Raw genomic sequence first — 57,671 nt, 5'->3', positions numbered from 1 at the left:
TCGCGCCTGGTGTTCGTCACCCGCGATGCCGTGGCCACCGGGCCGGGCGAGCGGCTGGACAACCTGGCGCACGCACCGCTGTGGGGGCTGCTCCGCTCGGCGCACAGCGAACATCCGGGCAGCTTCGGGATGGTGGACGTCGACGGCGACGGCGGCCTGCGCGCGCCGCAGGCCCTGGCGTCCGCCGTCACGGCGGCGGAACCCGAGCTGGCCGTCCGGGCGGACCGCCTGCTCGCACCGACGTTGACCGCCTACGCCCCGGCCGGCGCCGAGGAAGAGGAAAACTCGTCCCTCACGATCGACCCCGACGGGACCGTCCTGATCACCGGTGGCACCGGCACCCTCGGGTCGCTGACGGCACGTCACCTGATCACCCGCCACGGCGCCAGGCACCTGGTGCTGACCAGCCGCACCGGTAGCACCCCCGAAACCGACACGATCGTCGCCGAACTCGGGGAGCTGGGCGCCGAGGTCGCCGTCGTGCGAGCGGACGCGAGCGACCCCTCACGGATGGCGGAGCTGTTCGACGGCATCGACCCGGCCCACCCGCTCACCGCGATCTTCCACGCCGCCGGCACCCTCGCCGACGCCGCGCTCACCAACCAGACGACCGAACACCTCGACATCGTGCTGCCCCCGAAGATCGACGCCGCCTGGCACCTGCACACCCTCGGCGCGCGGCTCACCCCCGCCCCCGCCCTGATCCTGTACTCCTCGGCGGCGGCCACGTTCGGCAGTCCCGGGCAGGCCAACTACGCGGCGGCCAACACCTTCCTGGACGCCCTCGCCCACCACCGCCATGCACGGGGCCTGCCCGGCACCAGCCTCGCGTGGGGTCCCTGGCAGCAGACCAGCAACCTCACCGCCACACTCACCGCCGTCGACCACGAACGCCACCGAGACCAGGGCGTCGTCCCCTTGGCGACGCCACACGCGCTCACCCTGCTGAGTTCCGCGCTGGCCGCACCGCGGCCCGCCCTCACCGTGATCGACCTGCGCCGACGCACCGTCGCGCAGCCCGCGCCGAGGCGCCGCGCCTATGCCGAACTCCCGGCCGAGGAACGCCGGAAGGCGCTGCTCGACCTGGTCCGGGACACGGTCGCGAGCGTGTCGGGTCGCGGGGGCAGCGGGCACGAGGAGATCGACGACCGTCAGTTCAAGGACCTGGGATTCGATTCGATGACGGCGGTGGAGCTGCGCAACCGGCTCGGCGCCGCCACCGGACTGCGCCTGCCGGCCACACTCGTCTTCGACCACGCGACCCCGTTCGCGGTGGCCCGTTTCCTGGACGAGCGTCTGGACGACGACGGCGCCTCGGCCACGTCGGCACTCCTGGCCGACCTCGACCGGTTCCACGCGGCAGTGGCCGGGTTGACCGCCGAGGACCGTACGCGCGGCGAGGCCGTCATCCGGCTGCGGGAGATTCTCCGCAGCCTGGACGACGCGCACGACGTCACCGACCCGCAGGCGCCGGACCTCGACACCGAGATCGAGACGGCATCCGCCGCGGGCATCCTCGATCTCATCGACCGGCAGTTCGGTGCGCTGTGAAGCGCCACCCCCGCGAGCCCACGAGCCGCACGCCCGCCACCGCAGCCGCCCATCCATCGCCCGCCGGAAGGCGTCCCGTATGAACGACATCGACGAGCTGAAGCAATTCGTGGAGATCCACGCCAGGTCCCAGAACATCCCGACCGCGCGCTATCGCGAGATCGTCGCGAACGTGACCCACGACCGCGGCGACACCGAGGGCTCGTGGGTCCGGGCATGGAGCGACGCGGCGCGGGAGTTGGAGGCGAAGGGCCGTCCGCTCGACGCCTGTCGGCACTACAACATGGCCCGCTTCCCGTTCGTGGACGGGCCGGCCCGGCAGCACGCCCTCGATCGTTGTGTGGCCGCGTTCGACCTGTGGCGCCGGACCCAGGGCGACATCGAGCCGTTGCACGTGGAATCGCCGGACGGGCCGTTGCGCTGCTGGACGGCCAATCTGTCGCCGACCGGGGCTCGTCCGATCCTGTTGGTGACGGGCGGGATCGTCAGCGTCAAGGAGCAGTGGGCCCCGGTCCTGGCCCAGGCGAAGCGGCTCGGAATGGCCGGTGTGGTCACCGAGATGCCCGGCGTGGGCGAGAACGGGCTGCGCTACGACGCGGACAGTTGGCGGATGTTCCCCGCGGTGCTGGACGCGGTCGCCCGGCACGCGCCGGTGGAGTCGGTGTACGCGGTGGCGTTGAGCTTCAGCGGGCATCTCGCGTTGCGTGCGGCGACGCACGACGACCGGATCAAGGGCGTGATCACCGCCGGGGCGCCGATCGAGCACTTCTTCTCCGACGCGGAATGGCGACGACAGGTGCCCCGGGTGACCCGGGACACCCTGGCCCACCTGGCGCGGGTCGCGCCCGACGAGGTGGGTGCGCACATGAGCGAATGGGGCCTGGGCAAGGACGAGTTGGCGGCCCTGGACATTCCGGTCGCCTACATGACCAGTCTGCGTGACGAGATCATCCCGCCCGGCGACGCGGAGGCGATCCGCGAGCACGTCCGGCGGCTCACGCTGATCGGCAACGACGACGTGCACGGCTCGCCGGACCACGTGGTCGAGACGCGGTTGTGGATCCTGCTGAATCTGCTCCGGATGAGCGGTCGGCGAGGCCCGCAGCGCGCCGTGCTCGGCACGCTGTGGCGCGTGGCGCGCACACGCAACCGCTTCAAGAAGCAGGGCAGGGTCGCGGAAAGGGTGAACGGCTGATGGTGGCGAACACACCGGACGAGACCAGGCTCGTCGAGTATCTCAAGCGGGTGACCGCCAAGTTGGGTCGCGCGCAACAGCGGCTGCGCGATCTGGAGGCCCGGGCCGAGGAGCCGATCGCGATCGTGGCGATGGGCTGCCGCTACCCGGGAGGTGTGCGCGATCCGGAGGACCTGTGGCGACTGGTCGCCGACGGGCGGGACGCGATCGGGTGGTTCCCCGACAACCGGGGCTGGGACCTGGATGCGCTCTATCACCCGGACCCGGACCATCCCGGTACCGCGTACACCCGGCAGGGCGGGTTCCTGTACGACGCCGACCGCTTCGACGCGGGGTTCTTCGGGATCAGCCCGCGTGAGGCCCTGGCCACCGACCCGCAGCAGCGGCAGTTGTTGGAGGTGGCGTGGGAGACGTTCGAGCGCGCGAGGATCGACCCGACGACGTTGCGGGAAACCCCGACCGGGGTGTTCGTCGGGGTGATGTACGACGACTACGCCTCGCGGCTGCACCGGATGCCGGCGGAGTTCGAGGGGCTGGTGGGCAATGGCAGCGCCGGCAGCGTCGCGTCCGGGCGCGTGGCCTACTCCCTCGGGCTCCAGGGGCCGGCGGTGACCGTGGACACCGCCTGCTCGTCGTCGCTGGTGAGTCTGCACGTCGCGGCGCAGGCACTGCGGCACGGCGACTGCTCGCTGGCGCTGGCCGGCGGGGTGACCCTGATGGCCACGCCCGCGCTGTTCGTGGAGTTCAGCCGGCAGCGAGGGTTGTCGGCGGACGGCCGCTGCAAGTCGTTCGGGGCGGCGGACGGCACCGGATTCGCCGAGGGCGTCGGGCTCGTGCTGTTGGAGCGCCTCGGTGACGCGCGGCGCAACGGCCATCCGGTATTGGCGCTGCTGCGCGGCTCGGCGGTCAATCAGGACGGGGCGAGCAACGGCCTGTCCGCGCCCAACGGTCCGGCGCAGGAGCGGCTGATCCGGCAGGCGTTGGCCAACGCGCGGTTGTCGCCGGCCGAGGTGGACGTGGTGGAGGCGCACGGCACCGGGACGTCGTTGGGCGACCCGGTGGAGGCGCAGGCGATCATCGCCACCTACGGTCGGGACCGCCCCGAGGGGCGGCCGGTGTGGCTGGGCTCGATCAAGTCGAACATCGGACACACCCAGGCGGCGGCCGGGGTGGCGGGCGTGATCAAGATGGTGCAGGCGCTGCGGCACGGTGTGCTGCCGCGCACGTTGCACGTGGACGAGCCCTCGCCGCACATCGACTGGGACGCGGGGGCCGTGTCGCTGTTGGCGCGGGAGGTGCCGTGGCCGGCCGTGGAGCGGCCGCGCCGGGCGGCGGTGTCCTCATTCGGGATCAGCGGAACGAACGCGCACCTGGTGCTCGAACAGGCCCCGCCGGACACCCCGGCCACGCCGTCGGGCGGGGACGGGCCGCGTGCGCACGCCCCTGAGGGGCCGGCGCCGTGGCTGTTGTCGGCCCGGAGCGCGCAGGCGTTGCGGGACCAGGCGCGCCGGCTGCACGCGGCGGTCTCGACCGCGCCGGAGCCGGGCGCCGTGGACGTGGGCAGGGCGCTGGCCACCACCCGGACCGCCTTCGAGCATCGTGCGGCGGTGGTCGCGCCGGACGCGGCGGGCCGGCTGCGGGCGTTGGCCGTGCTGGCCGACGGCGGCGTGGCGCCCGGGCTGCTCGTGGGTCGGGCGGCGCGCGGGTCCACCGCGTTCATGTTCACCGGCCAGGGCAGCCAGCGGGCCGGGATGGGCGCCGAACTGGGCTCGGTGTTCCCGGCCTTTCGCACGGCCCTGGACGAGGTGTGCGCGGAGTTGGACCGGCACCTGGACCGGCCGTTGGCGGGTCTTTTGGCGGCTGAGGCCGGGTCGGCCGACGCGGCGCTGTTGGATCGCACCGGGTACACCCAGGCGGCCTTGTTCGCGGTGGAGATCGCGCTGTTCCGTCTTCTGGAGCACTACGGGGTCGAGCCCGACTACCTGATCGGTCACTCCATCGGCGAGTTGGCCGCCGCACACGCGGCGGGGGTGCTGACGCTGCCCGACGCGTGCGCGCTCGTCGCCGCGCGCGGTCGGTTGATGCAGGCGCTGCCCGGTGACGGGGCGATGGCCTCGTTGCGGGCGGGCGAGCGCGATGTGTCGCCGCTGCTGGCGGGCTACGAGGAGCGGGTGGCGATCGCGGCGGTGAACGGGCCGACGTCGACGGTGATCTCCGGGGACGCGGACGCGGTCGCGGCGGTGGCCGCGCGCTGGCGTCATCTCGGGCACAAGGCGCGCACGTTGCGGGTCAGCCACGCCTTCCACTCGCCGCACATGGACGCCATGCTGGCCGACTTCCGCGAGGTGGCCCGCGGGCTCCGCTTCGCCGCGCCGAGGTTGCCGATCGTCTCGAACGAGACGGGAGTGCCGGCCACGGCACGGGAGTTGGCCTCGCCGGAGTACTGGGTCCGCCATGTGCGCGGCACGGTGCGCTTCCACGAGGGGGTGCGCTGGTTGAGTGGGCAGGGCGTCGGTACCTATCTGGAGTTGGGGCCCGACGCGACGCTCACCCCGATGGCTCAGGAATCCTTGGCCGCGGAGCGCGACGCGGCGGTGGTCGCCCCGTTGTTGCGCCGGGACCGGTCGGAGCCGGCGACGGTGGCGGGGGCGCTGGCGCAGGCGCACATCCGAGGTGTCGCGGTGGACTGGCGACGGTGGTTCGCCGACGTCGCGCCGGCGGGGGGCGGGCGCGAGGTTTCGCTGCCCACCTACGCGTTCCAGCGCAGCCGCTACTGGCTGGAGCAGACGGCCGAGCAGACCGCGCCCGAACAGCACACCGGTGGTGCCGAGGCCCGGTTCTGGGCGGCGGTCGAGGAGGGCGACGTCGCCGTGTCCGCGGCCGAGCTGGGCCTGCGCGGCGCGCAGGAGCGGGCGTTGCGCGAGTTGTTGCCCGCATTGTCGACGCTGCGCCGCAGCAGGCGGTGGTGGTATCGCTCGGGGTGGAAGCCGTTGCCGGGCGAGAGCGAGGAGAGCGGCGAATCGCCGTCGTCGGGGCGTTGGTTGGCGGTGGCCGAGGAGGGTGACGCGGGCGCGGTCGCCGACATCGCGGCGCTGTCGTCGGCCGGGCTGCGCCGGGTGTCGCGGGTGCTGCTCGCGCCCGGCGGCGATGTCGCGGACGCGGTGGCGCGGGCGGTGCCGGACGCGGCGGGCATCGACGGGGTGTTGTGGTTCGCGACCGGGTCGGCCGAGTTGGGCGCCGCCGCCGAGCGCACCCTCGCGCTGTTGGCGGCGTTGCACGCGGTGGGGGTCGGGGCGCCGGTGTGGGTGGCGACGCGGGGCGCGGTGTCGGTCGGCCCGGCCGATCCGCCGCGGCGGCCGGCCGACGCGGCGTTGTGGGGGCTGCGGGATCGGCTGCGCGGCGGCGGTCTGGTGGACCTGGGCGAGGTGGTGGACGAGCGGGCCGCCGGGCGGCTCGCGGCGCTGCTGGCCGAACCCGGTGCGGAGAACGAGGTCGCGGTGCGCGCCGACGGGGTCTTCGTGCGTCGCTGGTGGCACACGGCGGTCGAGGCGGGCGAGGCGTCGGCCGAGGGGGCGGCGCTGGTCGTCGGTACCGATCCGCTGGCCTTGGCCGCGGCGCGTCGGCTCGTGCGCGACGGCCGCGAGCGGGTGGTGTTGGCCGGTTCCGGCGCCCGAGCCGTGGCCCGGGATCTGCCGGACGCGGTCACGGTCGTGGACTGCGATCTCGACGACGCGGACGCGCTGGCCGCGTTGGTGGCCGCCGGGTCGGCCGACCATCCGCTCACGCTGCTCGTCTGCGTGGCCGCGACCGTGCGCGAGGCGGCTCCGGCCGTCGTGCTCGACGCCTTGACGCGCGATGGCGGGCCCGCCTCCTTCGTACTGATCTCGCCCGGCGCGGCGGCGCTGCCGGCCCCGGCTCCGGCGGCCGACACGGCCGTTCCCGCCCTGTTCGACTCCCTGGCCCGGCAGCGGCGGGCCGCCGGTCTGCCCGCGGTCGCGGCGTGCTGGGGGCCGTGGACGGAGAGCACGCACGAATTCGGGGCGGGCGACGCGGGCCACGTGGTCGTGGCGGATCTGGTCTTCCCGGCCCTGTTCGGCGCCGCGGCCTCGACGGACGGCGACGTGTCGTTGGTGATCGCCGACGTGCCGTGGTCGGCGCTCGCCTCGCCCGGTGCGCTGGTGCGCGATCTGCCGGAGGTCGCCCGCTCCCACGCGGGCCCCGCGCCCGCGCTCGCCTCGGTGGTGGATCCGGATGCCGCCGAGCGGCTGCGCGAGCGGTTGGCGGCGCTGTCCGTGGACGAGGAGGAGAAGGTGCTGACGGATCTGATCACCGAGCATGCGGCCGCCATCCTGGGCCACGACTCGCCCGCGGCGGTGGACCCGACGGCGAGCCTGCTCGATCTGGGCATGTCCTCGTTCACCGCGCTGCAACTGCGCAACCAACTCAGCGCCGCCACCGGTCTGGACCTGCCCGCGACCGCGCCCTACGACCACCCCTCCCCGGCCGCGTTCGGACGTTATCTGCGGGCCGAACTCGCCGGCCGTACGGCCGCCTGAACCCGGTAAACCCGGCGTTAAGGATCCTTTAAGCGCCCCCCGTGAGAGTCGTCCTCGCCCGCCCCCACCAGAGTCCGGCGGGCCCCGGGCGAGGAGGCACGACCATCGACTCACGGATGCGATCACCTGGATTGACCGGCACGTTGCGGATGATCTGCGCGCTGACGTGTCTGTGTCTCGCCCTCTCCTCCTGCGCCGGCACGCGGGAGGAGAGCGGCGCGGTCGCGGGTGCCGGCAAGACGCTGCGCTACGCGACCGCGACCGAACCCGAATGCCTGGATCCGCAGGTCGGCGGGCGCGACGTGGACGCCCTGATCGATCGGAACATCTTCGACTCCCTCGTCAGCGCGACCGAGGACGGCACCTTCCGTCCCTGGCTGGCCGAGAGTTGGACGATCTCCGAGGACCGGACCACGTACACCTTCCGACTGCGCCCGGGCGTGCGATTCCAGGACGGCACGCCGCTGGACGCGGCGGCCGTCAAGGCCACCCTCGACCACGCGGTGGATCCGAAGGCCAAATCCTTCTACGCGGCCAGTCTGGTCGGCGCGTACGCCGGTGCCACGATCGTGGATCCGCTGGTGATCGAGGTGCGTCTGTCCCACCCCAGCAGTCCGTTCCTCCAGGCGCTGAGCACCCCCTACCTCGGTATCCAGTCGCCGAAGTCGATGCGCGAGAACGCGGGCAGGTTGTGCCAGAAGCCGGTGGGTTCCGGTCCGTTCGGCTTCGTCGAGTGGCGCAAGAACACCAGTGTCGTGCTGAAGCGGAACCCGGACTACAACTGGGGCCCACCCGATGCCAAGCACACCGGCATGGCGAAACTGAAGGGCATCACCTTCTCGTTCGTGCCGGAGAACTCGGTGCGGCTGGGTTCGCTGATGAGCGGTCAGGTGGACGCGATCGGCGAGGTGCCCACGGTGAACGCGGCCACGGTGGCCAAGGCGCTGCGGCTGCTGCGTCATCCGGCGCCGGGCGCGGTGTACACGATCTTCCTGAACAGCGGCAGCGGACCGCTGGTGGACGAACGGGTGCGGATCGCGCTGCAGCGCTCCCTGGATCTGGACCAGTTGATCAAGGCCCTGCATTTCGGGCAGTACGACCGGGCCTGGAGCGTGCTCGGCCCGACCACCGTGGCCTACGACCGTACGGTCGAGGGCTCGTGGAAGTACGACCCCAAGCTGGCGAACCGGCTGCTCGACGAGGCCGGGTGGACCGGCCGCGACGCGGCGGGCTATCGCACCAAGGACGGCCGACGGCTCACCCTCGTGTGGCCATATGCCAAACAACTCTCGCGCGACGGGCGCGAGTTCATCGGACAGGGCATCGCGGCGGACGCCCGCAGGGTCGGCTTCGACGTGCGCTTCGAGCGGGAGGAGCCGGGCGCGCTGAACACCCAACTGGCCTCGGGCAAGGGCCTGGACATGTTCGCGATGAGCTTCGTGCGGTCCGAGCCGGACATCCTGCGGTACTTCTTCGCCTCGGACCAGACCGTGAACAAGGGCGGCGGCAACCTGTTCCGGGTCGCCGATCCACAGCTGGACCGCTGGTTCCGGGACGCGACCACCGACAACGACACGGCCGCCCGCAGGCAGTCCTTCGAGCAGGCCCAGCAATACATCCGCACGCACGCGCTGGCGATACCGGTCTACGTGCCGAAGGCGATGATCGGCACGTCGAAGAAGCTGCACGACGTGGGCTTCGCGCCGGACGCCTACCCACTGTTCTACGACGCGTGGCTGGGGGCGGGACGATGAGCGCTCGACTGGCCTGGTTGGTACGCCGGATCGTGCTCGGCGTGATGGTGGTCCTGGGCGCGGCCACGGCGGCGTTCGCCGCGATGCACCTGATGCCCGGCGACCCGGTGCAGGCGATGCTCGGCCAGAGCGGACGCACGCCCGAACTGGTCGCGCGCGTGCGCCACGACACCGGCCTGGACCGGCCGCTGTACGAGCAGTACGGGCTGTTCCTGGGCCGGTTGGCACGCGGCGACCTGGGTACCTCGTACCAACTCCAGGAAACGGTGACGGAGTTGATCCGCTCGCAGGTCTGGTCCACGGTGGCCCTGTCGCTCGCGGGCTTCCTCCTGGCGATCGTGATCGCGGTGCCGGTGGCGGTGGCCACCGCGGCCCGCCGGCCGGCGCTGCGTCGGCTGACCTCGACGGTGGAACTGGTACTGGCGTCGGTGCCCGGCTTTTGGATCGGGGTGTTGTTGCTGACCGTCTTCTCCTTCCACTGGCAACTCTTCCCGGCGGTCGGCGGCACCGGGGTGCGCGGACTCGTGCTCCCGGCGCTGACCCTGGCACTGACCCTGGTCGGCGTGTTCACCCAGGTGTTGCGGGAGGAGATGGAACGCGCCCTGCGCGAGCCGTTCGTGCTGAGTTCGCGCGCCCGGGGCGCGAGCGAGACCACGGTGCGGCTGCGCCACGCCCTGCGGCACGCGCTCATCCCGCTGCTCACCCTCTCCGGCTGGACCGTGGGCACGCTGCTCACCGGTGCGGTGACCATCGAGACGGTCTTCAACCGCCCCGGGGTGGGCCGACTTCTGGTGACCGCCGTCGACAGCCGGGACTTCCCGGTGATCAGCGGCGTGGTGGTGCTCTCGGCCGCGGTCTTCGCGGTGATCAGCATCGGCACCGACTGGCTGTACACGATCGTGGACGCGCGGGTACGGGAGGTACGGACGTGAGTGACGAGCGGATTCTGACCGCCGCGCTGGTGTTGACCGGGCCGGCGGACGAGGTGATCGCGGACGGCGCGGTACGCGTACGCGACGGCGTCTTCGCCGATGTGGGCCCGCGTCGCGAGGTCGTGGAGCGGGCCGCGCCCGACACTCCCGTACTCGACCTGGCCGGCGCGACGCTGCTGCCCGGTCTGATCGACTGCCATGTCCACCTCGCCTTCGACGCGAGCGAGGACCCCGTCGCCGCGTTGCGCGCGGCCGACGACCGCGACCTGCTGCTGGACATGGCGGGCCGGGCCCGGCGGTTGCTCGACGCGGGTGTGACCACGGCACGCGATCTGGGTGATCGCGGCGGGCTGGCGGCGCGGCTGCGGGACGCGATCGAGGCAGGCACGCTGCCGGGTCCGCGCCTGCTGACCGCGGGGCCGCCGATCACCGTGACCGGCGGACACTGCTGGTTCCTGGGCGGCGCGGCCGACGGCGCGGACCGCATCCGCGAGCGGGTGCGGCGCAACGTGGCCGACGGCGCCGACGTGATCAAGGTAATGAGCACGGGCGGCAGCATGACGGCGGGCGGACCACCCGCCTGGCAGGCGCAGTTCTCGGTCGAGGAGGTGACACTGGTCGTCGCCGAGGCGGCCCGCTTCGGCCGCCGGGTGGCCGCGCACGCGCACGGCACCGCGGGTATCGAGGTCGCCCTCGCCGCGGGGGTGCACACCCTCGAACACTGCTCGTTCGTCACGGAACCGGCCCTGGGCGAGGATCACGAACGCCGGGATCGGCTGATCCGGGAGATCGCGGAGCGCGGCGTGGCGGTGTGTCCGACGTTCAGTGCCACGCTCACCGACGTCGAGCGCCGGCTCGGCCCGGACGTCCTGCGCCCGTGGCTGGATCTGGTGCACCGCCAGTACGAGGCGGGCGTACGGCTGATCGCGGGCACCGACGCGGGCATCGCCCAGGCTCCGTTCGAGGGGTACGCGCAGGGTCTGGAGTGGTACGTACGGGCCGGACTGCCGCCGGGGGCGGTGCTGGAGATGGCCACCACGAACGCGGCGGAAGCGCTCGGCCTGGCCGACCGGATCGGCCGGATCGCGATCGGCCTGGACGCGGACGCGGTCGTGGTCGACGACGATCCGCGCAACGGCTTCGGCACGCTCGCCGACCCCCGGTTGGTCCTGCGCCGGGGCCGGCCGCACGTACCCGCGCCGCGCGCCTCGGCGGAAGCCGCGTGAGCGCGCCCACCCGGGCCCGCATCTCGCGCGCCCGGCACCTTTGCGGCAAGCCCGGATCCACCGTGGGACTCGAAGGGATGGACCGCCGATGAGCGGCGCAGGCATCGCGGCGATCGAAGCCGCTCCGGTCCCGCCGTCCGCCCGACGGCGCACCGCGGCCGGACCCGGACCCGGCCTCGTCGTGGCCGGTGTGGTCCTGGCCTTCGTCGCCCTCGCGGCGCTGTGGCCGGACCTGTTGACCACACGGGCGCCGGACGCCATCGAGCCGGTACAGGCGCTGTCGGGCCCCAGCGCCGAGCACTGGTTCGGCACCGACCAACTGGGCCGCGACATCTACAGCCGCATCGTCGACGGCGCCCGACCGTCCTTGGAGATCGGCGTCGGGGCCACCGTCATCGCGGTCGCGGCCGGCTCGATCCTGGGGGTCGTGGCGGCGACCGCGGGCCGGGTCGCCGACGAGCTGATCATGCGGATCACCGATGTCTTCCTGGCCTTTCCCGGCCTGATCCTGGCCATGGTCCTGGTGGCCGTGCTGGGCCCTGGCACCGGCAACGCGATGTTGGCGATCAGTTGTTCGCTCACGCCGGGCTTCGTGCGGCTGGCCCGGGGCCAGGCACTGGTGGTGCGCGAGGCCGACTACGTACGCATGGCGATCGTCTTCGGCCGCAGCCGTTGGAGTGCCTACCGCACCCACCTGCTCCCGAACACGATGCCGCCGCTGCTGGTTCTGGCGACCGTCAACATCGGCACCGCGATCCTCGCGGGCTCGGCGCTCAGCTTCCTGGGCCTGGGGCCGAAGGACTCCTCCTCGGAATGGGGATCGATGCTCTCCGAGGGACGCGACTATCTCGGCTCGGCCTGGGCCACGGCGGTCTTTCCCGGGCTGGCGATCAGCGTGACAGTCGTCGCTATCAACGTGGTGGGACGCGGCCTGCGGCAACGATTCGACGGGAGGTCCACCGATGGCGACTGATCGCGGTGAACCCTTGCTCAGTGTGCGCGACCTGCGCGTCTTCTTCCCGGGCGGCCGACGCGGTCGGGTCGACGCGGTCCGCGGTGTCGACTTCGACCTGCGGGCCGGCGAAGTGCTGGCGATCGTCGGGGAGTCCGGCTCGGGCAAGAGCGTGACCGCACGCTCCCTGGTCGGACTCGCCGGTCCCGGCGCGCAGGTACGCGCCGACCGGCTGCGCGTGGACGGCGAGGACCTGCGCACCGCCTCGGCACAGCGGCTGCGCCGGATCCGCGGCCTGCGCGTGGGCCTGGTCCTGCAGGACGCGCTGTCCGCGCTGGACCCGGTGCGTACCGTCGGCGCCGAGGTCGGCGAGACCCTGCGGGTGCACAACCTGGTCCGCCGGGCCGAGGCGGTACCGCGCGTGGTGGAACTGCTGGAGCGCGCCCGCGTCCCGGAACCGGCTCTGCGGGCCCGGCAGTATCCGCACCAGCTCTCCGGCGGCCTGCGCCAACGTGCCCTGATCGCCGCCGCGATGGCCGCCGATCCGCCGATCCTGATCGCCGACGAGCCGACCACGGCTCTGGACGTGGGCGTGCAGGCGCGGATCCTCGACCTGCTCGCCGCCAAGCGCGACGCCGGCACCGGCATCCTGCTGATCAGCCACGACCTGGCCGTGGTGGCCCGACTCGCCGACCGGGTCGCGGTGATGTACGACGGGGTGTTCGTCGAGGAGGGCACCACCCGCGAACTGCTCACCGACCCGCGCCACCCGTACACCCGGCACCTGCTCGCCGCGATCCCGGCCGGGCAGGATCGGGACATCCGGTTGTCCGCCGGGCAGCACCGCACCGACGTCGCCGCTCCGGTCGCCCGGGGATGCCACTACGCGCCGCGCTGCCCCCTGGCCGAGGACGCGTGCCGGGTCGAGGAGCCGGTCCCGGTGTCGATCGGCGACACGCACACCGCGCGCTGCCGCCTCCTCGACGCGCCCTGGACACCCGCCGACCGGGTCTCGCGGGCCGAGGGGCGGCCGGCCGGGGAGACGGTCCTGGCCGCCGCGCATCTGTCGAAGTCCTTCCCGGGCCCCGACCGCAGTCGACGGCTCGCGGTGGACGACGTCTCGTTCACCCTGGGCGCGGGCGAAACGCTCGGCATCGTCGGCGAGTCGGGGTCCGGCAAGAGCACCACCGCACAACTGGTACTGGGCCTGCTCGAACCGGACGAGGGGCAGGTCACCCTGCACGGAAGTCCGTGGTCGCACCGGCGCGAGCGTGATCGCCGTCCGCTGCGCCGGCGGATCCAGTTCGTCCCGCAGGAGCCGCTCGCCTCGTTCGACCCCCGGTACACCGTCGCGCGACTGATCGCCGAGGGCCTGGGCGGCACCGCACGCCGGGAGGTGCGCCGGCACCGCGCCCGAATCGCCGAACTGCTCACCCTGGTCGGCCTGGACCCGGCGCTCGCCGATGCCCGACCCCGACTCCTGTCCGGCGGGCAGCGCCAACGGGTGGCCATCGCACGGGCGTTGGCCTCGGAGCCGGACGTGATCGTGTGCGACGAGCCGGTCTCGGCCCTGGACGTATCGGTCCAGGCCCAGATTCTGGACCTGCTGGGCGATCTCCGGCAGGAGTTGGGGGTGGCACTGCTGTTCATCTCGCACGATCTGGGGGTGATCCGCCATCTCAGCGACCGGGTGCTGGTGATGCACGACGGGAAGGTGGTCGAGACCGGTACCGCGCGGGACGTCTTCGACAGGCCGACGCACGAGTACACCCGATCGCTGCTCGCCGCGCTGCCCAGGGTCGGTGACGCGTTCGCCCGGGCCGAGCCGTTGGCGGACTCCGCCACGTGAAACCGGGGCGCGTGCCCCGCGCCCGTCGACGGCCGTCGCAAAAGCTTCACCGCGGCGGCCGTTTCGCCACCGTGTCCGCGGCGGGAGTCGGACGAACAACGAGTGTCCGGCCCCACGGCACGGGGAACCGTAGGGGCCGGACACTCGGGAAAGCCGTGCGGGCAGGTGTGAGTTACCGGCGCACGGCGGTCAGGAGGCCACCATTGGACCGCCCCTGCGCCTGGCGGCCGTAGGAGGCGGCCACATCGGCCCGGTCCAGCAGTCGGGCGTCCCAGCCGTTCTCGCCCAGCCAGGGCATCGTGCCCTCACCGAGACCGCCCTTGGCCATGGCCGCGATCTCGGCCAGTCCGGGCACCGCCTTGGCCTCGGCGAGGAACGCGGACTTGTCCAGGTTGGCGTGCTCGAACGACATCCGGCTGCCGGACGCGGACAGGTCGCCGATCATGCCGAGCAGTCGGGCCGCCTCGTCCGCGGTGAGGTAGCCGAGCACACCCTCGACCAGCCAGGCCGTCGGCACGGTGGGGTCGAACCCGCCCGCGACCAGTCGGGCGGGCCAGTCGTCGTCGCGCAGGTCCGTCATCAACACGTCGCGGGCGCAACGCGGTCGGGCGTCGGCGGCGTCCAACACCTCGTTCTTGAAGTCGAGCAGGTCGCCGAGGTCGATCTCGTACAGGTGGACGCCGGCCGGCCAGTCCAGGCGGTAGGCGCGGGCGTCCAGACCCGCGCCCACCAGAACGACCTGCCGACACCCGGCCTCGGTGGCCGCCAGCAGGTATTCGTCGAAGAAGCGTGTGCGCACGATGACGTTGAAGCTGAGGATCTGCTTCCAGGTGGCTCGGGCCTCGACCTCGGCCGGGTCGCTCTCGTGTTGCTCGGACGCCGCGATGAACAGCGGCGCGAAGGGGTCGTCGAAGAGGCGGTCGGGGCGCCGACTCTCCTCCGCACGCACGTATGTGGCCTCTATCGACGTTCGTGCGATCTTGGAACGCATCCGGACTCCTTCGTCGTGTCGGTGTGACCGGTGTGACGGGTGTATCGGGCGCCGCTGAAACCGCTCTGAAACCGCTCTGAAACGACGCCGGACATCCCGCCCGGACGGGCCCTCGGGCAGGGCCCGTCCGGGACTCGATCAGCTCGACGGCTTGGGCTTGGGCGGGCCCTTGATCACGAAGATCGCGATCAGCAGGGCGGCGCCCACGAAGGCGGTACCGGCCAGGAACGCGCTTTGCATGCCCTCGCTGAAGACGTGCTGCGTCCACTCGGAGGGGGAGGCGCCGTGCCGGTCGCCGTCCGCCGCGTTCTTGCTCGCCGTGCCGAACACCGTGACCAGGATGCCGAGTCCGAGCGCGCCGCCGAGTTGCATCATGGTCTGGAGCACGCCGGAGGCGGCGCCCGCGTCCCTGGGCTCGACCCCGGCCATCACCGTGACGTTCATCGGCATGAAGCTCAGCCCCATCCCGATGCCGAACAGCAGCAGCGGTCCGAACACACCGGTCCAGAAGGAACTGTCCTCGGTGAGCCGCGTGAACCAGAAGAAGGCACCGGTCATCAGCGCCGCGCCGACGATCATCAAGAGCTTGGCGCCGAACCGCTTGAGCAGCTTGGGCACCTGGGTCACGGTGGCGAACATCCCGAGCGTCATGGGCAGGAAGGCGCAGCCGGATTCGGCGGGGCTGAAGCCCAGCACGTCCTGGATGTACTGGCTCAGGAAGAAGAACATGCCGAGCATGCTCGCGGTGAGCAGGAGCACGTTGAGGTAGGCACTGGAGCGATTGCGGTGCGCGAACAACCGCAGCGGCAGGATCGGCGGGTCGATCTTCGTCTCGATCACCACGAACGCGGCCAGCAACACCCCGGCCAGCACGAAGGACGCGATGGTCGTCGCGTCGCCCCAGCCGTCGTCGGGAACGCGGATGAAGGCGTACACCAGAGCGACCATGCCGACGGTCGAGGTGACCGTGCCGAGGTAGTCGATCCTGCTCTTGCGGTGCTCCGGTTCACGAATGTAGCGGGGGGCGAGCAGCGCGACGGCCAGTCCGATCGGCACGTTGATGAACAACACCCAGCGCCACGACGCCCAGTCGGTGAGCACGCCGCCGAGGATCAGTCCGATCGATCCGCCGGCGCCGGCGGTGGCCGAGTAGACGCTGAGCGCCTTGTGCCGAGGGGCGCCCTCGGCGAAGTTGGTGATGATCAGGGACATGGTGCTGGGCGCGGCCAGCGCTGCGCCCACACCCTGGACGGCCCGGGCGGCGATCAGCAGCTCCGGGTTCTGGGCCAGGCCGCCGACCAGGGATGCGATGGTGAAGACCACCGTGCCCAGGACGAGCATGCGGCGCTTGCCCAGGATGTCGCCGATCCGGCCGCCGAACAGCAGCAGGCCGCCGAACGCCAGGGTGTAGGCGTTGATCACCCAGGCCAGGCCGGTGCGCGAGAAGCCGAGGTCCTGTTGGATCTTCGGCAGTGCGATGTTCACCACCGTGGCATCGACGCTGATCATCAGATAACACACCGCGATGATCGCCAGGATGATTCCGGAGTGCGGCGCCGCGGGCGCCGCCGCCGCACGTTCGGTCTCACCGGACAGCGCACGGCTGTCGGCGACGGTGTCGGTGTGGTCCTCGGGCATTTCTCTCCTACGCGGACTCTCGACGCCTGGGTCCCGATGGTCGTGGGAACTTCACACTCGCACGCGGACGGCGTCACGACGGATTATCCAGGGACTGTCCCCGATTAGCCGTTCCGACAATACAGGGATAGTCCCCGTTTTCTCAAGAGGCGTCCGCATCAGGGCTCTGAGCAGGGCGGGGACTATCATGGGCACCTGCTCGGCGGCCCAGGGCGCGCCGACGCGACGCCCTGATGTCACGCAGTAGGGACGTTCACATGACGGTCACCTCCGGAGACCCCGCGGGACCCACCGGTCCGCGACAACCGCCGACGCGAGCCGACGCCCGCCGCAACTACGAGCGGCTGCTCGTCGCGGCCGGCGAGGCATTCGCCGAGAACGGCGCGGGCACCTCGCTCGACGACATCGCCAAGCGCGCCGGAGTCGGCAACGCGACCCTCTACCGCCACTTCCCCACCCGCGAGGTGCTCCTCGAAACGGTCTACCGGGACGAGATCCAACAGTTGGGCGACCACGCGTGGGCGGCGTCACCGTCCGGCGACCCGGTCGAGGCGCTGGCCGACTGGTTGCGCCTGGCGGTCTCCCGACTGCGGGTCTACGAGGGCCTGAAGGGTCTGCTGGAGATCGCCCTGCGCGACGAGAGCGCCGAGTTGGCGTCGTGGTGTCGGGCGACCATCCGATCGGCGGCGGCCCATCTGCTCGCCAGGGCGCAGCGGGAGGGGGCCATCCGCGGCGACATCGACGAGTTGGTGCTGCTGCGGTTCGCCAACGCGATCTCGCTGACCGCCGAGATGAGCACGACCGGCACCGACCCGACGGACCAGCTCATCTCGCTGCTCTTCGACGGGCTGCGCACACGCTGAGCGGGGCTCGCGCAGGCGACGGGCGCGCAGGCGACGGGTGCGGCGCGCGCGGGGCGTCGGCGGCGGCTCGCGCGGACGCCCACGTCGCTCGCTCAGCGGGCGGTGCGCTCCGCGGCGGGTTCGCCGATCCGGACCGCGTCGGCCAACAGGCGGAAGGAATGCACCCGTTCGGGCAGACCGTGGACCAGGCCGAGCGCCATCAACTCGTCCGCGCCGGTCTCCCGGACCAGTTCGCCGACCCGACGACGGATGGTGTCCGGGCCGCCGATGAGGTGATTGTCCAGCCGCTCCTCGATGAACCGTCGCTCCTGGGCGGTGTACGAGCGTCGCGCCGCCTGTTCCGGTGTGGGGTGCAGGCCCGGCATGCCCGTGGTGCGGTGCAGCAGGGAGGTCAGCGCCATCGGCCCGGCCAGCCAGCGCGCCCGCTCGTCGCTGTCCGCCGCGATCACCATCGCCGCGAGGATCGCGTACGGCCGGTCCAGCTCCGGCGAGGGGTGGAAGGTGGTCCGGTACACATCCAGCGCCGCCGCCGCGCCGGCCGGGGCGAGGTGGTGCGCGAACGCGAACGGCAGGCCCAGCATGCCGGCCATCCGCGCGCTGTAGCCGCTGGTGCCCAGCAGCCAGGTGGGCATCCGCGCACCCTGCGCGGGCACCGCCAGCACAGCGGCGGAGTCCGGCGAGGCGGCCGGCTCGAAGTAGCTCATCAACTCGACCAGCCGCTGCGGGAAATCGTCCTGCTCCCCCGGCGCGACCACCCGGCGCAGCGCGCGCGCCGTGCCGGGATCGGTGCCCGGCGCCCGGCCGACGCCCAGATCGATCCGCCCCGGGTGCAGCGCCTCCAGGGTGCCGAACTGCTCGGCCACCACCAGCGGTGCGTGGTTGGCGAGCATCACCCCGCCCGCGCCCACCCGCATCCGGGTGGTGGCGTCGGCGATCCGGCCGATCAACACCGGCGGCGAACAGCTGGCGATGTTGCGCATCGCGTGGTGTTCGGCCACCCAGAACCGGTAGTAGCCCATCTCCTCGACCCGGCGCGCCAGTTCGATGGTCTCGCGCAGCGCGTCGGTGGCGGTCGAACCCTCGAACACCGGTGAGATGTCCAGCACGGACAAACGAACATCCGGTACGTCGCTCATCGTTGGTTCCCTTCGGCAGGCCCGGCGATCGTGCTCTCGGACCCGCCCCCGGGCACGTCGATCCGCGTGCCGGTGGATCCCTCGACGGCCCGAACATGCGCGGAGGGCAGACCACTTCGGGGGCGGGCGAGTTCACGATACGGGGACTATCCCCGTTTGACAATCCGCGCACTCTCGGGACGAGCGGACCACGGCCGTCGCCGCCGGCACGGCACGGTGCATGCCTTCGGGTCTCCCTGGAAGATGGGATTCCGCCGCGCCGATCGTTGCCGGGAGGATGCCGGTGGGCGTGCCGAGGAACTCGGGACGCCGCCGAAGTGGCACTGATCCGACTATCGACAAGGATCGACTCCGCATGGGAATACGCCGATTGGCCATGTCCGCGGCAGCCGTCGCAGCGACCGTACCGCCTCTGCTGGTCGCCACCGGAACACCGGCGAACGCCATCGACGTCGATCCCCCGCTACTGCCGGTCTTCCCCGGCTGACCGACGCCGCGCCACCGCCCTGCGGGCCCCGGAAGTCCCCGCAGGGCGGTTCCGAGGCGGTGGCGTTGTCGTCGACGGCGAGGGTGCTCGGGTCAGGGGGTGTCGCGGCGCAGTGCCCGGCCGGGGAGGGCGCCGGTGGGGGTGCCGTCGCGCAGTGCCGGGATGCCGTTGACCAGGACGTGGCGCATGCCTCGGGCGTAGCTCTTGGGGTTGGCGTAGGTGGCGGTGTCGGTGACGTCGGCGAGGCGGAGGACCGCGACGTCGGCGTACGCGCCGGGGGTGAGCAGGCCGCGGTCGCGCAGGCGCAGGTTCGTGGCGGGCAGGGAGGTCATCCGGCGGATGGCCTCCTCCGGGGCGACGATGGCCTCGTCGCGGGCGTAGCGGCCGAGCACGCGGGCGAAGGTGCCGAAGGCTCGGGGGTGGACCGGGTGGTCGGCGAAACGTTCGTCGGCGGCGGGGGCGTCGGAGTCCGAGCCGACCGAGACCCAGTCGTGGGCGAACGCCAGGCGGGTGTTGTCCTCGTCGCCGATGAAGTAGGCGGCGTCGGCGTGCGGAGCGGCCCGGACGATGTCGAGGAGGGTGGCGATCGGGTCGGCGTCGCCTCGGGCCTCGGCGATGTCGGCGATGGTGGAGCCCGCGGGGACGTCGATCTCCGGGTAGTGGGACAGGACCACGACACCGGGGGCGCCGCCGCTCATCCGCCACAGGTTTTCCCAGTCGCCGCCGTCGCGGATGGCGGCGGTGATGGTCGCGCGGTCGGCGGGGTTGCCCAGGCGCTCGTGTAGCCGGTCGGCGCCGCCGAGGTGGAACGGCGGGGGGATGGCGGCGGCCAGCAGGGTGCTGCCGGCGGCGTAGGGGTAGATGTCGGCGGTGACCTCGATGCCGGCCGCCCGGGCGGACTCGATCCGCTCCAGGACCCGGCGCATCTTGGGTCGGTTGTCCCGGCCGGCGGTCTTGAGGTGGTAGATCTCGGCGCGCGCGCCGGAGTCCCGGGCGATGTCGAGGAGTTCGTCGACGGCCTCCAGGAGGCGGTCGCCCTCGTTGCGCAGGTGCGAGATGTACAGCGCGTCGTGCCGGGCCAACACCTCGGCGTAGGCGATGAGTTCGCGGGTGTCGGCGTAGGTGCCCGGCGGGTAGATCAGGGCCGAGCCGACGCCGAGCGCGCCGTCCGCCAACTCCTCGTCGAGCAGGGCGCACGCGCGGGCGAGTTCGTCGTCGTCGAGCGGGCGGCCCTCGATGCCGGCCACGGACATCCGCAGGTTGTCGGCGCCGACGAAACTGGCGACGTTCTGGCCGACGCCGGTGGATTCGAGGTGCACCAGGAAGTCGCGCAGGCGCGGCCAGGCGGCGCGGGCGCCCTCGGGGAGCGCGCCGATGAGTTCGATCATGGACTCGGTCATCGCCCCGGTCACCGGGCCGAGCGAAACGCCCTCGCCGAAGATCTGGGTGGTCACGCCCTGGTACAGGTCGGACAGGCCGCGGGGGTCCTGCTGAAGGGTGAAGTAGGCGTGGCTCAGCACGTTGACGAAGCCCGGACACACCACGCAGCCCTGCGCGTCGATCTCGTCACGGCCCGTGATGGCGCCGATGTCGCCGAGCGCGACGATCCGCCCGCCGTCGATTGCGAGGTCGCCGTCGTACGCGGGGGATCCGCTGCCGTCGACGAGGGAACCGGCCCGGACGACGAGGTCGACGAGCCGGGCGGCGGGCGCTTCGACGGCCGCGTCGGACTGCGGGTCGGGTCGGGTGTCGGACCGCGGGTCGGGCTGCATGTGGAACCTCTCGGGTATGGGGGAACCCGCCGCCTCCCCGGGCCCCGACGTTTCCCGAGTATCGCCCGCGGTCTGGCCGGGAGCCTCGGCTCCGTACACGAGTGGTGTGGCGAAGATGTGTCCGCGCGGACGAAGACCGGTCACCACCCGGCGCTGCGGAGGCCACCCGGCGGTTTCCGGGTCGGCGCCCGGGCGGTGTGTCAGTCGGTGTGTGCGGCCGGTGTCGGGAGCAGGGTGCGGAAGGCGTCCGCCCACTCGTTGATCGGGCCCGGGTCGATGCCGTCGATCACCCGACGGCGGGTCATCGCCGCGACGAGGGCGCCGAGCGCGTGGGGGCGCAGGTCCACGGCCGGGTCGACTCCGAGGCGGTCGGCGGCGGTGGTGACGATGCGGTGGGCGACCGTGTCGATGAGGGCCACGCCGTGGTCGTGGACCGAGCGCACGCCCAGGAAGCGGCGGCGCAGCGCGTGCCGGCGGGCGGTGTGTTCGGCGTGGTCTTCCAGGTTGCCCTGGCTGACCGTCATCGCGTGTTCGAGGGCGGGGATCAGGTCGAGGTCGGCGGGGGCGGCGGCGAAGGCGTCCAGGATGAGGTCGCCGAAGTCCCAGCCGAACAGCAGCGATTCCTTCGTCGGGAAGTAGCGAAAGAAGGTGCGGTGGGCCACGTCGGCGCGGCGGCAGATCATGTCGACGGTGGTCTGTTCGAAGCCCTGGTCCTCGAACAGGTCGAACGCGACCGTGGAGATCACCTGCCGGGTGCGTGCCTTCTTGCGCTCGCGCAGGCCCGTGGGTGCCTTCGGCTCCCCCGCCGGTCCGTCCATGTCGCCGCACCCCTGTCGTTCGTGGCCCGGCGCCGCCCGCCGACCCCCGGAGATGGTACGCAACCACGAGCGCGCGGGGGCCGCGACGGGTGACGCGCAGCCGACATCGACTGTTCGGCGGCGCGTCACACTCGGCACGAGGGGGCGGGACCGTCGCGAAGCTCGGGCGGCCCGGGTCCGGGCCGCCTTCCCCCGTCGGTGGTCACGGGCCGTATGTCAGGGGTAGTTCGGCGAGGCCGCGCAGGAAGTCCGAGGCGCGCCAGCGCAGCTTTTCCGCCGGGACCGCCAGTTCGAGGGTCGGGAAGCGGGTGACGATCTCGGTGAGGGCGACCTTGATCTCCTGGCGGGCCAGGCGTTGGCCGAGGCAGAAGTGGGGGCCGTGGCCGAAGCCCAGGTGGGCGGTGGTGGACCGGGTGATGTCGAAGGTGTGCGGGTCCTCGCGGATCTCCGGGTCGCGGTTGGCGGCGGAGAGCAGGAAGCGCACCAGGTCGCCCCGGCGCACGAGCACGCCGCCGATCTCCAGGTCGGTCAGCGCCACCCGGTTCGTGGTGGACAACAACGAGCCGCGAAAGCGCAGCGCCTCCTCGACGGCGCCCTCGACGAGCGTGGGATCGGCCCGGAGTGCGGCCAACTGGTCGTCGTGGGTGATGAGTTCGTACAGTGCGGCGGCGATCAGGTAGGCGGTGGTGACGTGCCCCGCGAACAGCAGCACGGAGCCGAAGCCGATCAGCTCGTTGGCCGACAGCCGTGATCCGTCGTCGAGTTCGGCCTGTACCAGCTCGCTCAGCAGGTCCTCGGTCGGCTCGGTGCGCTTGGCGTCGACGAGGTTGGCGCAGTAGGCGACGAACGCGTCCATCGCCGCGCGGCGTACCGCCGTCGAGGGCGAGTCCATGTTCTCCACCCGGGTGCGGAACACCTCGCGGTCCGCCATCGGTACCCCGAGCAGTTCGCAGATCACCTCCAGCGGGAAGGGGTTGGCGAACGCCTCGACGATGTCCACCGTGCCGCCCTCGGCCGGCAGCCGGTCGAGCAGTGTGCGCGCGATGTCGACGATCCGCGGTTCCAGGTTACGCACGGCCCGCGACGCGAACGCGGCGCTGACCAGGCGGCGGTAGCGGGCGTGGTCCGGATTGTCCTGCTCGAACAGCACGGTCGGACCGTCGGCGGACTGGGCCGCGTGCGGCGCGTGCGTATGCAGGTCGTTGGACAGCCGTGGATCGCCGAGGAGTTGCCGGGTCAGCCCGGCGCCGAGCACGGTCCACGCCTCGATGCCGCCGACCTGTCGGGTGCGGATGATCGGGTATCGCCGGGCCAGTTGCTCCAGTTCCCGCTCGGCGTCGGGGAGGGTGGAGATCTGGACCAGTTCGAGCACGGGAATCATGGCCGACTCTCCTCCGGAACGGATGTGTCGCCGGGGCGCGGCGCCGGCAACTCGGCCAACCACAGGTGCCGGTCGGCGATCCGCCATCGGCTCCCCTGCCGGGTCAGCACGTCGGCGTACACCCCGCTGCGGGTGAACTCCTGGCGGCCGTCCAGCGGATGGGCGAAGGCGACCGCCATCAGCGACCGCGCCTCGGCGGTGTCGCCGTCGAGTCGGGTGATCACCGTGTTGGTCACGAAGTGCCGCTGGTGGGCGGCCCGGGTGCGCAGGTTGTGCTCGCGCAGCGCGGCCATCGCCGCGACGATCTTGTCCCGGCCGGACACCGAGGGCGGAAATCCCTCGGGGGCCGGGGTGAACGCGTATGTCGCGTCCTCCGTGAACAGGTCGCCGAGCCCGTCGTAGTCGCCCGCGTCGTAGAGCAGGCTGTACGCGGCGACGAGATCCTGGATCGCGGCCCGATGCACCAGGAACTCCGCGTCGAGATGCTCGACGGAGCCGGGTTGCGGGTATCGCGGATAGCGCGGGTCGGTCATGCCGTGCCTTCCCTCGTGTCGTTCGAAACCGTCCTGTCACCGGCCAGCCACGCGCGCACCACCGCACCGGTCTGCTCCGCGTGTTCGCCGATCATCGTGCAGTGGTCGCCCTCCACCTCGGCGGCGGTGTGCTCGTACGGCCAGGTGGAACGCCAGTCCTCGCCGGTCATCGGCTCCTCCGGCGAGCCCGGGACGCAGCGCGAGGGCCGCACCACGAGCGTCGGCGCGGAGCCGGGCTTGGGCTCCCAGCCCCGGAACATCCGGCGGTAGGTGCCGATCGCGGTCAGCCCGATGTAGTCGAGCGCGGTGAACGCCTGCCGGCGCACGATCACCTCGTAGTTCATCGCTTTGCGCATCCGCCGCGACATCGTGGCGGGCAGGTAGGTGTCGAGCAGTACGACCCCGGCGGGCGTACGGCCGGTCGCCTCCAGGCGGGTGGCCACGCCTTGGGCGAGCCAGCCGCTGGAGGAGTAGCCGAGCACGGCGAACGGGTCGTCCCCGGCGCACCGCAGCGTCGCCTCGGCCAGCAGGTCGAGCAGCACGTCCAGCGAGGCGGCCAGCGGCTCGCCGGGCCGGAAGCCAGGTACGGTCACCACGGCCGTGTCGTGCCGGCCCTCGAACGTACCCGCCAGCCGGCCGAACTGGATGGCGCCCTCGACCGGCGCGAACGGCGGGAAGCAGATCACCCGGGGCCGGGCCGGTCCGCGCGCGAGCCTGGTGAAGCCGGGTGTCTCCGGGAGCCGGTTCGGGTCCTCGAAGGTCTGCCGCAGGCCGGCCGCGCCGACCAGGAGCGATTCCGCGTCGTCCATCCGGCCGAGCAGGGCGAGTTTGCGGTAGACCGTGCCGAGCATTTCGTTCGAGTCCTCGGCGCCGCCCGGTTCCGTCGGCACGGGGCGGGTCGCGGGCGCACCCTCGCGCAGGGCGTCGGCCAGGTGTGCGGCCAGGGCCGAGGGCGTCTCGTGGTCGTAGATCAGGGTGCCGGCCAGGTGTACCCCGGTGGCCTCGGCGACGCGGTTGCGCAGTCCGACGGCGGCCAGCGAGTCGAAGCCGAGGTCGCGGAACGGCCGGTCGGGTTCGATCGCCTCGACGCCCGCGTGGCCGAGTTGCGCGGCGACCTCGGCGCGGACCAGGTCGAGCAGTTCGGCCGCGAGCCGGGCGGGCGAGCGGGTCACCGCCGGGTCCCACGCCCCGCCGGGCCGGGTCGGCGCGGCGGCTTCGACCGGCGGCTCCGCGTCGATCAGGTCGGCGATCAGCGGCCGGGGACGGGCGGAGGTGTAGCCCGCCGCGAACCGGGGCCGGTCCAGGTCGGCCACGGTCACGCAGGTGAGGTCCTCGACCAGGGCCCGGCCCAGTGCGCTCAGCGCCGCGGCCGGGTCCATCGCCCGTACGCCGACCCGGGCCAGGAGCCGTTCGCCCTCGCCGTCCGCCATCCCGCCGGCCACCCACGGACCCCACGCGATCGCCGTGGCGGGCAGGCCGCGTTGCCGACGGCGTACGGCGAGCGCGTCCAGGAAGGCGTTGGCCGCCGCGTAGGCGCCCTGTCCGGCGCCGCCCCACACCCCCGCGCCGGACGAGTAGAGCACGAACGCGTCCAGGGCCTGGTCCGCCCCGAAGAGCGTGTCCAGGGCCAGCGCGCCGGCGACCTTGGCGGTGACGGTGTCCGCGACGGCGTCGGCGCCGGTCGCGGTGGGCGATCCGGGCACGCCCGCCGCGTGTACGACGGTACGGATCGGCGCACCCGTCGCGGGCAGCGCGGCACGCAGCCGGTCCGCCGCGTCGGGCGCGCTCAGGTCGCAGGCGATCGGCACCACCTCGGCGCCTGCCGCCTCCAGGTCGGCCCGCAGCGCATCGAATCCGGGTGCGCGCGCGCCGCGTCGGCCGAGCAGGATCACCCGCTCGGTGCCGTGCGCGACCAGCCAGCGGGCGGCGTGCGCGCCCAACACGCCAGTGCCGCCGGTGATCAGCGCCGCTTCGCGGGTACGCACCACCCGGTCCGAGCCCTCGGCCGGCAGTGGGGTCAGCCGCCGGGTGAACACGCCCAGCGGGCGGATGGCGAACTGGTCCTCGGCCGAAGTCCCGGCCAGGATCGTGGCCAGCACCCCCAGCGCGCGGGCGTCCGCGGCGGCCGGCAGGTCGACCAGGCCGCCCCAGCACCCGGGTTGCTCCAGGCTCGCCACCAGGCCCCTGCCCCACAGGCCGGCGCCCACGGGATTGGCCAGGTCCTCGCCCAGGACCGACACGGCCGCCCGGGTCACACACCAGAGGGGGGCGGCGACCTCGAACCGGCGCAGGTCAGCGAGCACTTCGCCCATCGCCACCACGGCGGCCACGAGGTCGGCACAGTCGTCACCCGGGCGCAAACCCGAATCCGGCCGCGAACCGGTCCGGGAACTCGAACCAGAGCCGGAGCCCGAACCGGAACCGGCGCCCGAGCCCGAGCCCGGACCGGACCCGAAGCCCGAGTACGAGCCCGAACCCGAAGCGGAGCCCGAGCCCCGACCGGAACCGAAGCCCGAGTACGGGCCCGAACCGGCGCCCGAGCCGGAGCCGGAGCCGGAGCCGGAGCCGATCAACGACACCACCCCGGCGACGGGTTCGCTACCGACATGCGGTCCGATGCCCTCATCCCCGACCCGCACCACCTCCGCGCCACGCTCGGTCAACTCCCGGGCCACCGCGTCCGCCAGGTCGCTCTCCGCCGGGTGCACGAGCAGCCAACGCCCGGACAACGCGGCCGTATCGGGGGGTCCACCCGCCCACGGCTCCCACCGCACCGCGTAGCGCCACGACGCGGCCGTCGCGTCCACCCGCCGCCGGGCTCGCCAGGACGACAGCGCCGGCACCACCTCGCGCAGCGTGGCGTCCTCGGACACCGCCAGGATCGCGGCCAGTTCGTCCGCCCCGGCCCGCTCCACCGCGTCCCACAGGGGCTCGTCCCCCGAATCCGGCCCGGCCGGCGTCGCCGCAGCCTTCGCCGGCTCCAGCCAGTAGCGCCGCCCCTGGAACGCGTAGGTCGGCAGCTCCACCCGCTGCCCGCCCGGGCCGCCGAGAGCCCCGACCCAGTCCACCGGCAGCCCCCGCACGAACGCCGTGGCCAGCGCGCCGGCCAGCGTCGCCACGGCCGGTCGGCCACGCCGCTGGGCCGGCACCCCCAGCACCTCGCCCGCACCCGCCGTGCACTCGGCCACCATCGCGGTCAGCGCCGCGTCCGGACCCAGTTCCACGAAGGTGGCCACACCCCGCTCACGCAGCGTGCCGACCGCATCCGCGAACCGCACCGCGTCGCGCACATGCCGCACCCAGTACTCCGGATCGCCCACATCCTCGGCCGCAGCGACGCACCCGGTGGTGTCCGACACCAACCCGATCTCCGGCGCCCCGAACGACAACCGGCCCAACACGTCGCGCAGTTCGGCCAACATCGGCTCCATCAGCACCGAATGGAAGGCGTGCGAGACCCGCAACCGCGAACTGCGCCAACTGCGCACCGCACACCGCGCCGCCACCTCGTCCACCGCCGCCACCGCGCCCGAAACCACCACACTCGCCGGTCCGTTGACCGCCGCGATCGACACCGGCAGCCCACTCGACAGCGCGGTGACCTGCGCCTCACTCGCCCCCACCGCGAGCATCGCGCCCCCGCCCGGCAACGCGCTCATCAACCGGGCCCGCGCCGCGACGAACGCCACCGCGTCCGCGAGCGAGAACACCCCCGCCACATGCGCCGCGACGATCCCACCCAACGAGTGTCCGACCACGAAGTCCGGGACCGACCCCAGCGAACTCCACAACCGGTACAGCGCCACCTCGAACGCGAACAACACCGGCTGGGCCACCCCGGTGTCCTCGGCGTCGACGCCGACCGTGCCCTCCACGCCGAGCAACACGTCCCGGACCGAGAACGGCACCACCGCGTCGAACGCCGCACCCACCTCGTCCAGCGCGCGGGCGAACACCGGGAACGCCGCGTACAGTTCCCGCCCGATCTCGGGCAACCGGCCCCCCTGCCCGGTGAACACCACCGCACCCCGCCCGGCGACCCGACCACCCGCACCACCCGCTCGCGGCACATTCCCGGTCACCACGACCGGAGTTCCCCCCTCCGACGGCTCGACCGCACCCGAGGACCCCGCCGCCAACGCGGCCAACCCACGCCCCAATTCGGCGGCGTCCCGGCCCAGCACCACCGCCCGATGGTCGAGCAACGCCCGTCCCATCACCAACGACCGACCGACGTCCGCCGGATCCGAGACCCCCAGCTCCCGCAACCGCGCCGCCTGCGCGCGCAACGCCTCCGGTGAGCGCGCCGACACCACCCACGGGATCAACCCACCCACCCCAGGCGCGGGTTCGCTCACCTCTCCGGACTCCCCCTCGACCGCCGGCGCCTCCTCCAGGACCACATGCGCGTTCGTCCCGCTGATCCCGAACGACGACACGCCCGCCCGACGCACCCGAACGCCCGCGGGCCACGGCACCTCGTCGGTCAGCAGCTCGACCCGTCCCGAGGCCCAGTCCACGTGCGGCGACGGCCGGTCCACATGCAGGGTGCGCGGCAGCAGCCCGTGCCGCAGGGCCATCACCATCTTGATCACCCCGGCGACCCCGGCCGCGGACTGGGTGTGCCCGATGTTGGACTTGACCGACCCCAGCCACAGCGGCCGATCCGCGGGCCGATCCCGCCCGTAGGTGGCCAACAGCGCGTGCGCCTCGATCGGGTCGCCGAGCACCGTCCCGGTCCCGTGCGCCTCCACCGCGTCCACATCGGCGGCCGACAGGCCCGCCGCCGCCAACGCCTGCCGAATCACCCGCTGTTGCGACGGACCGTTCGGCGCGGTCAACCCGTTCGACGCCCCGTCCTGGTTCACCGCCGAGCCGCGCAGCACCGCCAGTACGGGATGCCCATTGCGCCGCGCGTCCGACAACCGCTCCACCAGCAGCAGCCCGACACCCTCACCCCACCCGGTGCCGTCCGCCGCCGCCGCGAACGACCGGCACCGGCCGTCCGACGCCAATCCGCCCTGGCGGGAGAACTCCACGAAGGCGGTCGGCCGGGCCATCACCGTGACGCCCCCGGCCAGGGCCAGGTCGCACTCCCCCGAGCGCAGCGCGTGCGCCGCCAGGTGCAGCGCCACCAGCGACGACGAACACGCCGTGTCCAGGGTGACCGCCGGGCCCTCCAGACCGAGCGTGTAGGCGATCCGCCCCGACACCACGGACATCGATCCGCCGGTGACCCGATGGGCCTGGATCTCGGCGTTGTCCGCCCGCATCCCGCCGCCGTAGCCGAGCGCGCCGGCGCCGACGAACACGCCGGTCCGGCTGCGCCGCATCGACAGCGGATCGATGCCGGCCCGTTCGAAGGTCTCCCACGCGGTCTCCAGGAGCAGCCGCTGCTGCGGGTCCATCGCCAACGCCTCGTGCGGCGAGACGCCGAAGAATTCGGCGTCGAACTCGGCCGCGTCATAGACGAATCCGCCCTGCCGGGTGGTCGACCCGCCGGACCGGGCCGAACCACCCGCGCCGCCCTCGCCGCCCGGCAGGTCCGCGTAGACGTTCGCCGGGTCCCAGCCCCGGTCGCACGGGAAGCCGGCGATCGCGTCCGTCCCGGTCCGCACCAGCTCCCACAGGTCCTCGGCGGAGCGTACGCCGCCCGGCAGTCGGCACCCGATCGCCACGATCGCCACCGGCTCGCGGGCGGCCGACTCCACCTCGTGCAGCCGCTGCTTGGTGCGGCGCAGATCCGTGGCGGTCTCCCGGAGGAAGTGCCGCAGCCGTTCTTCGTTCGACATGTCCGTACGTCCGTCCTCTGCCTGGTCGAACCTGATCGAGCCGTGTGCCGTCGGGACCCGTGACCGGCGGTCGTCGCCGGCCCCGCTCAGGAGATGCCGAACTCCTTTCCGAGCATGTCGAACATCTCCTCGTCCTCCGCTGCCGCGAAGTCGGCTTCCTCGGGCTCGGCCTTCCGGCTCGCGGCCTCGATCTCCCGCCATTTCCCGGCGAGTTCGGCCAACCTGGCACCGACCCTGCCCCGTTCGGCGAAGTCGCCGCCCAGTTCGCCGAGCGCCGCTTCCAGGCGGTCCAGTTCGGCGAAGACCGAGACCGTTCCGGCGGTCTCGCCGAAGAGTTCGCCGTCGATGTGCGCGGCCAGCGCAACGGCTGTCGGGTGGTCGAAGACCAGCGTGCTGGGCAGTCGGAGACCGATGGTCTCGGTCAGTCGGTTGCGCAGGCCCACCGCCGCGAGCGAGTCGAACCCGAGGTCGCGGAAGGGACGTTCGGGTTCGATCGCGGCCGGGTCGGCGTGGCCCAACTGCGCGGCGACCTCGGTACGGACCAGCGCGAGCAGTTCCGCCTCCCGCTCCGCCGCGCCCAGTTCGGCCAGTCGGGCCCGCCACACACTCGGACCGTCCGACTCGGCCGCCCCGCGCGTTTCGGCGGCCGGCGCCGCCACGACCTCCGCCGCCACCACGTCCGCGATCAGCGGTCGCTGCCGGGCCGCCGTGTACCCGGCGGCGAACCTCGGCCAGTCCACGTCGGCCACGGTGACGCAGGTCAGGTCCTCGTCAAGGATCTGCCGCAGCGCCTCCAAGGCCCGATCGGGGTCCATCGCCGGTACTCCGATCCGATCCAAATGCGCGCCGGCCGCGCCGTCGGCCATCCCGCCGCCGGCCCACTGCCCCCACGCGATCGAGACCGTACGCAGCCCGCGCGCCCGGCGCCGCTCGGCGATCGTGTCGAGGCAGGCGTTCGCCGCCGCGTACGCCCCCTGCCCCGCGCCGCCCCACACCCCGGCGGCGGAGGAGAACAGCACCACGGTGTCGGGCTCGTCGGCCCGCGACAACTCGTCCAGGAGCAGCGCGCCGCCCACCTTGGCCGCCGAGGCGTCGGCGAGATCCGCGACGGTGCTGTCCGCCAGCGGGCCGACCACCACCGCGCCGGCCGCGTGTACGACGGTGTCGATCCGTCGGCCGCCGGCCCGTACCTCCGCCAACAGCGCGGCCACCGCGTCCCGATCGCCCAGGTCACAGGCGAGCACCGCCACCTCGGCCCCCGCCGCCGCCAGTTCCTCACGCAGTCGGTCCGCGTCGGGCGCCTCGGGTCCACGCCGGCCGGCCAGCACCACCCGCTCGACACCCTCGCGGACCAGCCACCGCGCGACCCGCCCGCCCAGCGCACCGGTACCGCCGGTGACCAACGCCGTACCACCGGGCCGCCACCGGCTCGTCCCGTTCCCCACCGGCCCGGCCATCCGCGCCAGGCGCCGGACGAACACCCCCAGCGGCCGAATCGCGATCTCGTCCTCGCCCGAGTCGGTGCCGCCCGTACCGGCCGCCAGGATGCCCGCCAGCGTCTGCGCCGCCCTGCCGTCCATCACCTCCGGCAGGTCGATCAGCCCACCCCACCGCCCGGGATGCTCCAGCCCGACCACCCGCCCGAGCCCCTGCACGGCCGCACCCGCCAGGCCGGCCGGTTCCTCGCCCAGCACCGACACCGCGCCCCGCGTCAGTACCCACAGCGGTGCCTCGATCCCGGCGTCGCCCAACGCCTGCACCAGCGTGAGCACCGGCGCGAGCGCGGACACGGGGTCCGCGTCGGCGGCGCAACCCACCGCCGACAACGACACCACCCCGGCCGGCACACCCTCCTCGCCGATCGCCGCGAGCCGCCGCGCCAACGTGGTCCGCTCCCCCTCCGCGGACAGCACCACCACTTCGGCACCGCACTCGGCCAACGCACCCGCGAGCACGTCCGCGATCTCCCCGTCCGGAGCGACGAGCACCAGGCGCCCCATCCCGTCGGCGGAGGCGGCCGGCGCCGCCCACGGCTCCCACCGCACCCCGTACCGCCAGGACCGCACCGTCGCGTCCGCCCGCCGCCGCGCCCGCCAGGACGTCAGCGCCGGCAGCACGTCGCTCAGCGGCGCGTCCGCCGCCACGTCCAACTCGGCCGCCAGGTCCTCGGCGCCCGCCGCCTCCAGCGCCTCCCACAGCCTGCTGTCCTCGGTGTCGCCCACCACCGGTGCGGGTGTCGCCCGGCCGGGCAGCGCCGTGCCCATGTCCGGTTCGAGCCAGAAGCGGCGCCCCTGGAAGGGGTACGTCGGCAGTTGTACCCGCCGGACCCCGTCGTGGTGCAGCAGCCCGGCCCAGTCGACCGGCAGGCCGCTCACGAACGCCGCAGCCAGTGCCGCGATCAGCCGTTCGGGGCCGCCCTCGCCCCGGCGCAGCGTCTCCAGGACCGTGCCGGACGTGCTGCCGAGGGCGTCGAGGGTGTCGCCGAGCGGCACCACCAGACCGGGGTGCGGGCTGCATTCGACGAACACGGTGTGCCCGTCGGCCGCCGCCGCGCCGACCGCCGTGGCCAACTGCACGGTGCGGCGCAGGTTTTCGAACCAGTACTCGCCGGCCAGGTCCGCCGGATCGGTGACCTTCAGCCCGCTCACGGTCGAGTACATCGGCACCCGCCCGATCCCCGGCTCCACCCCCGCCAGCGACTCGGCCAATACCTCGCGTACGTCGTCCATCCGCGCCGAGTGCGAGGCGTAGTCCACCGGGATCCACCGCGCCCGAACCCCGTCGCGCTCGCACTCGGCCGCGATCGGGGCCAGGCCCTCGACCGGCCCGGAAAGCACCACGCTGCCGGGCCCGTTGACCGCCGCCAGGGACAATCCCTCGATGCGTGCGACGAGTTCGCGGCCACGCTCGGCGGACACGCCCACCGACAACATCCCGTCACCGTCGGCCGCCAGCCCCCGCAGTGCCCGGCTGCGCAGCACCACGATCCGGACCGCGTCCTCCAGGGACAGGAAGCCCGCCACATGCGCCGCTGCGATCTCCCCCTGGGAGTGCCCGATCACCGCGCTCGGCCGCACCCCGCACGACTCCCACCAGCGGGCCAGGCCGACCATCACGGCGAACAACACGGGCTGGATCACATCCACCCGCTCCAACAGCGCGGCGGACGCGTCCCGGAGCACGTCGAGCAGTGCCCAGTCGGCCAGCAGCGGATCCATCGCCGCCGCGCACTCCGCCACGGACTCGGCGAACACCGGGCAGCAGGTCAGCAGTTCCGCCGCCATGCCGACCCACTGCGAGCCCTGACCGGGAAACACGAATACCGGCCCGACGGCCACCTCGCCCGACACGCCGGTGCGGCCGGCCGGCACGGCACGTGCTCCCGCGTCCCGCCCGGCCGCCAGCGCGTCCAGGCCCGCCGTCAACTCCGCGCCGTCCCGGCCCCACACCACCGCGCGCCGCTCGAACACGGCCCGTCCCGACGCCAACGACCAGCCCACGTCGGCCGGATCGACCTCGGGCCGGGCCCCGGCCCAGTCCCGCAGCCGGGCCGCCTGGGCCCGGACGCCCGCCTCGGTCCGGGCCGAGAGCACCCACGGCAGCACCCCACCGATCCCGGTGCCGGCCGTGGTCCGGGCGGCGGGTTCCGGCTCCTCGTCGGCCTGTTCGAGGATGACGTGCGCGTTGGTCCCGCTGATCCCGAACGAGGACACCGCCACCCGGCGGGCCCGGCCCACCTCGGGCCACGGCCGCCCCTTGGCGAGTAGTTCGACCCGCCCGGTCGACCAGTCCACGTGCGGCGAGGGTTCGTCCACGTGCAGCGTCGGCGGCAACATCCCGTGCCGCATCGCCATCACCATCTTGATCACCCCGGCCACCCCGGCCGCCGCCTGGGTGTGGCCGAAGTTCGACTTGATCGAGCCCAGCCACAGCGGCCGTTCCGCCGGCCGGTCCTGACCGTAGGTGGCCAGCAGCGCCTGGGCCTCGATCGGGTCGCCGAGCACCGTCCCGGTGCCGTGCGCCTCGACCGCGTCCACATCCGCCGTCGCCAGCCCGGCGTTCGCCAACGCCTGCCGAATCACCCGCTGTTGCGACGGACCGTTGGGCGCGGTGAGGCCGTTGGAGGCGCCGTCCTGGTTGATCGCCGAACCCCGCAGCACCGCGAGGACCGGATGCCCGTTGCGGCGCGCGTCGGCCAGCCGCTCCACCAGCAACATGCCGATGCCCTCGCCCCACGCCGTGCCGTCGGCCGCCGCGGCGAACGACTTGCACCGGCCGTCGGGCGCCAGGCCGCGCTGCCGGGCGAACTCCACGAAGACACTGGGCGTGGACATCACCGTCGCCCCGCCCGCCAGCGCGAGATCACATTCCCCGCTGCGCAGCGCGTGTGCCGCCCAGTGCAGCGCGACCAGCGAGGACGAGCAGGCCGAGTCCACCGTCACCGCCGGGCCCTCCAGGCCCAGCGTGTAGGCGACCCGGCCGGAGGCCACACCGAACGAGTTGCCGTTGCCGATGTACGCCTCCAACTCGTCACCGACGTCGCCCACGCGACCCGCGGCGTAGTCCGCGTACATCAGGCCCGCGAATACCGCCGTGTTGCTCCCACGCAGCGAGGCCGGGTCGATGCCCGCGCGTTCGAACGCCTCCCAGGAGGTCTCCAAAAGCAGGCGCTGTTGCGGGTCCATGGCCAGCGCCTCGCGCGGGGAGATCCCGAACAGTTCGGCGTCGAAGCGGTCGATGTCGCGCATGAACGAGCCCTCGCGGGTGTAGCAGCGCCCGGAGCGGTCCGGGTCGGGGTCGTACAGCGCACCCAGATCCCAGCCACGGTCGGTCGGGAACGGCGAGGTCAGGTCCACTCCGCCGGCGACGCAGCGCCACAACTCCTCGGGAGTATCGATGCCGCCCGGGTAGCGGCAGCTCATCGCCACGATCGCGATCGGCTCGTCCGAAGTCCGGGCCTTGGCCGCAGAGTTCGCCGCCGCCTGGGTGTACTGCGGTACGCGCAGCGTCTCGGCGCGCAGGAAGCGGGCCAGCGCGGCGGCGTTGGGATAGTCGAACAGCACCGTGGCGGGAAGTCGCAGGCCGGTGACCGTGTTGAGCCGATTGCGCATCTCCAGCGCGGTGAGCGAGTCGAAGCCCAGTTCGGTGAACGCACGATCGGCGGCGACCGCGTCGGCGCCCGCGTGGCCGAGCACCACGGCGGCCTGGGCGCGGGTCAGTTCGGTGAGCAGGCGCAGTTGCTCCGGCTCGGAGCGGCCGGCGAGCCGCTGGGCCAGTCGACGGGTGTCCGCCGCGCCGGGGCGGGCGCCGTCGCGGCGCGAGGTGGCCACCAATCCGCGCAGGATCGCGGGGAGTTCGTCTTCCAGGCGGCGCAGCGCGGTCAGGTCCAAACGGACCGGGGCCAGGATCGGCTCGCCGTGCGCGAGGGCCGCGTCGAACAGCGCCAGGCCCTGTTCGTCGGACAGCGGCAATACGCCGCTGCGGTTGATGCGTTGCCGGTCGGTCTCGGCGAACTGCGCGCGCATCAGCCCGCTTTCCTCGGCCCACAACCCCCAGGCCATGGACACCGCGGGCAGCCCGAGCGCGCGTCGCCGCTGCGCGAAGGCGTCCAGGAAGGCGTTGCCGGCCGCGTAGTTCGCCTGTCCGAGGCTGCCGATCACCCCGGCCACCGAGGAGAACAGCACGAAGGCGGTCAGGTCCGCGTCCCGGGTCAACTCGTGCAGGTGCAGCGCCGCGTCGACCTTGGGCCGCAATACCCGGTCCACCCGCTCGGGCGTCAGTGCTCCGATCACCCCGTCGTCGACCACGCCCGCGACGTGCACCACCGCGGACAGCGGGTGTGCGGACGGGATCGCGGCCAGCTTCTTGGCCAGGTCGGCCCGGTCCGACACGTCGCAGGCCACCACGTCGACCGTTGCGCCCAGGCCGGTGAGTTCGGCGGCGAGCGACCCGGCGCCGGGCGCGGCGATCCCGCGCCGGCTGACCAGGAGCAGCCGGCGCACCCCGTGGGCGACCACCAGGTGCCGGGCGACCAGGGCGCCGAGTGCTCCCGTGCCGCCGGTGACCAGGGTCGTGCCGTCGGGCGTGAACAGCGGCGTGCTCGGCTCGATCGCGGGTGTCCGGGTGAGCCTGGGCAGGTACGCCACCCCGGCGCGTACCGCGAGTTGCGGTTCGCCCGCGCCGGTCGCGGCGAGCAGCGCCTCGGGCGAGGCCGCGTCGTCGTCCAGGTCGACGAGGACGAGCCGGTCCGGGTGCTCGGACTGGGCCGACCGGACCAGGCCGCCGACGGCGGCGGCGGCCGGATCGTGTACCTCCTCGTCCGCGACGGCGACCGCACCCCGGGTGACCACGACGAGGCGGGCGCCGGTGAAGCGCTCGTCCCCGAGCCAGGTCTGCACAGTCGCCAACGCCCGGTGTACGGCGGCGTGTACGTCGTCCGGGTCCGGCACGTCGCCGAGCGGTCCGGCCGGGATCGTGGGCCACGCGAGGACGACGACCCCGGGCGCCGGCAGCCCGGCGTCCACCGCGTCGCCGAGCGCGGTCAGATCGGGATGTACGGTGCCGCCGAGCCGGCCCGCGAACGGGTCCCCCGAGCCCGACTCGGCGATGATCGCCGGGGATCCGGGCCCCGGCGCGGCCGACGGCCGGGACAGCGGCGTCCAGCGCAGCGTGTACAGCGGGTCGCGGCGACCCGCCGTGGAGCTGCGTAGTTGTTCGGCCGAGATCGGCCGCACGGCCAGCGACTCGACCTCGGCGACGGGTCGGCCGTCCTCGTCGGCCAGACTCAGCGTCACCGACTCCGGCCCGGTCCGCACCACCCGCGCCCGCACCGCGGCCGCGCCGGGAGTGTGCAGCCGTACCTCACGCCACGAGAACGGCAGCGCCAAACCGCCGCCCTCGGTCTCCGCCGGGTTCGCGAACGCGGCCACTCCGAGCAGGTGTTGGGTGGCGTCCATCAGCGCGGGGTGCACGCCGAACCGGTCGGCCTCGTACCCGACCTGCTCGGGGAGTGCGATCTCGCCGAAGATCTCCTCCCCGCGACGCCAGACCGCGCGCACCGCCCGAAAGCACGGCCCGTAGGCGACTCCGTTGTCGGCCAGCCAGGGATAGAAGTCGTCGATCGGCACGGGTATCGCGCCCGTCGGCGGCCAGGGGGTCGGGTCGGCTACGGCGTCGGCGGGCGCCTCGTCCTCGACCGGCGCGACCGTGCCTACCGCGTTGCGGATCCACGCCTCGTCGCCGTCACCGTCGCCGTCGTCCGGCCGGGAGTGGATGGTGATCGCCCTCCGCCGTTCGTCGGCGCCGGCCGCCTCGATCCATACCTGCACCTGGCAACCACCGCGCTCGCCGAACGCGAGCGGGGTCTCCAGGGACAGTTCCTCGACCCGGTCGCAGCCCACCCGGCGTCCGGTGTGCAGGGCCAGTTCCAGAAACGCGGTCCCGGGCAGCAGAACGGTGTCCAGGACGACGTGATCGGCCAGCCACGGATGGGTGTCCAGGGACAACCGCCCGGTGAACAGCGAACCGTGTCCATCGGCCAGGCCGACCACCGCGCCGAGCAGCGGGTGATCCACCGTCCCCTGCCCCAGGCCGGTCGGGTCGCCCGCGCCGGTGCCGGCGTCCAGCCAGAAGCGCCGCCGGGTGAAGGCGTACGTGGGCAGCTCGACCCACCGCCCGGGCACCAGCGCCGCCCAGTCCACCGCCGCGCCGCGCACGAACACCCGGGCCAGCGCCTCGACCACACCCGTCACCGGGTCGCGGTCGCGCCGCCGGGTGGCGACCGCCACCACGTCGTCCGCGTCGACCGTGACGTCGGCGACCATCGGGGTCAACGCGGCGTCCGGCCCGATCTCGACGAACGTGCGCACCCCGTCGGCGCGCAGCGCGTCCAGCACATCGCCGAAGCGCACCGCGCGCCGCACGTGGTCCACCCAATAACGCGGATCGCACAACTGCTCCGCCGACCCGATCCGGCCGGTCACGTTCGACCCGATCGCCATCCGTGCCGGACGCAGCGTCAATCCCGAGACCACCTGGGCCAGTTCGTCCAGCATCGGTTCCATCAGCGCCGAGTGGAACGCATGCGACACCCGCAGCCGGGAGATGCGCAGTCCGCGCTCGGCACACACCCGGGCCACCTCCGCCACGGCCGCCGCCTCGCCGGAAAGCACCACGCCGGTCGGCCCGTTCACCGCCGCGATGCCCACTCCCGGATGGTCGGCGAGCAACCGGGCCGCCGCGCTCTCCGACGTGCCCACCGCGACCATCGCGCCCCCGGGCGGCAGCGCGCTCATCAGCGCGGCGCGGGCCGCGACGAACGTGGTGGCGTCGGCGAGCGAGAACACCCCGGCCACATACGCCGCGACGACCTCGCCGAGCGAATGCCCGGCCACCGCGTCGGGCTCCGCCGCCCACGAGGTCCACAACCGGTACAGCGCCACCTCGTAGGCGAACAAGGCCGGTTGCGCCACACCGGTGTCCTCGACGCCGTCACCGTCCTCGCCGCCGTCCTCGCCCTCCGCGAGCAGCACGTCGCGTACCGAGAACGGCAACACCGCGTCGAACGCGGCACACACCTCGTCCAGCGCCGCCGCGAACACCGGGAACTCAGCGTGCAGTTCGCGCGCCATTCCGCGCGAACGCACCCCCTGCCCGGTGAACAACACGGCGGTACCGCCCGATCCGCGTCGGGCCTCGCCCACGATCGCCTCGGGCTCGCCGTCCACCACGGCGGACAACCCCTCGGCCAGCTCCGCCGCGTCCCGTCCGAGCACCACGGCCCGGTGGCCGGACAGTGCCCGACCCGAGGCCAACGACCGGCCCACGTCGACCGGATCGGCCTCCGGATGCTCGATCGCCCACTCCCGCAACCGCTCCACCTGGGCCCGCAGGCCGTCGTCGGTGCGCGCCGACACCACCCACGGCGTCACCCCGCCGAGGGGCCGGGCCGGATCGGCGGCATCGACCGGGTCCTCGACCGGCGGCGCCTCCTCCACGATCACGTGCGCGTTGGTCCCGCTCACCCCGAACGAGGACACCCCCGCGCGGCGCACCCGTTCGCCCGCCGGCCACGCCATCGGCTCGGTCAGCAGCGCCACCCGCCCGGCGGACCAGTCCACGTGCGGCGTCGGCTCGTCCACGTGCAGCGTGCGCGGCAGTACACCGCGCCGCAGCGCCTGCACCATCTTGATCACGCCCGCCACCCCGGCCGCCGCCTGGGCGTGGCCGATGTTCGACTTGATCGAGCCCAGCCGCAACGGCCGCGCGGCCGGCCGGTCCTGACCGTAGGTCGCCAGCAGCGCCTGGGCCTCGATCGGGTCACCGAGTCGGGTGCCGGTGCCGTGCGCCTCCACCGCGTCCACGTCGCTCGCGGCCAGTCGGGCATTGGCCAGCGCCTGCCGGATCACCCGCTCCTGGGCCAGGTCGTTCGGCGCGGTCAGTCCGTTCGAGGCGCCGTCCTGGTTGACCGCCGAGCCGCGCACCACCGCGAGCACCCGGTGTCCGTTGCGGCGCGCGTCGGACAGCCGCTCCATCAGCAGCAGGCCCACGCCCTCGCTCCAGCCGGTGCCGTCGGCGCCGGCCGCGAACGACTTGCAACGACCGTCGCCGGCCAGGCCCTGCTGCCGGGAGAACTCGTCGAACGCACCGGGAGTGGCCAGGACGGTGGCCCCGCCGACCAGGGCCAGGTCACACTCGCCCGCCCGCAGCGCCTGGCCGGCCAGGTGTACCGCGACCAGCGAGGACGAGCAGGCGGTGTCCACGGTGACCGCCGCGCCCTCCAGCCCGAAGTGGTAGGCGAGACGACCGGACGCCACGCTGACCAGGCTGCCGGTCAGCAGATGACCCTCGACCTCCTTGGGCACTCGGGCAAGCCGCGACAGGTAGTCACTGGCGATCACCCCGACGAACACCCCGGTACGACTGCCGCGCAGCGTGGTCGGATCGATCCCGGCGTGCTCGAAGACCGTCCAGGACGCCTCCAGGAGCACCCGCTGCTGTGGATCCATGGCCAACGCCTCGCGCGGCGAGATGCCGAAGAAGTCGGCGTCGAAGTCGGCCGCGTCGGTCAGGAAGCCGCCCCGGTACGACGTCCCGTTCGCGGCCTCGTCCACCTCCCAGCCCCGGCCCGGGGGCAGTCCGGTGATCGCGTCGGTGCCCGCGTCGACCAGGTCCCACAGGTCGTCCGGCGAGGCCACCCCGCCCGGGTAGCGGCAGTGCATGCCGACGATGGCGAGCGGTTCGTGCCACTTGTCCTCGGTCTCGCGCAACCGCGCTCGGGTTTCCTGGAGTTCGGTGGTGGCCCGGCGCAGATAGTCGCGGAGCTTGTCCTCGTTCGCCATCGGTGCTTCTCCTTGCCTGTTCAGGAGGACGGGAGAGTCCCAGCCCCGCGATCGGTCGTCGATCCTCGATCCCGCCGTCGTCGCCTCAGTGCTCGATCCCGCCGTCGATGAAGTCGAACAGCTCCTCGTCCGTGGCCGCGTCGAACCCTCGGCCGCCGGCCGCGTCGCCATTCGTGCCGAACTCGCGGCCGGCGAGCGGGCCTTCCGGGCCGCCGATCAGGTCCCGCAACCGCTCTGCCGCCCGGGCCCGGTCCGCGTCGTCGAGTTGCGCGAGCATCGCCTCGACCCGGTCGATCTCGCCGAGCACCGAGTCCCACGAGACGCCGTGCTCGCGGCGCAGCAGGCCGTGCAGGTGCCGGCCCAGGGCCGCCGCGTTGGGGTGGCTGAAGATCAGCGTGGCGGGCAGCGTCAGACCCAGCGCGGCGCGCAGTCGGTTGCGCATCTCCAGGGCGGTCAGCGAGTCGAAGCCGAGATCCTTGAACGCCGCTCCCGTCTCGATCGCGGTCGGATCGGCATGACCGAGGATCGCGGCGGCGCAGCCGCGAACCAGGTCGACCAGGGCGCTTTCCCGCTCGTCGTCCGGCAGGTCGAGCAGTCGCCCGATCAGCGCGGGTGCCGCCTCGGCGGCGGCGCCGACGCGGTGGTTCGGGTCGGCCACCAACGTGGTCAACAGCGCCGGCAGCGCGCCCGGTTCGGCCCGGCGCAGCGCCGAGGTGTCCGGCGCGAGCGGGATCAGGGCCGGTTCGGGCAGGCCGAGGGCCCGGTCGAACAGGGCCGTGGCCTGCTCGGTGGGCAGCGGCAGCAACCCGGCGGCCGGTTCGTCCCCCGGTGCCCAGGCCAGCGCGAGCGCGGGCAGCCCGGCGGCGTGCCGGTGCCGGGCCAGGGCGTCCAGGAAGGCGTCGCCGGCCGCGTGTTCGCCGCGCCCGGGGTCGGCGAGTACGCCGTCCAGGGCGGTGCAGAGCACGAAGGCGGACAGGTCGGCGTCGCGGGTGAGTTCGTGCAGGTGTACGGCCGCGTCCACCCGGGCCCGCAGCACGTCGTCGGGGTCCGACCCGCCGAGTCCGGCGGCGTGCACCACGGCGGTCAGCGGGCTGTGCTCGGGGATCGTGGCCAGCAGCTTCGCCAGTTCGGCGCGGTCTGTCACATCGCAGGCGACCACGTCGATCTCCGCGCCGTGCGCCACCAGTTCCCGGGCAAGCGGCATCCCGGCGGCGGACCCTCCGGCCAGAATCAGCCGGCGCACCCCGTGGACGGTCACCAGGTGCCGGGCCAGCAGCGCACCGACCGTGTCGGTGCCGTCGGTCGGGTCGGTCGCGTCAGTGACCAATACCGTGCCCTCGCTCGGGAAGCCCGCCGTGCCGGTCTCGCCCGCCGGTACCCGGGCCAGCCGCGGCAGCAGTACCGTGCCGGCGCGGATCGCGAACTCGGCGCGACCGGCGGACGCTTCGGCCAGCAGCACCGGCCAGGACCCGTCCTCCCCGTCCACATCGGCGAGCACGAACCGCTCGGGGTCCACCGTCCGGGCCGCCCGCACCACGCCCCACACCGCCGCCGCGCCCGGGTCGGCGACCCGGTCCTCGGGCCGCGCCGACACCGCGTCGTGGGTCACCACGACCAGGCGCGAGGCCGCCAGACGTGGTTCGGCCCGCCATTGCCGCACGGTCTCGCGCACTGCCCGGATCGTGGCCCGGATCGCCTCCGGATCGAGCCCGCCGGCCGGGTCGATCCGTACGGGCAGCGCGACCAGATCCGGGACCGGGACGCCGACCTCGACGGCCGCGATCAGTTCGGCGGTGGTCGCATAGGCCGGCACCCCGTCCCAGGCCCGCGCGCCGAGCACGGCCCAGCGACCTCCTGCCGCCGCCGTGTCGGTCGGCTCGACCCGGGCCCACTCCCAGCGGGTCAGCCACGGTCGGACCCGCCCGGCGGCCCGAACCTGCCCGGCGGTCCAGGGTCGCAGCGCCACCGACTCGATCCGGGCCATGGATCGGCCCGCCTCGTCGGCCAGTTCGACCTCGACGCCGGCCCCGTCGACGACCCGCAGCCGAATCCGGCCGGCAGTACCGGCATCGCCGCCCAGCGTCACCCCGCGCCAGGCGCCGGCCAGCCGCACCTCGGTCGGTGCGCCGCCGGGTTCCGCGCCGGGGGCAAGCCCATGCAGGGCCGCGTCGAGCAGGGCCGGGTGCAGGCCGAAGCGAGCGGTGCCGCGTTCGGCGTCGGCGGTGCGCGCGACCTCGGCGAACAGGTCGTCGCCGCGCCGCCACGCGGCCCGCAGTCCGGCGAGCGTCGGACCGTAGCCCAGGCCCAGTTCGGCCAACCGCCGATATACATCCGCCACATCCAGCGGCGTCGCCCCGAGCGGCGGCCACGGCCCGGACTCCTGCTGCGGCCGGTGCGCGCCGGGGGCCACCGTGCCCGAGGCGTGTCGGGTCCACGGCTCGGCGGCGGGCGCGTCCTCGGCCCGGGAGTGGACGGTCAGCGCCCGCGCACCCGCATCGTCCGTTGCCTCGACGGTGACCTGGATCCGTACCCCGTCCGCGTCCGGCAGCACCAGCGGCTCGTGCAGGGTCAACTCCTCGACCACCGCACAGCCGAGCGCGCCGCCCGCGCGCAGCGCCAGGTCCACGAACACCGTTCCCGGGACCAGGACTTCGCCGAGCACGAGGTGGTCGGCGAGCCAACCGTGTGTGGTGGTGTCCAGGCGCCCGGTGAACACGGTCGCCGAGCTGTCGGCCAGGTCGACCCCGGCGCCCAGGATCGGGTGCTCCACCGCGAACTGCCCCCAGCCGACGCCCCCTCGGGCCTGGCCGACGGGCTCCACCCAGTGCCGCCGACGCTGGAAGGCGTACGTGGGCAGCGCGACGCGCCGCCCCGGCAGCATCCCGGCCCAGTCCACCGCGCCGCCGTGCACGAACATCGCGGAGAGCGCGACGAGCAGCCGATCGGCGCCACCGTCGGCGCGGCGCAACGTCTCCAGGGTGGCGCCGTGCACGCCGAGCGAGTCCAGGGTGTCGCCGAGCGGCACCACCAGGCCGGGGTGCGAGCTGCATTCGACGAACACGGTGTGTCCGTCGGCCGCCGCCGCGCCGATCGCCTCCTCGAACCGCACGGTGCGCCGCATGTTCTCGAACCAGTAGTCGATGTCGAGCAGCGCGTCGTCGGCGAGCCGGCCGCCGGTGACCGTGGAGTACATCGGCACCCGCCCGGGGGTGGGTTCGATGCCCGCGAGCAGGCGTTCCAGGTCGCCGCGTACGGCGTCCATCTGCGGCGAGTGCGAGGAGTACGCCGCCGGGATCCAGCGCGCCCGTACCCCCTCCCGCTCACAGTCCGCCACGATCAGGGCCAAGGCGTCGGTGTCGCCGGACAGCACGGTGTTGGTCGGGCTGTTGATCCCGCCCACGTTGACCAGGTCGCCGGTGCCGGTACGGGTGATCAACTCCTCGGCCCGCACAGCGGATACCGCGACCGCCACCATCGCGCCGCGGATCATGTCGGCGGCCTGCACCGCGCGGATCCGCAGCGCGGCGATCCGGGCGGCGTCCGGCAGGGTCAGGTGGCCGGCGATGTAGGCGGCGGCGATTTCGCCCTGCGAGTGCCCGATCACCGCGGCCGGCCGCACCCCGCACGACTCCCACCAGCGGGCCAGGCCGACCATCACCGCGAACAGCACGGGTTGCACCACCTCGACCCGGCGCAGCAGTTCGGCCGTCTCCTCGTCGGTGCCGCGCAGCACGTCGAGCAGCGCCCAGCCCGGCAGCAGCGGGTCCATCACCTCGGCGCACCGCGTGACGGTCTCCGCGAAGACCGGGCAGCACGTCAGCAACTCCGCCGCCATGCCCACCCATTGCGATCCCTGGCCGGGGAAGACGAACACCGGCCCCGGGCCGATCGCCGTCGGCGTCTCGCCCGTTGCCGGCGAATCGGCCAACTCACCCAGCGCCGCCACGAGTTCATCGGTGTCTTGACCCCGGACCACCCCCCGCCGCTCGAACACCGCCCGCCCGCGCACCAGCGAGGCGGCCACGTCGGCCGGGGCGAACTCCGGGTGCGCGGCGGCCCAGTCCCGCAGCCGCGCCGCCTGCGCCCGCAACCCGGCCTCGGATCGCGCGGACACCACCCACGGCACGATCCCCCCGGGCGCGGCGGCCGGCGCGGCCTCGACCGCGACCTCCGCCGGCGCCTGCTCGATGATCACGTGCGCGTTGGTCCCGCTCACCCCGAACGAGGAGATCCCGGCCCGGCGCACCCGCTCCCCCGCCGGCCACGCCACCGGCTCGGTGAGCAGCCGCACCTGTCCCGACGCCCAGTCCACATGCGGCGTGGGCGCGTCCACGTGCAACGTCGGCGGCAACGTCCCGTGCCGCAGCGCGAGCACCATCTTGATCACCCCGGCGACCCCCGCCGCGGACTGGGTGTGCCCGATGTTGGACTTGACCGACCCCAGCCACAGCGGCCGTTCCGCCGGCCGATCCTGCCCGTAGGTCGCCAGCAGCGCCTGCGCCTCGATCGGGTCGCCGAGCGTGGTCCCGGTGCCGTGCGCCTCGACCGCGTCGATGTCCGTCGCGGCCAGGCCCGCGTTGCGCAACGCCTGCCGGATCACCCGCTGTTGCGAGGGGCCGTTGGGCGCGGTCAGCCCATTCGAGGCGCCGTCCTGGTTGACCGCCGAGCCGCGCACCACGGCCAGTACCGGATGCCCGCGCCGGCGCGCGTCGGACAACCGCTCGACCAGCACCAGGCCGACGCCCTCGCCCCAACCGGTACCGTTGGCCGCCGCCGCGAACGGCTTGCAGCGCCCGTCCGCGGCCAGTCCGCGCTGCCGGCTGAACTCGATGAACGCCTGCGGCGACGTCAACACCGCCACCCCGCCCGCGAGCGCCAGGTCGCACTCGCCCGCACGGAGCGCGTTCGCCGCCAAGTGCAGTGCGACCAGGGACGACGAGCACGCGGTGTCCACGGTCACCGCCGGCCCCTCCAAGCCCAGGACGTAGGAGACCCGGCCGGAGATCACGCTGGTCGCGGTCCCGGTCAGCAGGTAGCCCTCCTGGCCCTCGGCCATCGCCTGCGAAGTGCCGTGGTAGTCCTGCGCCATGGCCCCGACGAACACCCCGGTACTGCTGCCGCGCAGGGCGGTGGGGTCGATGCCGGCCTGCTCGAAGGTCTCCCACGCGGTCTCCAACAGCAGCCGCTGCTGCGGGTCCATCGAGGTCGCCTCGCGGGGCGAGATCCCGAAGAACTCGGCGTCGAAGTGCACCGCGCCGGCGACGAATCCGCCCTCGCGCACATACGACTTGCCCGCCCGGTCGGGGTCCGGGTCGAAGAGTGTGTCCAACTCCCAACCCCGGTCTTGGGGGAAGGGCCCGATGGTGTCGGTGCCCTCGGCGAGCATCCGCCACATGTCGTCCTGTCCGGCCACCCCGCCCGGGTAGCGGCAGCCGACGCTCACGATCACGATCGGGTCGTCGTCGGTGTGTGCGGCGGGTCGCTCGGGCTCGACGACCACCGGTGCGACGCCCAGGAGTTCGGCGCCGACGTGGTCGGCGAGGGCCTGCGGGGTCGGGTGGTCGAAGACCAAGGTGACCGGCAGGCGCAGGCCGGTCGCCGCGCCGATGCGGTTGCGCAGTTCGACCGAGGTGAGCGAGTCGAAGCCGAGTGCCTTGAACGGGCGCAGCGGGGCGACCGCGTCCGGGGTGGCGTGGCCCAGGACGGCGGCGGTCTCGGTGCGGACCAGGGTCAGCAGCGTCTGCCGGCGCCGTTCCTCGGGCAGTCGGGCCAGCCTCTCGGCCAGGGACGCGGCGTCGGGCGCGGCGTCGGCGGCGGCGCGGCGTCCGCGCGGGCGGACCAGGTCGCGCAGGAGCGCGGGTACGGTCGGGGCGGCGGCGCGCAGCGTGTCCAAGTCCAGGCGGGCGGGCACGATCGTGGGTCGGTCGGCCGCGCGGAGCGCGTCGTACAGGGTGAGTGCGTGGTCGGTCTCCAGCGCGGCGACGCCGGTGCGGGCGATGCGCTCCAGGTCTTCGGCGCCCAGGTGTCCGGTCATCCCGCTGGCCTCCGCCCACAGGCCCCAGGCGGCCGAGGTCGCGGCCAGGCCGCGGGCCCGGCGGTGCTGGGCGAGTGCGTCCAGGAAGGCGTTCGCGGCGGCGTAGTTGGCCTGTCCGGCGCCGCCGAAGGTGCCGGCCATCGAGGAGAACAGCACGAACTCGGTCAGGTCGAGGTCGCGGGTCGACTCGTGCAGGTTCCAGGCGGCGTGCAGTTTCGGGCGCAGCACCCGGTCCAGCCGCTCGGGGGTGAGCGCGGTCAGCGCCGCGTCGTCGATCACGCCCGCGGCGTGGATCACCGAGGTGAGCGGGTGTTCGGCCGGGATGTCGGCGAGCAGCGCGGCGAGCGCCGCACGGTCGGCGGCGTCGCAGGCCGCGATGGTCACCCGGGCGCCGAGCGCGGTCAGTTCGGCGGACAACTCGGCCGCGCCGTCGGCGGCCGGGCCGCGCCGGCCGATCAGGAGCAGGTGTCGCACCCCGGCGGTGCGAACGAGGTGGCGGGCCAGCAGGCCGCCGAGGGTACCGGTGCCGCCGGTGATCAGGACCGTGCCCTCCGGGTCCGGGGCGGCTCCGAGGGTGGGCGGCAGGGTCAGCACGATCTTGCCGGTGTGCCGGGCCTGGCTGAGGTGCCGGAAGGCACCGACCGCGCCGCGCACGTCCCACGTGGTCACGGGCAGCGGGTGCAGCACGCCGGTCTCGAAGAGCCGGTACAGGTCCGCCAGCATCTCCCGGATGCGCTCGGCCCCCGCGTCCATCAGGTCGAACGCCCGGTAGTCGCGGCCCGGATGGGCGGCGAGCACCTCGTCCCGGTCCCGGATGTCGGTCTTGCCCATCTCCAGGAATCGGCCGCCGGGCGCGAGCAACCGCAGTGAGGCGTCCACGAATTCGTGCGCGAGCGAGTTGAGCACCACGTCGACCTCGCCGAACCGGTGTACGAAGTCGAGATCGCGCGAGGACGCCAGATGCGCATCGTCCACGCCCTGGCCGCGCAGGGTGGCCCACTTGCCGGGCGAGGCGGTGCCGAACACCTCCACGTCCCAGTGCCGGGCCAGTTGCACGGCCGCCATGCCCACTCCGCCGGTGGCGGCGTGGACGAGCAGCGATTCACCGGCGCGCAGCCCGCCGAGGTCGGCCAGGCCGTAGTAGGCGGTCAGGAACACCACCGGGACGGCCGCGGCCTGGGCGTAGGTCCAGCCGGTGGGGATCGGCGCGAGCAGCCGGTGATCGGCGACGGCGATCGGTCCGGTGCCGCCGCCGAACAGGCCCATCACCCGGTCGCCCGGCGCGAGTTCGGGTACGTCGGGGCCGACCTCCACGACGATCCCGGCGCCCTCGCCGCCGGGCGGGCGGGTGTCGGCGACCATGCCGAGGGCGACCACGACGTCGCGGAAGTTCAGCCCGGCGGCGCGGACGGCGATCCGGACCTGTCCGGGCGCGAGCGGGGCCGCCGCGTCGGCGTTCGGGAGCAGCGCGAGCCGGTCCAGGGTGCCGCCGCCGAGCAGGTCCAGCCGCCAGGCCGGGGTGCCGGGGGGCGGGCTCAGGCGCGGTTCGGTCCCGGTGCGGATCAGTCGGGGCGCGGACACGGTGCCCGTGCGGATGGCCAGGTGCGGTTCGCCGACGTCGGCGGCGACGGCGGCGCGCAGCGCGGCGAAGGAGTCGGTGTGGTCGTCCAGGTCGACCAGCACGATCCGGCCCGGGTGTTCGGTCTGCGCGGAGCGGACCAGGCCCACGATGGGCGCGGCGACCAGGTCGGACAGGTCCTCGCCGTGGTGCCCGGGTACCGCGCCCCGGGTCAGCACGACCAGGGTGCATGCGGTGAGGCGCGGGTTGGTCAACGCGCGCTGGAGCAGGTCGAGTACGCGGTGTGCGGCGGCCCGGGCCGCTTCGGGGACGTCGTCCCCGGCCCGGCCGGCGCAGGTGATCAGCAGTACGTCGGCGGGGTCGGGCTCGCCGTCCGCGTGCACCTCGGCGCCGGCGGCGCGCAGGCCGGCCACCGCCGCCAGTTCGTCCTGGCCGAGCAACGACCAGCGGGCGGTGGTGGGTTCGGTGGGGGTGGGCAGCGGGGACCAGTGGACGTGGTGGAGGTCGGGGTGGGCCGGGTCGGCGGCGGGCGCGAGTCGGTCGGCGGTCGCGGGGCGGCCGACCAAGGCGCCGACGGTGGCGACCAAGGCGCCGGTGTGGTCGGTGAGTTCGAGGCCGACGGCGTCCGGGCCGAGGCGTTCCAGGCGGACCCGGAGTGCGGATGCGCCGACGGCGTGCAGGCGTACGTCGGTCCAGGCGAAGGGTAGGCCGATGGCGCCGTCGCCGCCGGCTGTACCGACCGCCGCGTGCAATGCGGCGTCCAGCAGGGCCGGGTGCAGCGCGAAGTCCCGTGCGCCGTGCGCCTCGTCGCCCGGCGCGACCTCGGCCAGGACCGTATCGCCCAGGCGCCACGCGGCCCGCACCGCGCGGAAGGCCGGTCCGTACCGGTAGCCCTGCCGGGCCAGCCGCTCGTAGAGCCCGTCCACGTCCAGCACGACGGCCCCGGCGGGCGGCCACGCGTCATCGGTCACCACCACGACTCCGGGCCCGTCCGCCACCGGCGCCAGTACCCCGCTCGCGTGCCGCGTCCACGCCTGCTCGGCGGGCGCGTCGTCGGGACGGGAGTGGATGGTCAACGCGCGGCGGCCCTGCTCGTCCGGCTCGTCCAGCAACACTTGCAGGTGTACGGCGCCGGTGTCGGTGAGCCGCAGTGGGGCCTCGACGGTCAGTTCCTCGATCAGGTCGCAGTCGGCCCGATCGCCCGCCTGGAGGGCGAGTTCGACGAACGCGGTGCCCGGGAGCAGCACCGTGTCCAGGATCGTGTGGTCGGCGAGCCAGGGGTGGGTGCGCAGCGAGATGCGGCCGGTGAGGATGTGCCGGTCGCCCTCGGCGGGTGCCACGGCCGCGCCCAACAGGGGATGTGCCGCCGGGTGCAGGCCGAGGCCGGCCGCGTCGGTGGGCGTGTTGCCCGCCTCCAGCCAGTAGCGCTCGCGTTGGAACGCGTAGGTGGGCAGCTCGACCGGCCGGGGTCGGTGTCCGGCGTGGGTCGCGGACCAGTCCACCGGGACGCCGCGCACGTGCAGGCCGGCCGCGGCGGTGAGGAAACGGGCGAGGGTGTCGGTGTCGCGCTGGAGGCTGCCCACGACCGTCACGTCCGTACCGGCACGCTGGGCACTGTCCTCGACGGCGGGCGCCAGCACCGGATGCGGGCTGGTCTCGACGAACACCGTGTGGCCGTCCCGCAGGAGCGCATCGGTGGCCCGGTCGAAGGCGACGGTGGCGCGTAGGTTCCGGTACCAGTACTCGGCGTCGAGCGCGGTGCCCTCGACGGGTTCGCCGGTGACCGAGGAGTAGAAGACCGCGTCGGTGGTCGGCGTGGGCACGATCTCACCGAGGGCGGCGAGCAGTTCCTCGCGGACCTGCTCGACCTGGGCGGAGTGCGAGGCGTAGTCGACCGGGAGCACCCGGGCGCGGATCCCGTCCGCCTCGCAGCGGGCGTGCAGTTCGGCGAGCGCGTCGGCGGCGCCGGAAAGCACCACGGCTGCGGGGCCGTTGACGGCGGCGATGCCGAGCCGGTCCGCGAATCCGTCGAGCAATCGGGCGATCTGCTCCGGTCCGGCCGCGACGGACATCATCCCGCCGCCGCCGGACAACCCGCGCAGGGCGCGGCTGCGCAGTGCGACGATCCGGGCCGCGTCGTCGAGGGTGAGCGCGCCCGCGATGTGGGCGGCGGCGATCTCGCCCTGTGAGTGGCCGACCACCGAGGCCGGCCGTACGCCCAGCGAGCGCCACAGTTCGGCGAGCGCGACCATCACCGCGAACAACACCGGTTGCACCACGTCGACCCGGTCGAGCGGCGGCGCGTCGGACTCGCCGCGCAGCACGGCGAGCAACGACCAGTCGGTGTGCGGCGCGAGCGCCGCGTCGCAGTCGCGGATCCGGGCGGCGAAGACCGGCGACTCGGTGAGCAGTCGGGCGCCCATGCCGGGCCACTGCGAGCCCTGGCCGCCGAACACGAAGGCGATCCGGCCGGGTTCGCCGGCCACGCCCACCGGTACCGCGGCGTCGGGTCGGTCGGCGCTCAGCGCGTCCAGCCCGGCCCGCAGGCCCGCCGCGTCCTCGGCGACCACCACGGCGCGGTGTTCGAACCGGGATCGGCCGCCGACGAGCGCGTGCGCGATATCTACCGGCCCGTACTCGGGGTGCGCGTCCAGGTGTGCGCGCAGCCGCTCGGCCTGCCCGCGCAAGGCCGCCGCGCTCGCCCCGGACAGCGGCCAGGCCAGCGCGGCCGGAGGCGCCGGGGCCGGTTCGACGGACGTGGTCGGGGCGGGATCGCCCTGTTCCAGGATCACGTGCGCGTTGGTCCCGCTGATCCCGAACGACGACACCCCCGCACGGCGCGGACGCCCGGTCTCCGGCCACGGGGTCGCGGCGGTGAGCAGCGAGACCGCCCCCGCCGACCAGTCCACGTGCGGCGAGGGGGCGTCCACGTGCAGCGTCCCGGGCAGTTCGGCATGCCGCATCGCCATGATCATCTTGATCACACCGGCCACGCCCGCCGCCGCCTGGGTGTGCCCGAGGTTGGACTTGACCGACCCCAGCCACAGCGGCCGATCCGCCGCCCGGTCCTGCCCGTAGGTGGCGAGCAGGGCGCGCGCCTCGATCGGGTCGCCCAGCGGCGTGCCGGTGCCGTGCGCCTCCACCGCGTCCACGTCGGACGGACGCAACTCGGCGTGCGCGAGCGCGTCCCGGATCACCCGCTCCTGGGCGAGCCCGTTGGGCGCGGCCAGACCGTTGCTGGCACCGTCCTGGTTGATCGCACTGCCGCGAACCACGGCCAGCACCGGATGGCCCAGCCGGCGTGCGTCCGACAGGCGTTCCACCAGGAGCAGTCCGATGCCCTCGGACCACGAGGTGCCGTCCGCGCCCGCCGCGAACGACTTGCACCGCGCGTCCGGGGCCAGGCCGCGCTGCCGGGAGAACTCGACGAAGGTGGCCGGGCTGGACATCACCGTCACCCCGCCCGCCAGCGCCAGATCACACTCACCCTGCCGCAGCGCGTTGGCGGCCAGGTGCAGTGCGACCAGGGACGACGAGCAGGCGGTGTCCACGGTCACCGCGGGCCCCTCCAGGCCCAGCGTGTAGGCCACCCGCCCGGACGCGATGCTGCCCGCGCTGCCGTTGCCGAGATAGCCGTCCACGCCCTCCGGGGCGCTGCTCAGCCGCGACGCGTAGTCCGCGTACATCAGGCCCGCGTACACCCCGGTACGACTGCCGCGCAGTGAGCGGGGATCCAGGCCGGCCCGCTCGATCGCCTCCCAGGACGCCTCCAGGAGCAAGCGCTGCTGCGGGTCCATGGCCAGCGCCTCGCGCGGCGAGATGCCGAAGAACTCCGGGTCGAACTCGGTTGCGTCGTAGAGGAATCCGCCCTCGCGGACATACGAGGTTCCGGCGTGTTCGGGATCGGGATGGAACAGCTCGGCCAAGTCCCAGCCCCGGTTCTGCGGGAACTCCGAGATGGCGTCGGCGTGTTCCGACACCAGGCGCCACAGGTCCTCCGGGCTCGCGACGCCGCCGGGGAAGCGGCAGCTGATCGCCACCACCGCGACCGGCTCGTCGGACACCGGCCGGGCAACGCCCGCCGCCCGCCCGGGTGTCGGCGCGTCGAGGAGTCGCGCACGCAGGTGTACGCCAACGGCCCGCGCGCACGGATGGTCGAACAACATCGTGGCGGGCAGGCGCAGTCCGACCGCCGTGCTCAGCCGGGTGCGCAGTTCCAACGCCGCCAGCGAGTCCAGGCCCAGTTCGCCGAACGCGCGGTCCGGGTCGATCGTGCGCGCGTCGGCGTGGCCGAGCACACCGGCCGCGTGGGTGCGGACCAGGTCGACCAACAGCCGGTCCTGCTCGGCCTCGGGCAGCGCGGCCAATCGGCGCACCAGCGAGCGGGCGGTATCCGAGGTGCGGCCCGGCGCGCGCCGAGCCCGGGTCGGCACCAGCCCGCGCAACACGGGCGCCACCCGCTCCTGCGGACCGCGCAGGATCGCCGGGTCGAGGCGCAGCGGCGTCAGCACCGCCTCGGGCCGCCCCGCCGCCGCATCCAGCAGCGCAAGGCCCTGCTCGACGGACAACGCCCGTACACCCGCACCGGCCGCCCGGCGCCGGTCCGTCGCGCTCATCGTCTCGGTCAGCGCGCTGCGTTCGGCCCACAACCCCCACTGCAACGACACGGCCGGTCGGCCGAGCGCCCGGCGCCGGCGGGCCAGCGCGTCGAGGGCGACATTGGCCGCCGCGTAGTTGGCCTGTCCGGGGTTGCCGACCAGACCGGCGGCCGAGGAGAACAGGACGAACGCCGACAGGTCGGCGTCGGCGGTGAGTTCGTCCAGGTGCAGCGCCGCGTCGACCTTGGGGCGCAACACCGCCGCCAGCCGCTCGGGGGTCAACGCCCCGACCAGCCCGTCGTCGGTCACCCCGGCCAGGTGCACCACGCCGGTCAGCGGGTGGGCGGCCGGGATGGCGGCCAACACGTCGGCCAGCACGTCCCGTTCGGCCGCGTCACCGGCCACGAAGGCGACGTGCGCGCCGGCCTCGATCAGTTCGGCCCGCAACTCGGCGGCCTCGGGGGCTTCGTCGCCGCGACGGGAGAGCAGGAGGAGGCGGCGCACCCCGTGTACGCGCACCAGGTGCCGGGCCACCTGCCGGCCCAGGGCTCCGGTGCCGCCGGTGATCAGGACGGTGCCGTCGGCGGCGAAGCCGAAGTCGGACTTCGGCGCCACGGCCGCCCGGCGCAGGCGCGGGACCAGGATCCGCCCGGCCCGCACGGCCACCTCGGGCTCGACCGCCACCGCGGCGATGGCCTCGGGCGAGATCTCGTCGAAGTCGTCGGCGTCGACGAGCGCGAACCGCTCGGGGTGTTCGGAGCAGGCGCTACGAAGCAGGCCATGGGCCGCGGCGGCGGCCGGATCCGGCGCGTCGCCTTCCAAGGCGGCGACCGCCCGGCGAGTGCGCACGATCAGACGGGCCGACTCGAAGCGCTCGTCGGCGAGCCAGGATCGGGCCAGGTCGAGCGCCCGGGCGGCGGCCTGGTGTACGGCTTCTACGGAGTCGGCTGGGGTGACCAGGTCGTACAGGACCGTCACGGGGATCGCCGACTCGGCCATGGAGGCCAGGTCGGGGTGGTGCGGGGCGCCGAATCGAGTTGCTGTCGGAGCGAGTTCGGGACCACCCACCACGGCACCGAGCGTTGCCGCCGTGTCCTCCACCGACGCCGGCGTCCACTCCGGCTCGAACAACTCGCCCGCGTTCGCGTCGGGTTGCGACAGTCGGTCCCGCGAGGGTTCGCGCACCGCCAGGGCCTCGACCGAGACCACAGGCCGGCCCGTCTCGTCGGTGGCCGTCACCGCGATGGTGTCGGACCCGGTGGGACGCAGCCGAACCCGCAACGTGCGTGCCCCGGACGTGTGCAGCGCCACTCCGCGCCAGGAGAACGGCAGCCGCAGGCGCGGCGCCGCCGCGTCGAGCAGGCTCAGGCCCAGCGGGTGCAACGCGGCGTCGAACAGCGCGGGGTGCAGCTCGAACCGGCCGTCGGCGGCCGGGCCCTCGGCCGCGAGCACGATCTCCGCGAACACCTCGTCACCACGGCGCCAGGCCGCCTGTACGCCCTGGAACGAGGGTCCGTAGTCGACGCCGGTCTCGGCGAACCAGGGATACAGCTCCGCCGTGTCCATCGCGGTCGCGTCGGCGGGCGGCCAACTCGTGGCATCCGAGGGAGTGCCCACCTCACCCGATGGAGCCAGGGTCCCGGCGGCGTGCAGCGTCCAAGGCGCCTCCTCCGCCGAATCCGGGCGGGCATGCACCGTAATCGTGCGCGTCCCGCTCTCCTCCGGTACACCGACCCGGACCTGGACTTGCACACCGCCCGTCGACGGCAGCGCCAGCGGCGCCGACAGGGTCAGCTCGTCGACCCGAGCGCAGTCCACGAGACGGCCGACGTGCAGGGCCAGTTCCAGGAATGCCGTGCCCGGCAGCAATACCGAGCCCAAGACGGCGTGTTCGGCCAACCACGGATGGGTGTCCAGAGCCAACCGGCCGGTGAACAGGACGCCCTGGTCGTCCGCCAGGCCCACGACCGCACCGAGCAGCGGATGGTCCACCACGCCCTGCCCCAACCCGACCGCGTCGCCCGCGTCGACACCGGCGTGCAACCAAAAGCGCCGCCGCTCGAAGGCGTAGGTCGGCAGGTCCGCCCGTCCTCCGGGCCCGGAACCGGTCGACAGCGCGGCCCAGTCCACGTTCGCGCCGTGCACGAACACCCGGGTCAGCGCCTCGACCACGCTCGCCACGGCCGCTCGACCCCGGCGCCGGGTCGGTACGGCCGCCACGTCCTCCGCGCCGGCCGTGCCCTCGACGACCATCGCGGTCAACGCCGCCTCCGGCCCGATCTCCACGAAGGTGCGTACCCCTTCGGCGCGCAGCGTGGCGATCGCATCCCCGAAACGCACCGCGCGGCGCACATGCCGCACCCAGTACTCGGGGTCAGCCAACTCTTCGGCGCGCGCGATCCGCCCGGTGGTGTCCGACACCACCGTGACCTCGGGTGTGCCAAAGGTCAACCCACCCAGCACCTCCCTGAGTTCGGCCAACATCGGTTCCATCAGCGCCGAGTGGAAGGCGTGCGACACCGGCAGGCGCGAGATCCGCCACCCGCGCACCACGCAGTCCGGTTCGAGCGCGGCCACCGCCTCGGCGGGTCCGGAAACCACCACACTCGCCGGGCCGTTCACCGCCGCGATCGTCACCTCGGCCGGGCACGACGCCGCCACCTCGGCCTCGCCCGCACCGACGGCGAGCATCGCCCCTCCGCTCGGCAGCGCACTCATCAGCCGAGCCCGCGCCGCCACGAAGACCGCCGCATCCGCGAGCGAGAACACGCCCGCCACGTGCGCCGCGACGATCTCGCCGAGCGAATGCCCCACCACGAAGTCGGGCGTCTGCCCCCACGAGGCCCACAGCCGGTACAGCGCCACCTCGAACGCGAAGAGCGCCGGCTGGGCCACCCCGGTGTCCTGCGCGTCGGCCTCCGACACCCCTTCGGCGCCGAGCACGACGTCGCGCACCGGGAACGGCACCACGCCGTCTAAGGCCGCGCACACCTCGTCCAGCGCCGCCGCGAATACCGGGAACGCCGCGTGGAGTTCGCGGCCGATACCGAATGTCCGCACCCCCTGGCCCGTGCACAGCACGGCCGTCTTCCCCGACCCGCGACCCACCGCACCGACCACCGCGCCCTCGGCGCCGGCCGCCACGGCGGACAACCCCTCGGCCAGCTCGGCGAGATCGGCGCCGGAGACCACCGCCCGATGGCCGAACAGCGCCCGTTCGCACACCAACGACCGGGCCACGTGTGCCGGATCGAGATCCGGGCGGTCCCTGACCCAGTCCCGAAGTCGGGCCGCCTGTTCCCGCACCGCTGCCTCGGACCGCGCCGACACCACCCAGGTGTGCCGCCCGCCGAGCCCGGACTCGACCGCCACATCCGTCACTTCGGCCACCGGTGGCGGCTCTTCCAGCACCACGTGTGCGTTTGTCCCGCTGATCCCGAAGGACGACACACCCGCCCGGCGCACCCGCTCACCCGCCGGCCACGCCACCTCGCCCGCCAACACCTCGACCCGACCCGCCGACCAATCCACATGCGGCGTCGGCTCGTCCACATGCAACGTCCTCGGCAACACCCCATGCCGCAGCGCCAACACCATCTTGATCACCCCGGCCACACCCGCAGCCGCCTGGGTGTGCCCGATATTCGACTTCACCGACCCCAACCACAGCGGCCGATCTCCCGGGCGATCCTGCCCATAGGTGGCCAACAACGCCTGAGCCTCGATCGGATCACCCAGCGTCGTCCCGGTCCCGTGCGCCTCCACCGCATCCACATCCGCCGCAGACAACCCGGCCGCGCCCAACGCCTGCCGAATCACCCGCTGCTGCGACGGCCCGTTCGGCGCGGTCAAGCCATTCGACGCGCCGTCCTGATTCACCGCCGACCCACGCACCACCGCCAGAACCGAATGCCCATTGCGCCGCGCATCCGACAACCGCTCCACCAACACCAGCCCGACACCCTCACCCCACCCGGTGCCGTCCGCCGCCGCCGCGAACGACCGGCACCGGCCGTCGGACGACAGGCCGCGCTGTCGGGAGAAGTCGAGGAACACGCTGGGCGTCGACATCACGGTGACGCCGCCCGCCAGGGCCAGTTCGCACTCGCCCGACCGCACCGCGTTCACCGCCAGGTGCAGCGCCACCAGGGACGACGAGCACGCGGTGTCCACGGTGACCGCCGGCCCCTCCAGGCCGAACGTGTAGGCCACCCGGCCCGAGGCCACGCTGCCCACATTGCCGTTGCCGATGTAACCCTCCAGCTCGTCCGGCACCTTCCGAAGCCGGCCGCCCGCGTAGTCGTAGTAGATGGCGCCGGCGAAGACCCCGGTCCGGCTGCCGCGCAGCGAGGTCGGATCGATGCCCGCCCGCTCGAACGTCTCCCACGCCGTCTCCAGGAGCAACCGCTGCTGCGGATCCATCGCCAACGCCTCACGCGGCGAGATCCCGAAGAGGTCCGGGTCGAAGTCGGCGGCGGTGTCCACGAATCCGCCGGTGCGCACGTAGGTGCTGCCGGGGCGGTCCGGGTCCGGGTCGAAGATGCGCTCGATGTCCCAGCCACGATCGGTGGGGAAGTCGGTGAGGGTGTCCACGCCACCGGCGACCACGTCCCACAGGTGTTCGGGCGCGGTGATCCCGCCGGGGAACCGGCAGCCCATGCCGACGATCACGATCGGGTCGTCGCCGGCGTCGGGACCGACCGACGACACCACCTGCGCTCCGACGGTCGAGCCGACCGGGCCGGCGTCCTCCTCGGCGAGCCGATCACGCAACCACCGGCCCAGGACCGCCGGGCTGGGGTAGTCGAAGACCAGCGTGGCGGGCAGCCGCAGGCCGGTCGCCGTGTTCAGCCGATTGCGCAGTTCCAGACCGGTGAGCGAATCGAAGCCCAGGTCGCGGAACGCCCGCGTCTCGTCGATCTCGGTCGCATCGCCGTGGCCGATGACGGCGGCGGCGTGAGAGCACACCGCCCGAATCAGCGTCTGCTCCCAGTCGACCGCCGAGACACCGGCCGGACGACGGCGCAGCGCCGCCGCCGAACCCGTCGCCCCAGCCCGCCGGTCGGGTACCCGGGCGAGGCCGCGCAGCAGCGTGGGCACCACCGATCCGGCCGTACGCAGCACCGCGAGGTCCATCCGGACCACGGTCGGCGTCGGTTCGGCATGGTTCGTCGCCGCGTCGAACAGGGCCAACCCCTGTTCCGGGGCCAGGGGCAGTACGCCCAGACGTGCCATCCGCTGCCGGTCGGCATCGCCGAGCCCGGCGGTCATCTCGCTGGTCGGCGCCCACCAGCCCCACGCCAACGAGCTGCCCGGCAGGCCCTCGCGGCGCCGGCGCCGGGCGAGGGCGTCGAGAAAGGCGTTGGCCGCCGCGTAATTGCCCTGGCCGGGGTTGCCGAGCACACCCGCCGCAGAGGAGAACAGCACGAACGCGGTCAGGTCCAGGTGCCGAGTCGCCTCGTGCAGGTTCCACGCGGCGTCCACCTTCGGGCGCAACACCGCGTCCAGCCGGTCGGCGGTGAGGGACTGTACAACGCCGTCGTCCACCACACCCGCCGCGTGGATCACGGCCGTCAGCGGGTGTTCGGCGGGGATGTCCGCCAACACCCGCTCCAGCGTGGCGCGGTCGGCGGCGTCCCCGGCTACGCAGGTCACCTCGGCCCCGAGCGCGGCGAGTTCCACGACCAAGTCCGC

19 protein-coding genes and 1 pseudogene (2 of these 20 only partly in view) are annotated in these 57,671 nt (G+C 73.6%); 10 read left to right on the top strand and 10 right to left on the bottom strand.

What is annotated here, in order from left to right; genetic code table 11:
* The 8 genes and pseudogenes from ACMXN5_RS30095 to ACMXN5_RS30060 form a co-directional block, all read left to right on the top strand.
* Nucleotides 1-1,551: the 3' portion of an SDR family NAD(P)-dependent oxidoreductase gene (locus tag ACMXN5_RS30095; RefSeq protein ID WP_439677886.1), read on the top strand. Its footprint begins 10,215 nt before the window's first position; 1,551 of the gene's 11,766 nt are visible here — the last part of the coding sequence; its start codon lies beyond the left edge, outside the window; its stop codon occupies nt 1,549-1,551.
* Between the two features lie 79 nt (nt 1,552-1,630).
* Nucleotides 1,631-2,746 carry an alpha/beta fold hydrolase gene (locus ACMXN5_RS30090; RefSeq protein ID WP_439677885.1) on the top strand — a complete coding sequence of 372 codons (1,116 nt, stop codon included), beginning with the start codon at nt 1,631-1,633 and terminating at the stop codon, nt 2,744-2,746.
* Nucleotides 2,747-2,748: 2 nt separating this feature from the next.
* Nucleotides 2,749-7,257: pseudogene (locus tag ACMXN5_RS30085) on the top strand (type I polyketide synthase); the annotation flags it as partial.
* A gap of 161 nt (nt 7,258-7,418) precedes the next feature.
* Nucleotides 7,419-9,056: an ABC transporter substrate-binding protein gene (locus ACMXN5_RS30080; protein WP_439677884.1), complete on the top strand. Its 1,638-nt coding sequence runs from the start codon at nt 7,419-7,421 to the stop codon at nt 9,054-9,056.
* Complete coding sequence (locus tag ACMXN5_RS30075; protein ID WP_439677883.1) at nt 9,053-9,988, top strand: ABC transporter permease; 936 nt, start codon at nt 9,053-9,055, stop codon at nt 9,986-9,988. The genes ACMXN5_RS30080 and ACMXN5_RS30075 overlap by 4 nt, the downstream gene beginning before the upstream one ends.
* The gene (locus ACMXN5_RS30070; protein WP_439677882.1) at nt 9,985-11,214 is read left to right on the top strand and encodes an amidohydrolase family protein; all 1,230 of its coding nucleotides are present in this window, start codon (nt 9,985-9,987) and stop codon (nt 11,212-11,214) included. Before ACMXN5_RS30075 ends, ACMXN5_RS30070 begins: the two co-directional genes overlap by 4 nt.
* Before the next feature lie 88 nt (nt 11,215-11,302).
* A complete protein-coding gene (locus ACMXN5_RS30065) occupies nt 11,303-12,187 on the top strand; it encodes an ABC transporter permease (RefSeq protein WP_439677881.1) in 885 nt (294 codons plus the stop codon).
* Entirely contained in the window at nt 12,177-14,015 is a 1,839-nt protein-coding gene (locus ACMXN5_RS30060) for a dipeptide ABC transporter ATP-binding protein (protein WP_439677880.1), read from the top strand. The genes ACMXN5_RS30065 and ACMXN5_RS30060 overlap by 11 nt, the downstream gene beginning before the upstream one ends.
* A 172-nt stretch (nt 14,016-14,187) precedes the next feature.
* Here ACMXN5_RS30060 and ACMXN5_RS30055 read toward each other — a convergent pair whose 3' ends face one another.
* Together ACMXN5_RS30055 and ACMXN5_RS30050 are read right to left on the bottom strand one after the other, a co-directional pair.
* Nucleotides 14,188-15,006, bottom strand: a complete 819-nt coding sequence (locus tag ACMXN5_RS30055) for an SAM-dependent methyltransferase (protein WP_380001851.1) — start codon at nt 15,004-15,006, stop codon at nt 14,188-14,190.
* 138 nt (nt 15,007-15,144) lie between these two features.
* On the bottom strand, nt 15,145-16,644 hold the full coding sequence (locus tag ACMXN5_RS30050) for an MFS transporter (RefSeq protein WP_439677879.1): 1,500 nt from the start codon (nt 16,642-16,644) through the stop codon (nt 15,145-15,147).
* A 257-nt stretch (nt 16,645-16,901) separates the two neighbouring features.
* Between ACMXN5_RS30050 and ACMXN5_RS30045 the strand changes: the two genes are divergently transcribed.
* Nucleotides 16,902-17,507, top strand: coding sequence for a TetR/AcrR family transcriptional regulator (locus ACMXN5_RS30045; protein WP_395798691.1), 606 nt, complete (start codon nt 16,902-16,904; stop codon nt 17,505-17,507).
* 92 nt (nt 17,508-17,599) lie between these two features.
* Here ACMXN5_RS30045 and ACMXN5_RS30040 read toward each other — a convergent pair whose 3' ends face one another.
* Nucleotides 17,600-18,643 carry an LLM class flavin-dependent oxidoreductase gene (locus tag ACMXN5_RS30040; RefSeq protein WP_439677878.1) on the bottom strand — a complete coding sequence of 348 codons (1,044 nt, stop codon included), beginning with the start codon at nt 18,641-18,643 and terminating at the stop codon, nt 17,600-17,602.
* A gap of 355 nt (nt 18,644-18,998) precedes the next feature.
* On the opposite strand from ACMXN5_RS30040, the gene ACMXN5_RS30035 reads away from it, so the two are divergent.
* Nucleotides 18,999-19,130 (top strand): hypothetical protein, encoded by a 132-nt coding sequence (locus tag ACMXN5_RS30035; protein WP_439677877.1) that lies wholly within the window; start codon nt 18,999-19,001, stop codon nt 19,128-19,130.
* A gap of 92 nt (nt 19,131-19,222) precedes the next feature.
* On the opposite strand, the gene ACMXN5_RS30030 is transcribed toward ACMXN5_RS30035, so the two are convergent.
* The 7 genes from ACMXN5_RS30030 to ACMXN5_RS30000 form a co-directional block, all read right to left on the bottom strand.
* On the bottom strand, nt 19,223-20,902 hold the full coding sequence (locus tag ACMXN5_RS30030) for an N-acyl-D-amino-acid deacylase family protein (protein WP_439677876.1): 1,680 nt from the start codon (nt 20,900-20,902) through the stop codon (nt 19,223-19,225).
* A 200-nt stretch (nt 20,903-21,102) separates the two neighbouring features.
* Nucleotides 21,103-21,720, bottom strand: coding sequence for a TetR family transcriptional regulator (locus tag ACMXN5_RS30025; protein WP_395798699.1), 618 nt, complete (start codon nt 21,718-21,720; stop codon nt 21,103-21,105).
* 202 nt (nt 21,721-21,922) lie between these two features.
* Nucleotides 21,923-23,101, bottom strand: coding sequence for a cytochrome P450 family protein (locus tag ACMXN5_RS30020; RefSeq protein WP_439677875.1), 1,179 nt, complete (start codon nt 23,099-23,101; stop codon nt 21,923-21,925).
* On the bottom strand, nt 23,098-23,634 hold the full coding sequence (locus ACMXN5_RS30015; RefSeq protein WP_439677874.1) for a nuclear transport factor 2 family protein: 537 nt from the start codon (nt 23,632-23,634) through the stop codon (nt 23,098-23,100). The genes ACMXN5_RS30020 and ACMXN5_RS30015 overlap by 4 nt, the downstream gene beginning before the upstream one ends.
* Nucleotides 23,631-29,426 (bottom strand): SDR family NAD(P)-dependent oxidoreductase, encoded by a 5,796-nt coding sequence (locus tag ACMXN5_RS30010; RefSeq protein ID WP_439677873.1) that lies wholly within the window; start codon nt 29,424-29,426, stop codon nt 23,631-23,633. Before ACMXN5_RS30010 ends, ACMXN5_RS30015 begins: the two co-directional genes overlap by 4 nt.
* Before the next feature lie 86 nt (nt 29,427-29,512).
* Nucleotides 29,513-39,766, bottom strand: a complete 10,254-nt coding sequence (locus ACMXN5_RS30005; protein WP_439677872.1) for a type I polyketide synthase — start codon at nt 39,764-39,766, stop codon at nt 29,513-29,515.
* Nucleotides 39,767-39,851: 85 nt separating this feature from the next.
* Nucleotides 39,852-57,671 carry the 3' portion of an SDR family NAD(P)-dependent oxidoreductase gene (locus tag ACMXN5_RS30000; RefSeq protein WP_439677871.1) on the bottom strand. Its footprint extends 4,410 nt past the window's final position, so only the last 17,820 of its 22,230 coding nucleotides appear in the window; its start codon lies off the right edge, out of view; its stop codon occupies nt 39,852-39,854.

The sequence above is a fragment of the Embleya australiensis genome (assembly GCF_051903075.1).
Taxonomy (GTDB): Bacteria; Actinomycetota; Actinomycetes; order Streptomycetales; family Streptomycetaceae; genus Embleya.
This window is presented reverse-complemented; position numbering and strand designations above follow the sequence as displayed.

Coding starts and splice junctions, on each gene's coding strand:
- ACMXN5_RS30015 (WP_439677874.1), bottom strand. CDS start 23,634: ATGACCGACCCGCGCTATCCGCGATACCCGCAACCCGGCTCCGTCGAG.
- ACMXN5_RS30060 (WP_439677880.1), top strand. CDS start 12,177: ATGGCGACTGATCGCGGTGAACCCTTGCTCAGTGTGCGCGACCTGCGC.
- ACMXN5_RS30065 (WP_439677881.1), top strand. CDS start 11,303: ATGAGCGGCGCAGGCATCGCGGCGATCGAAGCCGCTCCGGTCCCGCCG.
- ACMXN5_RS30045 (WP_395798691.1), top strand. CDS start 16,902: ATGACGGTCACCTCCGGAGACCCCGCGGGACCCACCGGTCCGCGACAA.
- ACMXN5_RS30075 (WP_439677883.1), top strand. CDS start 9,053: ATGAGCGCTCGACTGGCCTGGTTGGTACGCCGGATCGTGCTCGGCGTG.
- ACMXN5_RS30090 (WP_439677885.1), top strand. CDS start 1,631: ATGAACGACATCGACGAGCTGAAGCAATTCGTGGAGATCCACGCCAGG.
- ACMXN5_RS30025 (WP_395798699.1), bottom strand. CDS start 21,720: ATGGACGGACCGGCGGGGGAGCCGAAGGCACCCACGGGCCTGCGCGAG.
- ACMXN5_RS30050 (WP_439677879.1), bottom strand. CDS start 16,644: ATGCCCGAGGACCACACCGACACCGTCGCCGACAGCCGTGCGCTGTCC.
- ACMXN5_RS30040 (WP_439677878.1), bottom strand. CDS start 18,643: ATGAGCGACGTACCGGATGTTCGTTTGTCCGTGCTGGACATCTCACCG.
- ACMXN5_RS30030 (WP_439677876.1), bottom strand. CDS start 20,902: ATGCAGCCCGACCCGCGGTCCGACACCCGACCCGACCCGCAGTCCGAC.
- ACMXN5_RS30020 (WP_439677875.1), bottom strand. CDS start 23,101: ATGATTCCCGTGCTCGAACTGGTCCAGATCTCCACCCTCCCCGACGCC.
- ACMXN5_RS30055 (WP_380001851.1), bottom strand. CDS start 15,006: ATGCGTTCCAAGATCGCACGAACGTCGATAGAGGCCACATACGTGCGT.
- ACMXN5_RS30010 (WP_439677873.1), bottom strand. CDS start 29,426: ATGTCGAACGAAGAACGGCTGCGGCACTTCCTCCGGGAGACCGCCACG.
- ACMXN5_RS30035 (WP_439677877.1), top strand. CDS start 18,999: ATGGGAATACGCCGATTGGCCATGTCCGCGGCAGCCGTCGCAGCGACC.
- ACMXN5_RS30080 (WP_439677884.1), top strand. CDS start 7,419: ATGCGATCACCTGGATTGACCGGCACGTTGCGGATGATCTGCGCGCTG.
- ACMXN5_RS30005 (WP_439677872.1), bottom strand. CDS start 39,766: ATGGCGAACGAGGACAAGCTCCGCGACTATCTGCGCCGGGCCACCACC.